This window comes from Ruegeria sp. BHSA162 (genome assembly GCF_059613385.1).
In genome coordinates, this window is record NZ_JBXWSK010000015.1 from 1 (window position 1) to 57671 (window position 57671).

A 57671-nucleotide genomic window follows, 5' to 3' on the forward strand; every position below is an offset into this window, starting at 1 on the left:
GTCGGGTTGGCCGATCCGGATGGCTCAATCCAGATCGACGCGCCGCGTTTTGCCAGTATGGACGAGGTGCAGGACACAGTGGATGGTGTCATCATCGCGACGCCGACCCGCCTGCATGCCGAACATGGCATTCTGGCCGCATCCCGCGGTTGGAATATGCTGATCGAAAAGCCGGTTGCCGCGTCGGTCGATGATGCCCTGCGCCTTAAGACGGCCGTTAGCGAGGCCAATGTCCGCAGCCTGGTCGGCCACCATAGGCGGTACCACACAACCTTGCAGCACCTGAAGGAGGTGATCGCGCAAGGTACGATCGGACAAGTCATCAACGTCTCGTTGCTGTGGGCCATGCGTAAACCCGACAGCTATTTTGAACAGAACTGGCGGACTTCCGATGGCAGCCCGGTGATGATCAATCTCGTGCACGATATCGATGTCCTGCGCTTTGTGATCGGAGAAATCTCGGAGGTTGTCGCCCTGCCCGGCGCGTCAATCCGCGGATCGGATCGGATCGAAAGCGGCGCTGTCGCGATCGCATTCGAAAACGGCGCGACGGGTACCATCAGCTTTGCCGACACCGCGCCCAGCCCTTGGGGGTTTGAAGCCGGAACCGGCGAAAATCCGAACATCGGCACGACCCGCCAGGACATGATGTGGATCACGGGAACCAGGGGCGCCTTCAGTTTTCCATCCATGACCCTGTGGCGCGGACAGGATTGGGGCACTGCAGCCCAAAAAGACCAACTTCCAAGGCCGGACCAGACACGCACACCGCTGGAGGCGCAACTGGATCACTTCCTTGACGTGATCGATGGCGCCCCACCTTTGATCGACGTCGGGGATGCAGCCCGGACGCTCGAAGTCACATCACGCATCGAACAGGAGCTGAAGGCGCGAACCGCTCGAGCGCGGGCGCCGGCCTGACTGAGACGCGGCAGAGCAAAATTTCGGACCATTCAAAAGACCAATGACTATTCCCCGGGCAATATGAGCAATCAGACTGCAAATCCGCCCGCGACAGACACAAGAATGATAACCAGACTTATTCACGGAAAGGGAAACCAATGAGCAAACCATCAATTGGGTTTATCGGCCTTGGACTCATGGGCGGAGCCATGGTGAGCCGGCTGTTGGACCAGGGATACTCGGTCACGGTGTTGGGAAACCGCGACCGCACACATCTGGATGCCGCGATTGACCGGGGCGCCCGCGAGGCGCAAAACGCGCGGGAGTTGGCTCAGGCCAGCGACATCGTGATGCTGTGCATGGGAACGTCTGAGCAGGTCGAGGGCCGTATGCGCGGTGCTGATGGAGTGATCGCGGGACTGAAGCCCGGGGCGATCGTCATCGACTTTGGCACCTCGCTTCCGGGCAGTACACGCGCCCTGGCCGAGGAGGTTGCCGCAGCCGGCGGAAGCTACCTTGACGCGCCACTTGGCCGGACGCCGTCGCATGCGCTGGAAGGCAAGCTCAACATCATGACGTCCGGCGACAAGGCTGCCTTCGACAAGGCCGAGCCGACACTGAAGGATCTGGGCGAAAACGTCTTCTACCTGGGCCCTGTCGGATCGGGACATACGATCAAGCTGATCAACAACTTCTTCGGCATGACGGTCGCGAACGCGATGGCCGAAGCCTTTGCCATGGCTGACATCACCGGCGTTAACCGCAAGCAGCTGTATGACGTTATGGCCGCGGGGCCGCTGCATTCCGGAATGATGGATTTCGTCAAAGCCTACGGTGTCGAGAATGATCCAAACCAGCTGGCTTTTGCCATCAAGAACGCGGCAAAAGACCTTGGGTATTATGAGCGAATGGCGCGCGACGCCGGCGTAACCAGCGTGATGTCGCAGGGTGCGCTTTCCGCGCTGAACGACGCGCGCGACCACGGTCAGGCGGATGACATGGTCAGCCAGATGGTTGACTACTACGTCAGACGTTTCAACACCTGATCGATGGCCGTCACCGCCAACCCCACTGCGGATCTGCCGCGCCTCGGCATCGTGCTGATGCTGACGGCGTGGCTGTTCTTTTCGCTGGTGGACCTTGGGGCCAAATGGTTGGCGTTGGCCGGCGTGCCGGCATTTCAGTTGGCGTTCATGCGTTATGCAGGGCACTTCGTGATCTCAGTGGGCGTGATCGCCAAGGGCGGGATCGAGGCCAGCCGGTTCAAGACGGACCACCCTTGGCAGGTGATAAGCCGGGCCTTGCTCCTGATTTCGGCGACCGTTTTCAATTTTTATGCCCTGCGGTTTTTGCCGCTGACCGTGGTGTCGGCAATCATGTTTTCCAGCCCGGTCATTGTGTGTTTTCTGTCCGTCTTTGTGTTGAAAGAAAGCGTGGGCCCATGGCGTTGGACGGCCATCATCCTCGGCTTCCTAGGGGTGTTGGTTGTCGTGCGGCCGTTTGGTTCGGCCTTTCATCTGACCATGCTGCTGATCGTCTACAATGCCACCGCGTTGGCCTTGTACTCGATCATGACGCGCAGGCTGTCGGGGGTTGTTGCCGTGGACACCATGCAATTCTACCTCGGGCTTACCGGGACGGTGGTCCTGCTGCCCTTCGCCATCTGGTTTTGGATCCAACCGGAAAACACCTGGAGCCTGATCGTCCTGATCAGTCTTGGCGTCTTTGGATGGTGCGGGCATCAACTGCTGACGAACGCGCATCGGTTCGGAACGGCGAACCAGCTGATGCCATTTACCTATTCGTTCCTGATCTATGTTGCGATCTGGGGCTATCTGTTCTTTGACACGGTACCGGACGCATTCACGTTGGCAGGGGCTGCGCTGATCATGGCCGCCGGTCTCATCATCTGGAAAAGAGAAAAGAAATGACGCGAATTGCCTGCATCGGCGAAGCAATGATTGAATTGTCCATGCTGGAAACCGGCGCGAAGGTGGGTGTCGCGGGGGATACGTTGAACACGGCCATCTACATGCACCGCGCAGCGCCTGACCTGCAGGTGGAGTATGTGACATGTTTGGGCGACGACCCGTTCTCGGGGCGCATCGCGGACTTCATCGCCACTCATGGCATCGGGACATCCGGCATCCGCATCATTCCGAACGCCTCTCCGGGCCTGTACGCGATCACGACCTCTGCGGACGGTGAACGCAGCTTTACCTATTGGCGCAGCGAAGCGGCCGCCCGTCAGCTTTTTGCCAATCACGACTTTAGCTCGTTGAACGGCTATGACGTGCTGTACTTGTCGGGGATTTCCGTGGCCATTCTTCCGCATTCGGTAAGGCTTGCGCTTCTGGACTGGCTCGACGGCGCTTCAGTCCGGTTGGTCTATGACAGCAACTTTCGTCCACGTCTTTGGGATAGCGTTGAACACGCCCGGCAGATCAACCAACGCCTTTGGCGGCGTGCGGACATCGCCCTGCCATCCATCGACGACGAGATGGCACTTTTCGGGGAAAGCGCCGAACAGGTGGCGGCGCGCTTTGCGGGTCATCACGGAATCGGCGCGTTGAAGCGCGGAGAGAATGGCCCCCTGTCCATTGGTCAGAGCATTGACCAAACCTATGAGCCTGCCAAAAACGTGCTGGATACGACCGCGGCAGGCGACAGTTTCAACGGTGGGTACCTCGCGGCGTTGCTGACTGGGAAATCACAGGCCGAGGCCCTGATGGCTGGACACAATCTGGCATCCACCGTTGTTCAGTTCCGCGGCGCGATCATTCCCGGATAAACGGCGCGAGATCCTCGGCTCCGACAAGACGCAAAAGCGGCACTACCGGATCTGGCTGCTTGACAGCCGAGGCGATTTCCAACGCGCAAGGATCGTTCAGCGCCCGACCTTTGGCGGTCTCGGACATGCAATAGGAGACCCAGGCCCGCATCCCCGCGATCACCGCCTGAGAGCCGGTCTCACGAAGTGTGGAAACAAATCGATAGGGCAGCTTCTGGCTTCCATCCATCGCGATTTGGTCCAGACGGTGCGCCAACTCGGGGTTTTCAAAGCGGCGCAACAGAGCCTCGGCATAGTCCGGAACCTGTGCTTGCACCGCGGCGGGCAGCGTTGCGCCCGCATCCTTCATCAACTCGGAAACTAGCGGACGCAGAACCGGGTCTCGAACCGCTTCGTGGACGTAGGTCAGGCCCCGCTCCAACCCGGCATAAGCCAAAAGGGAATGGGCCCCGTTCAACATGCGCAGCTTTCGAAGCTCGTGCGGGGCCACGTCATCGACCAATTGCACGCCCGGCCAATCCGGATGCGGTCCGGCAAAATTGTCTTCGATCACCCACTCAGAGAACGCCTCGGTCGGAACGGCCATGGGATCGCCGCTGATTGCGCGTACAGAGTCCGTTGTGGCCGGGGTGATCCGGTCGACCATCGCGTTGGGAAAGCGAACGGTGTCCCAATTGACGTCCAGACCGGCTGCTTTCGCGAAATCGGAAACGGCCGTCTCGAGCGTTTTGCCATTTTCCATACGATTGTCGCAGCTTAGCACCGTCACAGGTTTGCGCCGTTCCGCAAGGCCAAAAGCCAAAAACCCGATCAGAGTCGCGGGCCCCTGCCCTGCCAGATCGGCGGCAATCGCCGGGTCCTGGAGGTTCAGCTTGCCCACGGCGTCAAGATGATAACCTTTCTCGGTCACGGTCGCCGAGATGATCTCGGCATCCGTCATCGCATCGATAATCGCTGCACGATCCTCGGGCGCGACCAGAACGTCGCGAAGAGCTTTAATGCGCCGGACGCCCTGCCCCTGCACGCACAGATCGTACTCGAAACCCTGCCGGGCCAATCCATCCCGAACCGAGGATGAACGCAGGCTGACGCCGACAACGTCCCATCCGCCCGCTTGATCGGTGTAGTCCAGCAAATGCGCCCGGGCAAAGTTTCCGAGGCCGAAGTGAAGAATTATACCCATCTAGCTTTGCAATCCATAAACCTGTTTCGCCAGATCGACCGCCAGCAACCGTGCAAGATGCTCGGCACTGTCCCGACCGAAGTAACCGCGCGCAACCTGCTCGGCCAAATGAATCGCCACGCCCCGCCGCCAGAGGTCGTGTCGTGCAGGAATGGACAGGAAAGCCCGCGTGTCGTCATTGAATCCGGCCAGATTGTAATATCCGGCCGTTTCAACGACCTGATCAAAATACCGCGCAATCCCGGCCGGACTGTCATGGAACCACCAGGGCGGCCCGATCCGAAGGCACGGCCAATGTCCCGCCATTGGTGCCAGTTCACGGGCATAGGTGCCTTCGTCCAGTGTGAACAGAATGATGCGCAGTTCCGCTGAGTTTCCGACCCGGTTCAACAGCGCCTCAAGGCCCGTGACCCAATCCATCGCGATTGGAATGTCGGCCCCCTTGTCCCGTCCGAAATCCCGCAATACCGCGTGGTTCGTGTTGCGCTTGCTGCCTGCATGTATCTGCATGGTCAGACCATCATCGACAGACATCTGCGCCATTTCGATCAGCATATGCCCGTAGAAACGGCGGGCGTCCTGTTCGGTCCCTTCCCGCCGTCTCAGCCGCTGGTACAGCGCATCCGGGTCCTCAAGCCACTCGGTCTGTACACGTTCGATACCGTGGTCGGTGGCGGTACAGCGCAGTTGGATGAAATAAGCTCGCCGCATCCGCAGTGCGTTGAGATAACCATCATAGCTGTCCAGATCGCAGCCTGTCAGCTCGGCCAACTTGTTCAGGTTCTGCACGAACTCCGGGTCCGCCCCATCCAAGACCCCGTCCGGGCGGAACGTCGGAACAACCCGCCCGCCCCAACCGCTTGCACGGATCTCCTGATGCTGTGTGAGAGTGTCGAGAGCCGAATCCGTGGTGGCCAGCACCTCGATCCCGAACCTGTCGAACAAAGCCCTCGGGCGAAAATCGGGTTGCGCCAGCTTTTCCGCGATCTTGTCGTAGATCAGATCTGCGGTGCGCGAAGACAACTCTTCAGACACGCCCAGCGTTTCATGCAGCACGTAGTTCATCCAGATCCGGGAAGGCGTTCCCAGAAACAGATGCCAATGTTCGGCAAATGTGCGGAAAACGGCGCGAGGATCCTTCTTTCGCCCCTCTTCCCCAACGCCGAGTTCCGACAAGGGAACGCCCTGCGAATAGAGCATACGGAACACGTAATGGTCGGGAACCACCAACAGCTCTGCCGGGTTGGGAAACGGCGCATCGGTTGCAAACCACCCCGGATCGCAGTGACCATGCGGAGATACGATCGGCAGGTCCTTGATGCCCAGGTACAGGTCTTCTGCCATCCCATTCAAATTGCCAGTCAATTCTGCCTCCGATACTGCCACCGTCAATTGTTAACACAGTTTTTAATGGTTGCATCTTTCCCGTTCGAACCCGCAGACTGACCGGGTGACCCGGGGGATTGAATGAATATTGCGCTGATTGGTTTGGGGATGGTTTCCGGCACGCATGTCGCCGCCATTCGGGCATCGGATCAAGGCCTCAGTCTTGCCGGAGTCCTCGGGCGCAATCCCGACAAGGCAGCTGCGTTCGCGCGGCGAAACGAGACCCGCGCATTCGTCTCGGTCGAGGAAATCGCGAACGACCCACAGGTCGACTTTGCGATCATCGCAACCCCACCCGATCAGCGCACAGAGTTGGTACGGATTCTTTCGACCGCGTCGAAACCGATCCTGATGGAAAAGCCAATTGAAAGAACACTGGGCGCCGCGAAAGCCATTGTCGAGCAGTGCGAGGTGTCGGGCGTACCGCTGGGCATCGTCTTTCAGCACCGCGCACGCGCCGCGTCGCAGGCGCTGAAATCAGCCATTGAACAGGGTGAGCTGGGCGCGATCGCCACGGTCGAGATTCGTGTCCCCTGGTGGCGCGATCAGAGCTACTATGACGAACCGGGTCGCGGCACTTATGCACGCGACGGAGGCGGCGTCATGATCTCGCAGGCAATCCACACGCTTGACCTTGCGATGTGGCTGCTGGGACCGATCTCGGACATTCAGGCCGTGATGAGAAAAACTCCTCTACACAATCTCGAGGCCGAGGATTGGGCAGGTGCAGTCTTTGAAATGGACAACGGCGCGGTGGGAACGTTGATGGCAACTACCGCCGAATATCCCGGGTCTGCTGAGTCCATCACGATCCAAGGCACCCTAGCCAAAGCGCATCTGGAGTCAGGTGTCCTGACCGTGACCACTTTCGACGGCCGGGAATCCACGGTCGGCGAAACCGCCGCCACAGGCGGAGGGGCCGATCCCATGGCGTTCACACATGCCTGGCATCAGGCGGTCATCGAGGACTTCGCCAAGGCCGTTTCCAGTGGAACACAACCTATGGCCACCGGACGCAGTGCCCTTTTGACCCACGCCGTCATCGACGCGATGCAGATCGCCAATCGAACCGGCCAGAAAACACGAGTCATCTCATGAGCCTGACCTGCGTCGCCCTTGGCCTCGACCACCGCCATATCTATGGCATGACGGAAAACATGCGCAAAATCGGCGTGGACTGCGTTGGCTATTGGACACAGGGCGATCCGGAGACGCTGGCGGGCTACGTCAAAAGGTTTCCCGATATTCCGCGGCTGGCCCAACTGGAAGACGCCCTGACCTGCGGCGCGGATCTGGCACTGATTTCAGCGATACCGGCAGATAGGGCCGCGTTGGCGGTCCGCGCGATGCAGAACGGCATGGATGTCATGAGCGACAAGCCGGGCTGCACGACGTTCGAACAACTCGACCAGATCAAAAGAGCGGTCGCAGACACCGGTCGGATCTGGTCGGTGAACTTCTCGGAGCGGTTCGAAACGCCCGTCAGCACCCGGGCCATCGAGCTGGTCGAGGCCGGTGCCATCGGGCGCGTGGTCCAGACGGTCGGACTTGGCCCGCACCGATTGAACCGGGCGACCCGGCCGGAATGGTTTTTTCGGCGCGACTGCTACGGCGGCATTCTGACCGACATCGCCTCGCATCAGATTGATCAGTTCCTGCACTACACGGGTTCGAAAACCGCCGAAATCACAAACGCTTATGTGGCAAACTACGCAAACCCGAGCGATCCCGGATTGCAGGATTTCGGCGAGATCAATCTGCGCAGCGAGAATGGAACCGGGTACATCCGGGTTGACTGGTTTACGCCGGATGCCTTGCCAAACTGGGGGGATGGTCGTCTGACGATCCTAGGCACCGAAGGATACATCGAGTTGCGGAAATACGTCGATGTGGGTGGAGCCCCGGGGACAGATCATCTGATCCTCGTCAATGGTGACACCTGCCAAAAGATCGACGCATCCGACGCCGGCCTTCCCTACTTTTCGCGCCTCGCCGATGACATCCTCAACCGGACCGAAACCGCAATGACGCAGACCCACTGCTTTACGGTCATGGAACTGGCACTGCGCGCGCAGGAAATGGCGGAACGCAGATGATCAACGTTGCGATCCTCGGCGCAGGTATCGGTGCGCAACATCTGGACGCTCTGGAACGGCTTGACCGCACCTTTTGCGTAGCCGCCGTGGTCGACCAGAATATCGACCGGATCGAACAGATACGGCAGAACTCGGGTTTTCGAGCATTGACCAACATTCAGGACGCTCTGGATGATCCGACGATTGATGTCATCGACCTCTGCCTGCCGCCCCATCTGCATGTGCCGACCACGCTTGCAGCATTGGCTGCTGGAAAACACGTTGTTTGCGAGAAGCCTCTTGCGACCTCGATGCAGGATGTGGATCGGATCACGGCAGCCGCAAGCAGCGCGGGCAAGCAGGTGTTTCCGGTCTTTCAATACCGGTGGGGCCCGTCACTGGCCCAATTGCGCCACCTTCAACGCGCAGGCCTGACCGGAGCGGTCCAAACTGCCGCGCTTGAAACCCATTGGTCCCGAGGGGCGGACTATTACGCGGTACCGTGGCGGGGGACATGGGCCGGTGAACGCGGCGGCGCGGTTCTGGGCCATGCCATCCACAACCATGATCTGCTGACTCATATCGCGGGTGATATCGCCTGGGTTTCTGCAATGACCACAACGCGGGTCAACCCGATCGAGACCGAAGACTGCGCCGCGATCTGCTTTGGCATGACTTCCGGAGCCTTGTGCACAAGCAATATCACCTTGGGCGCAGCCACGGACGAAACCCGCCTGCGGTTCGTCTTTGAAAAACTGACCGCCACTTCTGGCACCGAACCCTATGCCCCGGGTCAAACGCCCTGGTCATTCGTCGCACGGGATCCGGCGGATCAAGCCGCTATCGACGCGGCTCTTGCCGCCGCCGCGGCCGAGCCAACGGGGTTCGTAGGATTTTTTACCGAAGTCGGCAAGGCGCTGCGGTCCGAGGCAAATTCGGCCGTTACGCTGAAGGATGGCGCTGCGTCCATCGGCCTTGTGACGGCGATTTATCACGCGGCGCGCACCGGGCAGCGCGTTGCCCTTCCCATCAGGCCCGATCACCCGCTGTATGAAGGATGGCTGCCATGAAACAATGTTGGCGTTGGTTCGGACCCGAGGATCCGATCGCCCTGGCCGATCTCCATCAGGTCGGGGTTCAGGGCATCGTCACCGCGCTGCATCACATCCCGCCCGGACAGCCTTGGGATGAACAGAGCATCGCCGACCGGCAGGCCGTTCTGGCCGCGGCCGGGTACAGTTGGGACGTTGTCGAAAGCCTGCCCGTCTCAGAGGCGATCAAGACGCAGTCGGCGGACATGGCCGAGCATCTGCAGGCGTACAAGTCCAGCCTCAGGGCCCTGTCCGCCCGTGGAATCAAAGTTGTTTGCTACAACTTCATGCCGATCCTGGATTGGACACGCACCGCCCTTCGCGCCCTGCAGCCGCATGGCGGAACGGCCATGCTGTTCGACCTGACCGATTTTGCAGTTTTCGACATACATATTCTTGAACGTCCGGGCGCGTCCGAAGACTATTCCCACGCCGTCCAGCAAGCGGCCAAGGATCGCTTCATAGGCATGTCGGATGTCTCCAAGGCCCAGTTGCAGCACAATGTCACCGCGGGGCTGCCCGGCGCCAACGATCAGTGGAGCGTAGAGGACGTGCGCGCCTTGCTGCGGACATATGCCGAGATAGACCGCGACCGGCTGCGCGCAAACCTCATCGACTTCCTGTCTGAAGTCGCCCCGGTCGCCCAACAATTGGGGCTGCGCTTGTGCTGTCATCCGGATGATCCGCCCTTCTCGCTGCTCGGTCTGCCGCGGATCATGTCCAGTACCGATGACTACGGCGCCGTACTGGATGCGGTTGATATGCCCGCGAACGGCGCAACCTTGTGTACCGGATCGCTGGGTGTTTCCCCTGAATTCGATGGGCCGGAGTTCGTGCGCCGGCATGGCGACCGGATTCACTTTGCCCATCTTCGGAATACCCGACGCATCGCGGGGTCGGACAGACAGAAGCCGGATTTCTATGAGGCTGCGCATCTGGAGGGCGACACCGACATGGTCGGAACCATTCGCGAGCTGATGGACGAACAACGCCGCCGCAAATCTCAAGGGCGGGACGACTGGCAAATTCCGATGCGACCCGACCACGGACAAGAGCTGCTGAGCGATCTGGGCGGACACAGCACTCCCGGCTATCCACTGATCGGACGAATGCGCGGGTTGGCCGAACTGCGCGGCATCATGGCGGCGTTCTTGTAACGCGTCGGATCAGGCGGTTTCTTTCCGCCGCACCACTTCTTTGCTTGCCTGAACGCCGCATTCTTCGTTTACTTACGGTACGTAAACGGGCAGCGGGGTGTCTTCCGGACTCGCCCGACGTCTGTTCAAGACGCGTGAAACTCCCGCGAAAACCGATGCCTTGAGGCATCAATTTTCGAAACGTCTGCCAGACGGCAAAGACGGAAGAACGGGAGGAGTCCAAATGAAAACTGCAGGCGTAATCGGTCTAGGCGACATGGGCAGCGGCCTTGCCCAGAACCTGATCAAGAATGGCTTTGAAACATCTGGTTTCGACTTGAGTGAGACGCGTATGACGGCATTTGCCGACATGGGCGGCCTGCCTAAGGACAGCGTGGGACAGGTCGGCCGTCATGCCGCCAGCGTGTTTGTCATGGTGATGAACGGAGATCAGGCCCGCGATGTCATTCTGGGTGAAGACGGACTGGTTGCGAACATGGCCGAAGGCGGAACGGTCATCCTGTCGGCGACCATTACCCCGGCCGAAGCAAGCGCGATCGGGCAAGACATGGAAGGTTCGGGCATCCACCTGATTGACACCCCGGTTTCGGGTGGGTTTCCCGGCGCGCAGAACGGCACATTGACGATGATGGCTGCCGGAGCTTCGGATGTGCTGGACCGAAATGCCGAAGTCATGCAGGCAGTGTCGGCAACCATTCACCGGGTCGGAGCAAACGCCGGCGACGGGCAAACCGTGAAAGCCTGCCTGCAATCCCTTATCGGATCGATCTTTTCCGCCACATTCGAGGCTGCGGCCCTGGCGGCCAAAGCCGGTGTCAGCGGTCAGGCATTGCTTGACGTGTTCTCATCCTCTAGCGCGGGGTGCGGTGTGGTGAATACCGCCCTTGAAAACATCATTGATCGCAAGTTCGAGGCTACTGGCAGCCACATCGCAACCATGCACAAGGACCTGACGATCTCTCTGGCCCTGGCCGGTGCGTTGGGCGTTCCAATGCATACCGCCTCGTCCGCAATGCAGATCTTTCACGCCGGAAAAACCAAATACCCGAACGGCGACAACTGGGTGTGTACCCGCGTCATCGAAGAGATCGTTGGCGCAGAATTGCATCGCTGAGGGGGCCGGACATGAAATTAGGTGTAATTTGCGACGGCATTTCCCGCGATCTGCGGCATGCCGTGGACGTGATGGACGAATTCGGTCTGGACTATGCAGAACTTCAGTTCGTAGGCGACACCGAGGTCGGGGACCATTCCCCGCAGGAAATTGCCGAGATCGACGCGCTCTTGCGCGACCGGGGCAAGCCTGTGTCCTGTCTGTCGCGCCATATCTTCGCGGGGATGACAGCTGCCAACAGGCCCGGTGACGAGCTGCACACCCGACACATGGACGCCTTGAAACGCGTGATCGACATGGCGCATGTCGTGGGGTCTCCGCTGGTTCGGATCATGACCCAACGAAAAGAGCAGATACTCTGGGGAAAAAACGGCGCCGAGAAGTGGAACGTCGCGCATGGGGTATGGGACTCGATGCCACCGCTGATCGCGCCGGCGGTTGAACTGGCCAGGGCTGAGGGCGTGACGCTTGTCGTGGAAACCGGAAACGGCACGCTGGTCAATTCGAACTATACCGCCCGCAAACTGATCGACGAGTTGGATGCAAAGGATGCGTTGAAAGTTCTTTGGGACCCCGGAAACAACTGCTGGTGCCATGAACTGGCATATCCGGACGGTTACGAAGAACTGCGCGGCGGCTATCTGGGGCACATTCACATCAAGGACGTAAAGGTCGATACACCGCGGGCAACGCTGGAAGTGCGCCGCATGGGGGAAGGTCAGCTTGCGCCTCTGTTCCAACCCATCGCGGACGCGCTCCGATCCGACGGCTATGAAGGCGTGATTTCCTTCGAAAGCGTTTATCATCCCGGCAACGGAAATTTCGAAGATGGGTTTCGTCTGTGCATAGACAAGTTCAAAAGCCTGTTTGCATGAATGAAAGCTCTAGAGTGTTACAAATCAGATACTTAAGCCTCCAAGTTGAATGCCGAATGGGGCGCGGAAAGCTGGGCACACTCCCGCAAAATCAAGGAAAGGATCAGATGGATGAAGCAAGAGTTTTTTGAATTGTCCATTGAAACGCCCGGCAAATCCCTGACCGACATCAGCGGGGTGGTTCAGCGTGCGGTTTCCGAACATGAGTTTGTCTCGGGCCTGCTTACCCTTTGGTGCGTCCACACCGGTGCCGCGCTGTTGGTGCAGGCCAATGCCGATCCCGAGGTGGTTAAGGATATCGAGAGGTTCTTCGAAGAACTGGTCCCCAAGTCACCAGGCAAGTATCACCACCGCCCGAGCGAAGACGACAACGCGCCATCGCACCTGCGGGCGCTGCTGACGCAAACGCAGGTGTCGATCCCGGTCGAACAGGGACAGCTTCCGCTGGGTCGCGTACAAAGCCTGTACCTGTTCGAACATCGCGAGGCACCCAAGACACGACGATTGAAGGTGCACTACATCGGGACTTGAGGCCTTGGGTCACATGGAGCGTTGACGGTGCTACCGCCCCATCCAGCCCCCGTCGACAACAAGGATTTCACCGTTGACGTAGTCCGACGCTGCAGAAGCCAGAAAGACTACAGGTCCAGCAAAATCACCTGGCGTACCCCAACGGCCCTGGGGTGTTCGTTCCAGGATCGACTTCGACCGAACCGGATCGTCCTGCAGGGCTTGGGTGTTGTCGGTCGCGATGTAGCCGGGGGCGATTGCATTCACGTTCACACCCTGCCCGGCCCACTCATTGGCCAGGGCCTTCGTCAGCTGTCCGATACCACCTTTCGAGGCCGCATATCCGGGAACGGTGATGCCGCCCTGAAACGTCAGCAGCGATGCGGTGAAGATGATCTTGCCCGAGCCGCGCGCCAGCATGTCCTTGCCGATCTCGCGGGACAGAACGAACTGCGAGGACAGGTTGACCTCAATCACTTCGTCCCACCAGTCGTCCGGGTGTTCGGCGGCTGGCTTGCGTTTGATCGTGCCGGCATTGTTGACAAGGATATCAGGGGTTTGTCCGTCGGCCCTCAACTGATCAATGAACCCGTGCAGCGCGGAGCGGTCCGAGAAGTCGCATTGGTAAGCCCGGAAACTGCGCCCCATCGCCGTGACGGCTTTTTCGACCTCTGACCCGGACAGTTCGAGCGAGGCCGACACTCCGATGATATCGGCTCCGGCCGATGCCAATGCCTCGGCCATGCCGCGCCCGATCCCGCGTTTGCACCCGGTCACAAGTGCCGTTTTTCCCGTCAGGTCGAAACTTTGCAAAACACTCATGAACGCGGTCCTACTTCGATCAGGCTTTTCATTGCGGTTGGGCTGCGATCCAGTGCTTCGAACGCGGCCTGAATGTCTGCCAGAGGGCTGACGTCAGTGATCACGACATCCGCGTCCACTCCGCCCGAGGCGACAACTGCGATCGCCTTATCGTAGTCCTCCGGCTCATAGACCCGAGCACCGATCAGTTGCAGCTCTCGCCAGAAGAATTGGAACAGGTCGATATGGGGCTTTTGAGCATGGATCGCGACCATCACGATCCGGGCCCGCGTCGCGGCAACGGCGGTCATCGCATCAACACCGGGCTGCGTTCCCGATACCTCGAAAACCACATCCGCCCCTTTGTCGCCCGTGCGCGCGTTGATTGTGGACACCAGATCGGTCTCGGTTGGGTTGATCGTATCAAAGCCAAGTTTTTCTGCGATCGCCAGACGGTTCGGATTCACTTCGGAAATCACGACGTTTCCGCCCGCGTCCCGCGCAACCATGGCAACCAGGATGCCGATCGGGCCACCGCCGATGACGACGACGTCCTCGCCAGGCTGCAGTCCAGACAGCCGCACATCGTGGCAAGCAACGGCGACCGGCTCGATCAGCGCCGCGTGATCCATGCGCAAGTCATCCGGTAGAACGTGCAAGGTGTGGGCCGGAACGGTCCAGATCTCTTGCATGGCACCATCGGTATCGAGGCCGAGAAACTTGAGGTTCTGGCAGATATGCTGATGCCCCCGTTTGCAAGCCGGGCATTCGCCGCAGTGATCCAGCGGTCGGACCACGACCTTTTGGCCGGGCTTTACCGTATCGACGCCCTCGCCCACCGCTTCGACGACACCGGACATCTCGTGCCCGATTACCCGGTTCAGGCCGACACGGGCATCCATGTTGCCGTGGTAGACGTGCATATCCGTCCCGCATATCCCGCAATACGCTACGCGAATGGCGGCCTCGCCAGCGCCCGGAGCCGTCGCCTGGGCCTGTTCTACGGCAAAGCTCTTGTTGCCCCTGTAGTACGCCGCAGAGATCGTCTGGGTCGTCATGTATGCATCTCCCTGTGTTCCGCATTCAGTTTGTCCCAGTCGAATTCCACTCCGGTCCCCGGCGTATCCGGGGCCACGGCCAGGTAGTCTTCCACGACAAGCGGACGGGTCGTGTACTGGTCTATCGGGAATGAGTGTACTTCCAGCCAACCCGAATTGGGTTGCGCCGAAACAAGGCTGACGTGCAGCTCCTGCATACCATGGCTACAAACCGGAATGCCGTGCTGGGCGCTTAGCGCGGCCACGCGCAACCAGCCGGTAATGCCGCCACAGTTTGAGGCATCGGGCTGGATGAAACTCAGCTTGGCGTCATCGAAGGCATACTCGAATTCGTGAATCGTGTGCAGGTTTTCACCCATGGCAAGGGGAACGCCCGTGGCTTCGGCAATTCGGCCATAGCCTTTGTAATCGTCTGGAATTGTCGGCTCCTCGAACCACAGGATATCGCAGTCGGCGAACCCCTGGGCGGCCTCGATGGCCTGCTCGACGCTCATGGAGTAATTCGCGTCGACCATGAAGAACCGATCCGGCCCCAGCATCTCGCGCACTGCCCGGGCACGTGCAAGATCGTCGGCAAGATCCGGTTGCCCAACCTTGATCTTGACCGCGTTGAACCCACGCGCAAGGTAGCCTTCGGTCTGGCGCAGCAGTTTCTCCAACGAGAAATTCAGGTCGATCCCGCCGGCATAGGCCTTGCACCGTTTGGATGCTCCGCCTGCCATTTGCCACAGCGGTGCATTCTGCGCTCTGCCACGAATGTCCCAAAGGGCAATATCCACGGCGGAGATGGCGAACGAGGCTATCCCACCTCGTGCGACGTAGTGCACGTGCCACTGCATGGCATCGTACAGGCTTTCGATCTGTTCCGCGTCTTGTCCTACAAGGAACGGTGCCAGATCATGCTGGATCATCGCCAAGATGGCATGACCGCCCTTGCCGCCCGTATAGGTATACCCAACCCCCTCGACCCCATCCGTCGTTTGAATGGTGACGGTGATCAATTGAAAGAACGTGTGATCCCCGTGTTTGGCATCGACCAGGACTTCGGCGAGCGGGACGTTGAACAGCCGCGCTGAAACACTTTCTATGCGATTCACGAACCCAAGACCTTCTGCTGCCTGGCAATAACCCGAGACTGTAAAAGGATGACCGCAAAAAGAAAGCCTCCACGTATAACCATCTGCCAATAGGCGCTGAAACTGATGGTGCCCTGACCGTTTTCAAAGTTCAGAACGTTGAACACCAGACCCAGCAAAAGCGCTCCGGCCACGGTTGCAGGGATCGACCCCATCCCACCTGTCAACAAGGTGCCGCCCACAACGACGGACGCGATGGCCGACAATTCCCATCCGATGCCCTCAAGGGGTTGTCCTGCTCCAAAACCCGAGGCCAGAAAGACGCCAGCCAGCCCGGCACAGCCACCCGAAAGCAGGTAGACGAAAGCCTTGGCGCGGTTCACCTTCAGACCCATGAGGTTCGAGGCATCCTCGCTGCCACCGATCGCCAAGACGGTCCGCCCGATGGTTGTTCTTTCCAGCACCAGCCAAAGTGCCAGCGTCAGTCCGGCCACGATGACGATTGCCCATGGAAACAGGCCGAACGCCTGCCCCATGCCAAGCTTGGTGAAGTTCGACCCCCAATCGACCGAAATTGTCTGGGCGCCCGAAATCACCAATGCGCCGCCTTTTGCGGCCAGCATGGTGGCCAGCGTGGCGATGAAAGGCGGGATGCGAAGGACGATGATGCAAAAGGCGTTGATCGCTCCGAAACCAATCCCGGCAAGCACGGCCCCCGGCAGGGCAACCTGAATCCCGTATGGGCTGAGATAAGCCGCAACGACCGACGTAAAGGCCGCCACGGATCCAACCGACAGATCAATCCCGCCGGTCATGATCACGAAGCACATGCCCAGCGCAATCGCGATGAACATCGCGTTGTAGTTCAGGAAAGACGAGAAGTTGTAGGCGCTGCCAAAGTTGTCATAGCGCATCAGCCCGAACAGAATCAAAGCCAGCAGTGCGATCCACACCGTCACCGAGGCCGAATTGCGCCGAAGGTACTTTCGCAGGTCAAAAGCCGTTTCATCCAACATCGATCAAGCCCTCCGGAACTGCTGGACCCAAACGGCCAGGATTATGATGACGGCTTTGGCGATCAGTGCAACTTCGTCCTCTACCCCGTTGGCCAACAATGTATATTTGACCAGCTGGATGATCACGGCACCCAGAATGGCGCCAAAGATCGGCGCCCGCCCGCCTTGCAAAAGAGCCCCGCCAACGACAGCGGCCGCGATGGCATCAAGCTCCATCAGATTGCCGTTGCGCGCGGCGTCCGAGGCCGAGTTGATCGCAACCACGATCAGACCGGCCAGGCCTGCAAGCACCGCGCAGATGACATAGGCCCCGATCTTGACCCGCCGGACGGGACCACCCGCCAGATAGGCCGCACGTTCATTGCCGCCGATCGCCAGCAGGTAGCGGCCCCAAGTGGTTCTGGTGATCACCCAAAACAGCACACAGGCAATCGCCAGCGCCAGCCACCCCTGGAACGGCAAGCCAAGCACCTTGCCGGTTCCAAGATAACTGAATGAAGGGTTGGAAAATGTCTGCAGGTTCCCGTTCGTCAAAACCTGAGCAATTCCGCGACCCGAGATGAAAAGAATGAGCGTCGCAACAATGGGCTGCACGTTCAACACAGCAACCATCACGCCGTTGAATACCCCGCATAGCCCCGCGACGAACAGCGGCAGGACAATGGCCAAAGTGACGCCAAGCATCGGATTGGCGGCGCCCAGATCCGACAGAAAGATCAGCGGGGCCAACGCCCCAGCCAGAGCCATGACCGCGCCAACCGACAGATCGATCCCGCCCGTGGCGATGACCAGCGTCATGCCCATGGCCACGATGGCGATCGTGGCAACCTGACTGATATTCACGAACAGGGTCTGCAGCTGCAGGAAATTGGGGGTGAAAAACGCGTTGAACACCAGCAGGGCGACCAACGCGGCGATGCCGCCATGAAAGCGGAAGGGCATCGATGCGACCCGTTGCGGCAACTTCATTGCGCGGTCCATGAACCAGTTCCTTCTTCATGATGCGCAAGCGCGCGCACCAGTATATTCTCGGTAATCCCGGGGTTGGTCAGTTCCTTGACCGAGCGCCCCTCGTGCATGACCACGATGCGGTCAGCGCCTTCCACCAGTTCTTCGAATTCCGAACTGATGAGGACAACGCCGAACCCCTTTCCGACATAAGACCGAATGAACGATTGGATCTCTCGCTTGGCGCCGACATCCACGCCTCGGGTCGGCTCGTCGAGTATCAGGATGTCGGGCTGCGTCGCCAGCCAACGGGCAAGCAGAACCTTCTGCTGGTTGCCGCCGGACAACTCGCGAATGGGTTGGTCCATATGCGCCGCCTTGATGCCCAGATCGTCGATGAAGGCCTGAACGATCTCGCGCTCGCGGGCAAAGTCGATCTGACCACGTCTGGCCAGCTTCGGCAGCAGGGCCAGTGTCATATTCTCGCGCACGGACATGTCAGGAATGATCCCTTCGGCCTTGCGATCTTCGGTTAGAAAGCCGACCCCATTTGCGATCGCGTCACCTGGTCCGGACGGTTGCCCGACCGCACCGTGCAGCTCGATTGCGCCGCTGCGTGCACTGTCCACACCGAACAATGCGCGCGCAGCCTCTGTCCGGCCAGAGCCCAGAAGCCCGCCCAGCCCAACGATCTCCCCGCGGTGGAGCGTGAGGTCGAAATGTGTCAGTCGCGGGCCTGTCGAAACAGAGTCGGCCCGCAAAACAATATCGCCTTTCTTGGCCTTGGCGCCGGCGAAGTCCGTGAGCCCGTCTGCCGCGATCTCGTCCTTGTTGCGGCCCAGCATGTCCGCGATCATTTCCAGTTTGGTCGTGTCCTGCACATTGCGCGTGCTGACTGTGCGGCCGTCTCGCATCGTTGTGACCCGGTCGCAGATCTGGAACAGCTCATCGAGAAAATGCGAGACATACAGGACGGAAACACCCTGCTTCTTCAATTCACGCACCACACCGAACAGAACCTCGACCTCGCTGGCATCCAGCGACGAGGTGGGTTCGTCCATGATGACCAGCTTTGCGTCCAATGACACAGCCCGCGCAATCGCAACCAACTGCTGGATGGCTGTCGAGAAATTTCCCAGCGGCTCGGTCACGTCGATATCTATGCCAAAGCGCGCAAGAACCTCGCGTGCGCGCCTGTTGCCTTCGCGCCAGTCGACCAGAAAGCCAAGACGTTTGGGCTCGTACCCCATGATAATGTTCTCGGTCACTGACCGCAGCGGCACCAGGTTGAGCTCTTGATAGATCGTGGCAATTCCGGATTCCTGCGCTTCGCGCGGAGTGGAGATGTGGCCCGGCACACCCGCCAGATGCACGTCGCCGGCATCCCGGTCGTAAACTCCGGTCAGGACCTTGATCATCGTCGATTTGCCGGCACCGTTCTGACCGATCAGCGCATGAACCTCGCCCGGTGCGATCTCCAGGCTGGCCTGGCTGAGTGCCGGTACGCCGGCAAAGGACTTTTCAATTCCCGACATCGAGACGAGCGCATTCATGAGATGTCTTCCTCCTTTTGCTTGCAGGCGGCGCCGACCACAGGCCAGCACCACCCACCAGGGAGAATCAATAGGCTTCGTCGATGTGATCGGCCGCGTTGTCCTTGGTAAAGATGCGATCTTCGACTTTCACCCATTCCGGGATCGTCTCGCCAGCCGCGTATTTCTTCATGACTTCACAGGCCAGTGGGCCGAAGAAAGGCGAGCTTTCGACCGTGACGCCCATCTTGCCGTCGATGATGGCTTGTAGCGCATCGCGTGTCCCGTCGATCGAAACGATGGTCACGTCCTCGCCGGGCTTGCGGCCCGCCAGTTCCAGAGCCTGGATCGCGCCGATCGCCATCTCGTCATTGTGGGCGTAGACCACGTTCACGTCGGGATGCGCCTGCAGCAGGGTTTCCATCACCTGACGACCCAGGTCGCGCGCAAAGTCCCCGGTCTGAGAGGCCACGATCTCAAAACGGTCATCCGCTGCGATCGCGTCGTCGAAGCCCTTTTTGCGGTCATTTGCAGGCGAGGACCCTGTCGTGCCTTCCAACTGGACGATGATGCCTTTGTCGCCCTCGAAATTCTCCATCAGCCATTGCGCGGCCCGGTTGCCCTGATCAATGAAGTCCGATCCAAGAAATGCCACGAAATGTTCGCCCGGCTTGGCGACGGCTGGATCAACCGAACGGTCCACCAGAAAGGTCGGAATGCCGGCGGCACGAGCCTTCATAACGGCCGGGATCAGCGGCTTTTCTTCCCGCGGGGGCAGGAACAGGACGTCGATGCCTTGCGCGATCATGCTGTCCACATCCGCAACCTGCTTGGCCGCAGATCCGGCCGCATCCGTCGCGATAAGATCCCAGCCGCAGGCCTCTGCCGTGTCATGGAACGACTTCGTCTCGGCAATGCGCCAGGGATTGTTCGACTCCATCTGCGCAAAGCCGACCTTGTAGCGATCTTTCTGCTCAAGCGGCGGCAGATCCTGCGCCATCGCCGTGGTGCCCAACAGCGCACCTGCGACAACCGTCGAGATCAAAAGAGTTCTGCGTTTCATGGTTATTCCTCCTCCATTGGTGCGGTCGCCTCCGTTTTGACCGCGAGTTTTCAGGTCATGCCCAATTCATGTAAGTCGTCTGTTTCCTCAGATAGCCATCGAAGCCATAGGCGCCGTCTTCGCCCCCAACCCCGGACAGGCCCCAACCAGTGTGAAACCCCTGCACGGCCTCGCCATTCGAACGGTTCAGGTACAGTTCGCCGAACTTCAAACGGCTCGGGGCCTCCATCAATCGGCGGTGCGATGCCGTAAAGAGATAGGCGGACAGCCCGAATGACGTGTCATTCGCAAAGGCTATCGCCTCATCAAAATCATCGACTCGCATGGCTGTCGCCACGGGGCCAAAGACCTCCTCCTGCATCGCGGCATTGCCGTTGTCGTAGACCTCGAGAACGGTCGGGGACATCCAGTGCCCTTTGCCGTGCGCGCCGTCCGTCAAAGGCCCACCTTGGAGATGCACCGTGGCACCCTCTGCGATGCTGCGTTGGATGATTTCGGCGACCTTGGTCACTTCGACCTTGCTGACTTTGGGCCCTAGGTCGCAGTCCTCCATCGGATCCCCGATCGACAATGCGCGGGCTGCCGACACGAATTTTTCCAAGAACTGGTCGGCAATGTCGCGATGGAGATACATACGCTCGTTGCAGGTGCAGATCTGGCCGCAATTGGCAAACCGGGCGGCAATGGCGGCCGAAACGGCGGCGTCAACATCCGCATCCTCCATCACGATGAACGGAGCCTTGCCCCCAAGCTCGAGCCGGACAACCTTGATCCGGTCGGCCGCTGTGCGAAAAATCTCTTTCCCGGCGCGCGTGCTGCCGGTCATCGTGATCAGCGACGTATCGGGGTGTTCGACCAACCGCTGCCCAACCACCGGCCCTCTCCCCGTCAGAACATTCAGAACACCGGGCGGAAACCCGACCTTGTCCGCAAGCTCGGCAACCGCAAGACCGGAAAGCGGCGTGATTTCATGTCCCAACAAAACAACGGTGTTGCCCGCGACCAGCGCTGGCCCGATTTTCCTGGCCGCCAATGCCAAGGGATAGTTCCAGGCCGTCAGCGCAACGACAACCCCATAGGGATGGCGCCGAATCTGGATTTCTTCGGACCTGTTGTCCGAGGCCACTATGTCACCCGAAATCCGCCGGGCCTCTTCAGCTGCATGGCAAAGAAAGGTAGCGGCGGCATCCACTTCACCTCGGGCCTGCGAGATCGGCTTGCCCTGCTCGGCTGTGATCAAAGCAGCCAGACGCGCGGCGTCGACCCGGATGGCCTCGGCGAGCTTTCGGACCATTTGCGCCCGCTCGATCGCCGGGCGCGCAGACCACGCGCCAAAAGCCCGGCGGGCCGCCTCGACCGCTGCATCGGCATGCATGGCACCACCATCTGGAACCTGCGCTACGATCTCTTCATTTGCAGGGTTTTCGACATCGACCGCGTCCGCGTCAAAGTCGGCAAAGCGGCCATCGATGAACATCGAATGGCGAACGACTTGACCCAACTCCCCCACTACAGACCGCAATTTCGCCTCCCGCACTTGCTCGGCCAGACCACACTGGCGACCGCACCGCCGATCAAAACACTAATATTATTATTTCGTCAACACTAATATTAATTATCGCCTACTAATATTAGTTGCGCGCCCTCCGCATAGTCGATAAAAAGGATGCGAACAAAAAGGTTGAGCGATGAACGATCAAGCGAACAAAGCCGGGCAGCACAGGGGTGTAGGACGAGTCGCGGGCCGGCAGCGCGTGACGATGCACGACATTGCGCGCGTCGCCGGGTGTTCGCAGACGACAGTATCGCTGGTTCTCAACAAGAATGATTCCGTCAAGATCTCCGAGGATACCAAGCAACGGGTCCTGGATGCCGCCAACACGCTTGGATACGCCATGCCCTCTCAACTCAGGAAACCCCAGGACAGCGCGCGCCGGCCCGCGGCGCTGGACGGAACCATAGCTTTCGTCGTGGATGATCTGGCGTCGAGCCCCGAGATGGTGAACGCGTTCAACGGGGTGAAACAGGCCGTTCGGGACACCGGAAACCTTGTGTTGCTGGCCGAAACCCAAAACGACTCCGAGGTCGAGCCCAGAACGCTGAGGTATTTCCTCGACCAACAGGTTGCAGGCATCATCTACGCGACCGTTTTTACGCGGCGGGTGGTCGTGCCGGAGATCCTCAGGCAGACGGCCACTCCGGTTCTGCTGTTGAACTGCTTTTGCGACGACCTCTCTTTTCCTGCGGTGATCCCCGGCGAAGTCGCTGCCGGACATACGGCGACCAACGCCCTGATCAAGGCCGGGCACAAACGAATTGCCACCATCACCGGCGAGCCGTTCATGGAATGCGCCGCCGGGCGTACGACCGGGTACAGAAACGCCCTGGCTTCCGCCGACATCCCATTTGACGAGGATTTGGTCATCGAGGGCAACTGGCTGCCCAGCGCAGGCTACGCCGCCACGCGCGAATTGATGGACCTGCCCTCTCCGCCAACCGCCATTTTCTGCCAGAATGACCGCATGGCCATCGGCTGCTATGAGGCTCTCAAGGAACTTGGCCTGTCCATCCCCGAGGACATTTCAGTCATCGGATTTGACGATGACGAAACCGCGCGGCACCTGTCGCCGCCCCTGACGTCGATGATCCTTCCCACCCGGGCGATGGGACGCTGGGTCGTCGAACAGCTGTTCCATGGACCGACGGACGGTCAGCGGCATCCACTCGTGAAGCTGGAATGCGAACTGGTCGAGCGCGACTCGATCAGCGAGCCCAAACGCCGGACCTGAAGGCGAAATCATGACGGAAACCTTCGATCACATCGTCATCGGCGGCGGCTCGGCCGGCGCCGCGGCAGCAGCGCGGCTGGTCAACAAAGGCAAGTGCAGGGTTCTGGTGCTGGAGGCGGGGCATTCGCATCGCCATCCACTGCTGGACATGCCGCCGGGTATCTTCAAGATGATCAACGGGTCCAAGTTCATGACCTACCACCAGACCGAACCGCAGGACCACCTGGACGGCCGCGTGCATGACATTCCGCAGGCCAACGTGCTGGGCGGCGGGTCGTCGGTGAATGCGCAGGTCTATATGCGCGGTCGGCCTTCCGACTATGACGCATGGAACGACCTGCTGAGACAGACCAACGACGGGGTCGGCTGGGGATGGGATGATGTGCTGCCTTATTTCCGCAGGATGGAAGGCAACAACAGGCTGCACAACGACCTGCATGGCAGCGACGGTCCGGTGCAGGTCTCGGATCCGGGGCATATCGACGACATGTCCCGTTGGTTCGTTCAGTCGGTGCAGGCCCTTGGCGAACCATTCAACACGGACTTCAACGGCGCAACGCAGCGCGGCGTCGGGTTCTATCAGTTCACCAATCGCGCCGGAAAGCGCAGCTCGTCAGCCTACGCTTTCCTCGCTCCACTTGAGGCGAACCCGAATTTGACCGTCCGGTTGGGCGCAAAGGTCAGCAAAGTCATCATCAAAAACGACCGGGCCGTCGGCGTGCAGTATCGAGACAAACGCGGGTCCCACACCGTCCGATGTGATGGTGAGGTTGTGCTTGCGGCTGGCGCCCTGATCACTCCGAAAATTCTAATGCTGTCGGGTATCGGACCGGATGCACATCTTGCCGAACACGATATTCCCGTGGTCTGCCCATTGCCCGGGGTCGGCCAAAACCTGATCGACCACCCCGAAGTTCCGATCACCGCCTTTGCCAACGGCCCCTACGGATATTTCAAACAAGGTGAGGGCTGGCGGATGCTGCGCAACGGCATCCAGTTCAAGCTGTTCGGCAGCGGCCCGGTGACTTCGGCCGGGGTAGAAGCCGGCGCGTTCGTCAATCCGTCGAACCCTGATGGAGAACCGACCATTCAGGCATTTTGCGTTCCCATCGTCTATCTGGATCGCGACGCGCTTGACGAGGTGCAAGATGACTTTGGCCTGACCGTCACGACTGTCGTGGTCAAACCGAAATCACGCGGAGAGGTTCGGCTTCGCTCGGCAGACCCCGACGCCATGCCAGTGGTTTCGCCCAACCTTCTTAAGCATGAAGACGACATGCAGGAGATGATTCGGGGGCAGCGTTTTTTTCGTCGAGCATTCACCTCGGGCCCACTTGCACAAAGGATCCGCGAAATCGTCATTCCGACAGCGGACGACGACCAGACGCTGCGAGCACATTGCAAACGGTTCGTGAAAACCAACTATCACCCGGCGGGCACTGCCAGAATGGGCCGTGACGGTGATGGAATGGCCGTGCTGGACCCCAGAATGCGCGTGCGCGGGGTCGAGAGCTTGCGGGTGTGCGACATGTCCGCCGTGCCGGACATCAACGCCGGCAACACAAACGCACCTGCGATGATGCTGGGCGAACGATGCGCCGACCTGATCCTTGGCATTGGATCAGCACGTGAGGACCGCAATTCCTAGCCCAAGCTGCGGGGCCGCTGCCTGTTGATCCGATATCCGGCGCGATGACATGCCCCCTGCCCGGCCCGTTTTGCCACAAAACAGGTTACCCGGCCTCATGGGGTCAAAGTAATCGCGGGCCACGGCAAGCGCGTTCGCGGAATGCGCCTTACAGAAAGTCGTCCCGCCTGGGCGTGAAACAGTCGATCAACTCTCCGGCCGCCAGGCAAACACAACCATGGCTAACGCCGGACGGAATGATCAGGCTGTCACCGGGCCCCAGCTCTCGCTCCTGATCTCCGATAACGAAATTGAACCGCCCGGACCGCACAAATGTCGACTGCACATGCGGGTGGTCGTGCAACGCGCCTTCGGCACCTTTCTCAAAGCGGAAGGACACCATCATGAGGTCTTCGTGATCTGCCAATACCTGGCGCGTGACGCCCCGGGCGGGCGACACAATCGGATAGTTATTGGTCATGATACAGTGTCCTCGGTCAGGTGGCGGCGTTCATTTCACTCGAAATACTCGGCATGTTTCGCGTGAACCTCTTCGATGGTCTTGTCGATACGGCCCAGATGACGGCGAATGGTTTCGCTCGCTTTCGTCTCGTCGCGGTCTGCAAGCGCCTTGGCCAGCGCCACATGATCCCGAACCAGAGTCTCGGCCTCGCTCTCGCGCCCAAGGCTCAGAACGCACAGGCGGTCGATCTTTCTTTTGCATTCCTGAATCGTGTCAAAGGCCAGCGGGTTGCCGCTCAGCTCGCATATCAACCGATGAAAGTCATAGTCGAGTTGATGAAACTCTTCGGCCTCGTTCCTTGAAACCACGTCTTTCTGCCGCTTGAGGTTGTCCTCCAGCAGCTTCGAGTATTGGGGCTTCCAAACCTGGCACGCAGCGCGCACCACCTCCAACTCGACGGCCAGGCGAACAAAGCGTGCATGACCGATCCGTTCCATTGAAAAGCTGCGGACCCGAGTGGCTTTCTGAGGACGGATCAGCAGCAAATCCTGCGCCTCGAGCCTGTTGAAAGCATCGCGGACCGGCTGCCTGGACACCTCAAACTTCTTTGCGATGTCTGCTTCGGACAGTTTCGTCCCCGGCAGAATTTCAAGCGAAACGATCGCCTCGTACAGGCTCTCATAAACGATGTCAGTGGTTGTGCGCCGCTCGATCTTGTCCGTAATACTTTGCATTTCTTGCCTTTTTTCTGCGCATGACCAACTCGGGTGGTTTTCCGTGGCTCGAGGCCCCTCCCTCGATACTCCTCAATGTAACTCCAGCCAATTATTTTGGCACGCGCCGTGCGATGCCCTTTGTGACCCTCAAACAAAGTTGTTGACAATACTAGTATCCTAGTCGACTAAAATACGCAACACTGCTTCATGCCCGTTCGAACTCAAATATCGGAACGGGCGCGCCGGCAGGCTGACCGGGGATCCAAAGGGACAAGAGAATGACCGAATTGAACGCTGAACAGATTGGCCTGAACCGGGACCTTGCAGGGAAGGTTGCGATCGTGACCGGCGGCGGACGGGACATCGGCCGTGCCTGCGTTCTGAAACTGGCCGAGGCCGGAGCATCGGTCGCAATCAACTATCACAGCTCATCCACGGGTGCAGAGTCTGCGGTCCAGGAGATTACGGCTGCCGGCGGTCAGGCGATTGCCGTACAGGGCGACATGACGTCAGGCGCGGATGTGGACAGGCTGGTCTCAGAAACGATTGCCGCCTTCGGGCCCCGGATCGACATTCTTGTCCATGTGACCGGAGGGTTGGTGGCCCGAAAGACCCTGTCTGAGATGGACATGGACCATTGGCGTTACGTTATGGACCTGAACACCACTTCTTTTGCCCGCGCCGTTCAGTCGGTGTTGCCGCACATGAAAAAAGGCGGCGCGATCGTCGGGTTCGCCAGTCAGGCGGGTCGTGACGGGGGTGGTCCCGGCGCGGTTGCCTATGCGGCCTCGAAGGGGGCGGTCATGACGATGACACGTGGGCTGGCCAAGGAACTGGGGCCCGAGATCCGGATCAATTCGGTTTGCCCGGGCATGATCGACACAGACTTCCACAATGTCTTCACCAAGACCGAAGTCCGCACCAACGTGGCCAGCGCCACACCGCTGAAACGCGAAGGCACGTCCAAGGATGTGGCAAACCTCGTCGCGTTTCTGGCCTCGGACGCCGCCGCTTTCATTACGGGCGCGAACATCGACATCAACGGAGGCCTGCTCTTTTCATAGCCGGCTCCGACCGATCACCAAAAACATCTGTCTGCTTCTAGGGAGGAAAGCATGAACACCAAACTTACAAAAACACTGATCGGCGCCGCAGCCATGGTCGTCATGACCGGCAGCGCATCTTTGGCCGAGGATTGGCGCGGGTGGAACATCCACGCAGACGGCTACCCGAATACTGTCGCGATGGACAAATTCGCCGAACTGGTCACCGAAAAGACCGGCGGTGAAATCAACCTGCAAATGTTCCACGGCGGCACATTGGGCAGCCAGCCCGATGCGGTCGAACAGGTCCGCGCTGGCGCTCTGGAGGTCGGAAATTTCAACCTGGGTCCGATCGGACCGATTGTCGCCGAGGCAAATGTCGTTTCACTGCCCTTCATCTTCAAGGACGTCCCCCACATGTTCCGCGTTCTGGACAGCGAGGGCGGTGCCGCGATCGCGGCCGGTATGGCAGCCAAGGGATTGACCCCGCTTGCCTGGTATGACGCCGGCGCCCGATCCTTCTACAACGGGACCAAGCCGATCAATACCCCGGCCGATGTCCAGGGCATGAAAGTGCGGGTCATGAACAACGATCTGTTCACCGGCATGATTGCCGAACTTGGCGGCAACCCCTCGCCCATGGCCTTCGCCGAGGTTTATCAGGCCCTGAAGACCGGGGTCGTCGATGGCGCCGAGAACAACTGGCCGTCCTACGAGTCGACCGGCCATTTCGAGGTTGCCGGCTATTACTCGCTGTCCCAGCACCTGATCATCCCTGAATGCGTGTGCGTCAACACCGACAAATTCAACGCCTTGTCGCCCGAACTGCAGGCCGCAGTCAGAGAGGCGGCGCAAGAGTCCGCCGAGTTGCAGCGGCAATTGTGGGCCGAGCGTGAAGCGGCCAGCCGCGCGGCGGTCGAGGCTGCGGGTGTGGTAGTGAACGAAGTGGCCGACAAAGCACCGTTCCAGGCCGCGATGGCCCCGGTCTACGAGGCCTATTTCGCAACCAACCCTGACCTCCGCCCGTTGGTTGAAACCATCCAGGCGACCGAGTGATCGAACCGTATCGGATCTGATACAGTCCGGCCCTGCCAATGCGGGGCCGGACATCTGATCAAGAGTTTCAGGCTTATGAGCAATACATCTCCGCCCCCGTCCTCAGTGCGCACTATGGTCCGGATCCTCGACCGCATCGCCGATGCATGCCGGATCGTGACCGGTGTCGCGCTGGTCGTGGTCACCGTCATATTCGGCTGGCTCGTCTTCGGCCGCTACGTCCTGAACGCAACGCCAACGTGGGTCGAGCAGGTCGCCCTGCTGCTGGTCATGACGATCGCGTTCATCGGCGCGGCGGTCGGTGTGCACGACAACACGCATTTGTCCGTGTCCCTCGTGCGCTCGGCCGTTCCGCGACGATTCAGGACGGCTCTGGTCGTTTGCACGGATGTGATCATGGCCGGATTCGGCGCTCTGATGCTGGTGTTCGGGGCGCGGCTTACGATGTTCAAATGGGGGTCGCTCATCCCCCTGATCCAGGTTCCAGAAGGCTTGCGGTCATTGCCCCTGACCATTGGCGGGGGCCTTATCCTTGTGTTTTCCGTTGGTCACCTGATCCGCCTCTGCGTCGGTTTTGACGAGCGAAAAGACAGCATCGAATAGAGGCGGATCATGGGAATTCTTCTTTTGCTTGGCGTCTTCGCCCTGTGTGTACTGATCGGAACACCTGTGGCCTTCGCCTTGGGCATTGCCGCCATCTCGGCCTTCTGGTTCGAAGGTTTGCCGCTGATGATCGGGTTCCAGCGGATCATCTCGGGCATCAACGTTTTCTCGTTGATGGCAATCCCGTTTTTCATCTTCGCCGGTGAACTGATGTTCCACGGCGGGATCGCCATGCGTCTGGTGCGGTTCGCGTCAGCCGCGGTCGGCGCCGTTCGTGGGGGCTTGGGCATCGTGAATGTGTTTTCGTCGATGTTGTTTGGTGGAATTTCGGGATCGGCCATCGCCGATATATCTGCCCTCGGCTCCATTCTTGTTCCCGTGATGAAAGAGAAAGGCTACGACGCGGATTATGCGGTCAATGTGACGGTCACGTCGTCGATCGCAGGGATCATCATCCCTCCCAGCCACAACATGATCATCTTCGCCATTGCAGCGGGGGGCGGCATTTCGATCTCGAAGCTTTTCCTTGCGGGCGTAGTTCCGGGCGTGTTGATGTGCCTCTGCCTAGCCGTCGCCGCGTATCTTGTTGCGGTGCGCCGAGGGTATCAGGCCGAAACCTTTCCGGGCTGGAAGGCTCTGGTCATCAGCTTTCTCAGCGCGATCCCCGGGCTGCTGACTGCCGTGATCATCGTCGGAGGTGTCCTGTCAGGCATCTTCACGGTCACTGAATCCGGGGCGTTCGGCGCAATCTATGCCTTTGTCGTCACGCTCGTGGTCTACCGGAGTATCACTTGGGACAAGTTCTGCATCGCGGTTGCGTCGGCCGTACGTACGACGGCCATGGTCATGATCCTGATCGCCTGCGCGGGCGCCTTTGCCTACATGCTGACCTTCTACAGAGTGCCGGACAAAACGGTGGATCTGCTGACAGGCCTGACGGAAAACCCGATCCTTATCCTGCTGATGATCAATGCGGTCTTGTTGCTTCTGGGCATGATCATGGACATGGCTGCCCTGATCCTGATCTGCACGCCGATCTTCCTGCCGGTTGCCAACAGCCTTGGCATTGATCCCCTGCAGTTCGGAATGATCTTGCTGGTGAATCTGGGCCTGGGACTGTGCACCCCTCCGGTTGGCTCCTGCCTGTTTGTCGGCTGCGCCGTTGGCAAACTGCCGATGGAAAAGGCGGTTCGGACGATATGGCCCTTTTACCTGGCAATTCTGGTCGCTCTGATGCTGATCACCTTTGTGCCCGCTATCTCGCTGACCCTGCCAGGGTTGCTTGGTTAGAAGCGGCGAGCAGGCAAAAATTCGGGCGCAACCTGTGTAAGGTTGCGCCCATTTCCAACTCTGGCGGCAACGGCAGAAACACCTGCGGTCGGTGCCGGAAGCCAAGCGTCAAAGGCGCCGCCACACGGCGATTACCCGCACAAACGCCGTTGGCTCCCTGCTTTAGGCTTCCCTGACCACATCATGCCCGGGCATCGCGCCAGGAACGGTATCGTTTCGTCCATCGCTTCGCCCGCATCTGATTTCGCATCAGCGCGAGAAATGCCGAGTGAGGTACTTTCGGTGGCTTGCCATTTGCCAGTCGTTCAAGCTGGAAATACGCCAGCACCATCGAGGCGAACCCCGCCAGCCTTTTGTTTTTCCAAGACACTTCCGGGATATTGACCGACTCTGATTTGCCATTCCGCCAGTTTTCGACAAGATCAGGTTCAAACGCCATCGCGCGAGCCACTCCCAGAACCGAGACGCCAATCCCGCCCCTGTTGTTGGCCAATGCATCCTCGGCAACAGCCCGAGAGCGAATGCCGCCGGTCACCATGATCGGCATTTTCGCGTCAGCAGCGATCTCCCGCGCGAAGTCTACAAAATAGGCTTCGCGCCGGGCCGTGCTGGAGCCATCCTCCTGCCTGCCCTGCATGGCCGGACTCTCATAGGAACCGCCGGACAATTCGACCAGATCAATAGCCATACCGCCAAGTTGGTTGACCACCCATTTGGCATCATCCTGCCCAAATCCACCTTTCTGAAAATCAGCCGAGTTCAGCTTCACCGAAACGGTGAAACCCTTGGACACGCTGGCCCGGATCGCGCGCACGACCTCAAACAGAAAACGCGCCCTATTCTCCAAAGAGCCGCCCCAATGGTCGGTGCGGCGATTGGTCAAGGGCGATAGAAACTGGCTGATAAGATAGCCGTGGGCGGCATGTATCTGAACGCCGTCAAATCCTGCTTCTTCGGCCAACGCGGCTGTTCGAGCAAAACGGGAAATCAGGTCTTGAATTTCGGCCTCGGTCAGGGCCCGCGGCGGGTTGAAGTTTTTGGACATACCGGGGATCTCGACCGGAACGTCGGAGGCCGACACCGTTTCTTCGCCCAGGCTCGCCAGGACCTGACGACCGGGATGATTGATCTGCATCCAGATTGCTCCGCCGCGCATCTGCCCTGCCTCGGCCCATTCCCGGAAAGGCGCAAGATCAGTTCCGTCTTCCAGAACCACGCTGGCGGGGCCGGACAGCGCATCAGCCGAGACCATTACATTTCCAGTGATCAACAGGCCCGCGCCGCCCGCGGCCCAGCGGCGGAAAAGCCGGTGAATTTTCTCGTCTGGCACCTGCCCGAAAGCCGCCAGACTTTCTTCCATTGCAGCTTTTGCCAGACGGTTTCTGAGAACCGCGCCATTTGGCAATGTGAGCGGTTCGAACAGCGGTGAAACAGTCATCTTGGGATCCTTTTCTTCTCGATCCCAGGTGATATAAACCTTCGACAATGGTTGAAGGTCAAGGGCATGAAGATCGGAAAATTGGCAGAAGCCACGGGCGTGTCAGCGTCAAGCATTCGGTTCTACGAAAAACACGGCCTGATCCCACCGCCCGAGCGTCTGGAGAACGGTTATCGCGACTATCCCGACGCAATGATTTCTCGTATCAAAACCATCGCAATGAGCAAGTCGCTTGGCTTTTCTCTGTCGGAAATCAAGCGCTTCCTTCCGGAAGACCCGGAAAACACTATCCCGCGGCCCGAGGTGATCGCGAACCTAAAAAGCAAGTTGGCCGATGTGGATCAAAAGATCAAAGACCTGCACGGGATTCGCCGCGACCTGGACCAGATGATCGCCTATCTGAGTGACCCTGAGTCAAATGGCTGCTGAGGGTCTGGCAGCCTGAAACCTGCGCCCTGCGGGAGCACAAGACTTCGCTCCTCAGGCTTCGTATGCCGGAAGCTTTGACAGGGCGACCTTCAGCGCATCGCCCCACCCTTCGGATATGGTCCGAAAGTACTGATCGTCAGGCTCGAACCTTGAACGCGTGCCGGCCGTAAGGCTGTCTTCCTCATAAAGCAGCAGATCAAGCGGTGCACCGACGGACAAATTGGCCTTGATCGTTGAATCGAAACTGACCAGCAACAGCTTTACCGTTTCGGAAAAGCTCATGTCCGGATCAAACGCACGTACCAGTATGGGGCGGCCGTACTTCGTCTCACCGATCTGAAAGAACGGGGTATCCTCACCGGCCTCGATGAAATTGCCCTCGGGATAGATCAGAAACAGGCGCGACGGGCCGCCTTTGATCTGCCCCCCCAGGATCAGGGTGGCGTGAAAGGCGCTGTCTGCCTGTTGGCCCGCTCGGGAATGCCCCTCAATGACGTCGTTCAGCGTTGCCGCAACCAATTGGGCGACCTGAAACATCGTCGGCGCCTCAAGGATCGACGGCGACCGGTCTTCCGGGGCTTTTGTGCGTTCTTCCAGCAGGCTTATGGTGGCTTGGGTGGTCGCCAAGTTGCCAGCCGTCAACAAGGTGATCGAACGGTCGCCTTCGACGGTCCAATTGAACATCTTGTTGAAGGTGGACACGTTGTCGACGCCTGCATTCGTGCGCGTGTCAGACATGAAAACCAATCCGCGGTTCAGCCGCATGCCCACAGCATAGGTCATCAGGTTCTCCGTTACTGCTGTGCGACCTGCAATTGAACCGTCAACTGCTCGCCCGCTGCCCCAATTCTGTTTCCTATTACCGGGGCCGCCTGGGCATAGTCCAGACCGGTTGCGACACGCACGTACCTGTCATCGGGTGAAATCCCGTTGGACACGTCGAATCCAACCCAGCCAAGCCCGTCCAGATGAACTTCGGCCCACGCGTGGGTGGCATCCTGCAATTCGGTTTCGTTCATCATCAGGTAACCCGAGACATAGCGGGCCGGCACGCCGATCTTTCGCGCGCAAGTGATGAACACATGCGCGTGGTCCTGACACACGCCTCGCCCGGCCTTGAGAGCGTCTTCTGCGCTCCAGTCCGGGTGCGAGCCTCCCACTTCGTAGGAGACCTGAGCCCGAACGCTTTCGGACAGGGCATGCATCCGCTCAAGCGGCTCACCATCCGGCAAAGCGGCAATCACGTCTGCAACACCCTTGCCCGGCGTTGTCAAAGGCGTGCTCCGCTGAAAAAGCCACAACGGCGTCGAGCCCTCGTGACGTCCCAACACCCCATGCGTGTCTTCAACCTCGACAAAACCTTCGGAGATCAATGAGATGCTTTGGGTATTCGCTTCGAAACTGATCAGTTCCACCGTGTTGCGATGGTAGTCCTCAAAGCTCAGTTCCTTGCGCCCCCCGGTCACTTCGGTGCTCCAAGAGAGGATATTCTGATTGCGGAAGGATTTGGGCGTCTTTCTCAGCTGCTGCAGGCCAAAGGGAACCGGCGCGTCGAAATCGTATCGTGTCTCGTGGCGAATATGCAGTTTCATTGGTCACTCATAGAACCGGTAGTCAACTTCAATCTGGCGGCTCAAGTCTCCGAGATCTTTCAAAAAGTCCTGAATGTACTCGTGCAGCCCAAGGTCAAAGATATCGGAAATCTGCCGGTCGAGGTACTTCTCGGACAGCGCATTGGCCGCCGTAACCGACGGCCCCGCAAAGCCATAGTCTTTGCTGAGATAAGAAAGGTTCTCTTGGATCTTCCTGCAGCAGAAATGCAGGCTGCGAGGCATCCGCTGATCGAGGATCAGAAACTGCGCAATTTCCGACGGCCGGGTATTCTGGCCGTGGGTCATGCGATAGCCACCACCCGCACCCACGGACCGCAGGATGCTTTCCCATTGGATGTTGTCCAGTGACGAGCCGACCGAAAAGGCCGTGGGCAGAAGGACATAGTACTTAACGTCCAGGATGCGCCCGGTATTGTCGGCCCGCTCGACAAAGGTGCCGATCCGGGTGAAGTCGAAAATATCGTTGCGCAGCATGGTCCCTAGCGTCGCACCACGAACCAGAGCCGCCTGTTGACGAATAAGCTCCAGCGTCCCCGGCAGGTCTCTCTCGTTCACGCGGCGCTTCATGGCTTGATCAATCTGCATCCACGTGGCGTTCACCGCGCTCCAGACATCATGGGTCAATGCAGTTCGAACAAGGCGCGCGTTATCTCGCGCCTGCTTGATGACCGACTTGATCGAGGATGGATTGTCGACATCACGCAACATCCAATCCACGGCATTGTCTTTTGAAATCTCATCATATTTGGCGCTGTATCCACCGAAAACGCCGGCTGTTTTCAGAACCGAGCCCCATTCCGCATCGGAATTCTTGGTCCGGGTCAGCGCCATCCTCTGACCTGTTTCAAGCAATCTGGCCGTGTTTTCCGCCCTCTCAAGATACCGGGACATCCAGAACAACCCGCCAGCAGTTTTTCCCAGCATGGTCAGTCCTCCAGAACCCAGGTGTCTTTGGTCCCGCCGCCTTGGCTTGAATTCACGACCAGGGACCCTTTTTTCAGCGCAACGCGCGTCAGGCCGCCGGGGGTAATCTCGATCCCATCCGGGGACACCAGAACAAACGGCCGCAGATCGACATGCCGGGGGGCAAGTCCCGAACGGGCGAAGATCGGTACTGTCGAGAGAGACAATGTGGGCTGCGCGATATAGTTCGACGGCCGCGACTTGAGCTTGTCACGGAAGGCCGCAATCTCTTTCTTGCTGGCGGTCGGACCGATCAGCATCCCATAGCCGCCCGACCCGTGCACCTCTTTGACGACAAGATCGGACAGGTTGTCCAATACGTAGGAAAGCGACTCGGGGTCGCTGCAGCGCCACGTAGGAACGTTTTTGAGCAGGGGTTTCTCGCCCGTGTAGAACTCAACGATTTCAGGCATGTAGGAATAGATCGCCTTGTCATCGGCAATGCCCGTGCCCGGTGCGTTGGCGATCGTGATGCCCCCGGCCCGATAGACGTCCAGAATGCCGGGAACGCCCAGCGCGCTGTCCGGGTTGAAATTCAGCGGGTCCAGGAAATCGTCGTCAACCCGGCGGTAAAGAACGTCGATTGGTTTGTAACCACGCGTGGTGCGCATGCAGACGCGCCCATCGACAACCCGCAGGTCGTGGCCCTCGACCAGTTCCACGGCCATCTGATCGGCCAGAAACGCATGTTCAAAATAGGCTGAATTGTAGATCCCCGGAGTCAATACCGCGACGGTCGGCTCGCCATCCGCGCAGGCCGGCGCACTGGACGCAAGCGAGCGTCTCAGATTGCGGGGATAATCGGATACATTGCGCACATTCGTGGCGCTGAAAAGCTCGGGGAACATCTTCAGCATGGTTTCCCGGTTCTCGAGCATGTAGCTGACCCCGGACGGCGTACGGGCGTTGTCTTCCAATACAAAGAACTCGTCTGGCCCGGTACGCACCAGATCGACGCCAACCACATGGGTGTAGACCTGCCCCGGCGGTGAGACACCCAGCATCTGCGGCAGGAAGGCTTCGTTGCTGGCAATCATCTCTGCCGGCACGCGACCGGCACGCACGATTTCCTGTCGGTGATAGATGTCGTGAAGAAACGCATTGATCGCCCGAACCCGCTGTTCGATGCCGCGTTCCAGACGCTGCCATTCGCGTCCTGAAATCACGCGCGGAACGATGTCAAATGGGATCAAACGTTCTTCGGCCTCGGTCTTGCCGTAGACGTTGAAAGTAATCCCCGTCAGCCTGAAAACTTCTTCGGCTTCGCGCTGTTTGGCCCTCAGCCGTGAGACATCTTCCGCATTGAACCAACGTCCGATCTCTTCGTAAGGACCTCTGAGAGATCCGTCGCCGTTGAACATCTCATCAAAATACTCGCTCATACGAGAAGTGTGACGATCAATTCAAACTTTGCAAGTTGTACGGGCTTTTCCAGTTGGCGGCCTACCAAGAAATGCACAGTTTTCGAGCGAACAGCAGCCCGCCCGTCGGTGACGAAATTGGTTCTGGGTGCAGCGAAAATCATCGCCGCCACTCTACCGGCTTCTGGCTTCAATAACGTGCAGCCACCAAAGCAATTCTCGAAAGCAATCAGGGGCCTCGGCTCCGCCTGAGAACCGACTAGGGTCCCACCGCATCCAGCAGCGCGCCCCGGACTGCGTCCACCATTCTGGCACGAGGGGACATTGCCACACTCGCAAGACCGACGATGCGTCGGGGTCCGAACTGCTCCAGAGGAATTTTTCTGAGCCGCAAATGGTCATAAGACGCCAGACGACTGTCAGGTATGATCGAGACCCCGAGTTCCGCGGCGACCATGCTTGATATTGCCTCGAGGCTTTCAAGCTCCATGGCGTCTTTGACTTCTATGCCCATCCTTTGCAGCCAGGCCTCGATCTGCCTCCCCACAACCGCGTCGCGAGTGAACCGAATAAACGGCAGTGCGCCGAGAAGCTCTTCGGGAGAAAGGTCCGGAGTATTTTCCGAGACGAGCAGGACCAGTTTCTCGGTCACGATTTCCGAGAATTCCAGCGACTTCGGAAGGATATCCGGGCGTGAGATGATTGCCGCGTGAACCTGTTTGCGGTCCAGCTGCAACAGCAGCTGATTGGTCAAGCCCGGAACAATTCTGACACGCACGTCAGGATGCTCTGACTTCAGCCTTGATAATGCAGCAGGCACCAAACCCGTCAAAGTCGTTGGAACTGCACCCAAGATTATCTCGCCTGCAAGCTCCTTGTCCGATCTCATCTTGTCAGCCAGGCCATCATACGCGGCAACGACCGCCGCCGCTTCTTCAACAAGCATGAGCCCCGCACTGGTCAGTTTGGGTGTCTTCGCCGACCGGTCAAACAAGTCGAGCCCCCACATGACTTCAAGGTTCCGCATCTGATGGCTTACCGCCGACGGCGTCAGATGCTCAACCTCCGATGCGGCTCGAAAGCTTCCATGCCGATGTATTGCGACCAGAGTTCGCAGCGCTCGAATGCTCATCCCAAAGACCTCGCCACCTTTGTCCGGGTCCATGAAAGGTGAGAGAATTTCACCGATTGTTCAAATCATTTTCGTTTTTGTTTACATTTTTTGATCTGTACCCTGCACGAAACAGGCTCAATGAAACAGCGCCCCGAGGTCCCCATGGTTGCCCCAAAGTCCAACACCTACACGTCCATCGTTGCCAAGCCTTTCGCTCCGAACCTCGGGGCCGAGATCTATGGGGTCGATTTGAGCCAGCCTGTGCCCGACGACCAGTTTGCCGAAATCCGCGATGCCTTTCACACCTATCAGGTTCTGTTCTTCAAAGAGCAGAAAGAGATACCGCCTGCGCAGCACATCGAGTTTGGGAAACGCTTCGGGCCGCTCCACGCACACCCCGCAGCCCCAACGATGGAAGGGTATCCGGAGATATTCGAGATCCATGCCACCAAAAATTCAAAGGTGGCCAACGGTGAGTTCTGGCACTCGGACGTGTCATGTGATGAGACGCCGCCATTGGGAACAATGCTTCAGATCCACATTGCCCCTCCTTGCGGCGGGGACACCATGTTCAGCGATATGTATGCGGCTTACGATGATCTGTCCGAACCGATCAAAAGCATGCTCGGCGGCCTGTCCGCCCTCCACAGCTCCGAGCACATATACAAGGGCCGGTACAGCGACCGGGGCCAAAAGGACGCGGATATTGATTGCCCCGAAGCAATTCATCCGATCGTCAGAACTCACCCCGAGACAGGACGAAAATCGCTGTTCGTCAACCGAACGTTCACAACGAAGATTATCGGCTTGTCGGCCAAGGAAAGTGAGGCGATCCTCAACATGCTTTTCGAGCATGCCGAACAGATCAACTATCAAATCCGGTTCCGGTGGTCGCTCAACGATATGGCGTTTTGGGACAATCGTTGCTGTATGCATCGTGCCATCTGGGACTATTGGCCCGCGGAACGAAAGGGGCGGCGTGTAACCGTGAAAGGCGACCGACCCGTCTAGTTCTGACGGGACGGGATTTCTGGGTCGAAGAAACCATTTTGGAGCGCGAAGTGCGAGCTGCAGTCGTCAGAGAGTTCAACGAGGACCTTTCGATTGAAACGGTCCCGGACCCAACCTGCCCCGACAACGGAGTGGTCTTGGAGGTCGCCGCCTGCGGCGTGTGCCGCTCGGACTACCACGGCTGGTCCGGTGCCCACCCGAAAGTTCAAAACGGCTCCATCCTGGGGCACGAATACTGTGGCACCGTGGTCGAGGCCGGGTCCAATGCGAAACACAAAGTGGGTGATCGCCTCATCGCCCCATTCATCCTAGGGTGCGGCAGTTGCCATGCCTGTCAAACCGGAGTGTCGAATACCTGCGCCAACCAGATCGTTCCCGGATTTGGCGCACCGGGCGCCTATGCGGAATATGTTGCGGTGCCCTTTGACCATAACTTGGTTCACTTGCCAGACACACTCTCCCCTGCCCTCGCCGCCGGCCTGGGCTGCCGCGTCACCACCGCATGGCATGCTTTGACGGACCGAGCAGATGTTGCTGCGGGCGAATGGGTTGCCGTCCATGGAACCGGTGGAATTGGTCTGTCCGTTCTCTTGCTTGCGAAAATGCTGGGATGCCGGGTTGTCGTGGTGGATGTGGTCGATGAGAAACTCGAGCACGCAAAACTCCACGGCGCGGACGCGACGGTCAATGCATCCAAAGAGGATGCGGCGACCGCGATCCTGGATATCACCGGTGGAGGAGCGCAGGTTTCCATCGAAGCGCTGGGCATCGAAACCACGACGAATGCTTCGCTGGAGTGCCTCGCGATCTTGGGCCGTCATGTACAGATTGGGATGCCGTCGGGTGAAGGTTGGATGCGCATGAACATGCGCGCGATCTATTCCAAGCAGCTCTCGGTTTTTGGCACCCGAGGGATGCCGTCCTGGAAATACCCGCGTCTGCTTGGGCTGATCGAGCGGGGTGACGTTGACATACAGCCGATGGTGGCCAGAGAAGTCCGCCTTGAGGCTGCCAGCGGTGAGCTTCGCGCGATGCGCGGCCCGACCTCGCCGGGCACCGCTGTAATCACGAGTTTTCGGCCTTGATTGGGTGCCTGCGTCTTGCAGGATGCACGCAGGCCTAATAATTGAAAGTATTGAAAATTACTGGCTTAAGGCAAGTGACGGCGTTTGCCCCGGCTGTCGCCACACACATCCAAAACACCATTCCCAAAAAAGTAGTGAAGCCGTTTCAACAAGAAAAGCCCGCCCAAACAGTTTTGGTCGGTCCAGGCGGGCTTGCCTATCAGAGAATGAAATCACCTTCGTCTAGGCTGCTTGCGCGAACGCCGAACAACGAGATTTCCGTGTCTCCCAAATCGATCTTGGTCTTGAAGAAACGGCCGCTGATCGCATCCTCGACTTCCTCGTAATCTGTGAAGCCATAGGCGCTGAGGTCGATCTTGTCGCGACCTGCGCGAAAGCCGAACACAGTGTCATGACCGCCGCCTTGTTCGAAGACGAAGCTGTCGGAGCCCGAGCCGCCGATGAGTTTGTCGTTTCCGGCGCCGCCCGCGATCTCGTCGTTTCCGCGGCCGCCGAAGATGATGTCGTTTCCACCCTCGCCGTTCAGGGTGTCGTCACCCTTACCGCCGAAAACTTTGTCCCGACCGTCACCGGCGAGAACCAGATCGTCACCACTTCCTGCGAAAACGATATCGTTGCCGCCTTTGGCATCGATCAGGTCATTGTCCCGACCTGTGCGGATAACTTCGCGACCGTCGTCTCCGATGACGAAATCGACTGCCCCTGAACCGTCAGATTGCAGCAGATCGGCGGGCAGCAGAACGCCGTTCAATACATGGATCACACCGTTCGACGCCTGAATGTCGGTCGCGATGAGGCTTGGATCCTGAACGTCCGGATCGGCATCGACCAGGGTAAGGGTCTCGGCATCCACACCAATCGTTCCGCCCTGGAGCGTTTCGATTTCCTCAAACGCCAGAACCTGGCTGGCCTGCAGGCTTTCACCCGAGACATGGTATGTCAGCACCGTCGTCAACAGCTCGATGGGATCGTTTCCGCCGTTGAGCAAACGCAGTGCGTCAACAAGATATGCAAACGCTCCGCCCTCATCGCTGCCTTCGTATCCCAGTGAGTTCGAGAGCGCGATAAACGCGTCATCGGTCGGCGCGAAGGCGGTAAGGTCGGCATTCGGGTCATTAAGGGCGCCCGCCAGATCAGCCGCGATCAGAGCTTCTCGGAGAATGTCGAAATCACCTCCGTTTTCGTCAAAGCCGGATGCGCCGCTTACCGCCAGAACGGTTTCCGTAATCGTCGGGGCGTCATTGCCTGGCAGATCGATCGGCAGCAGAACGCGATCAATCACGTGGACCACGCCATTGTCCGCCAGGATGTCTGTCTGCACCAGCGACGGATTGATGAGGTCCGGCTCCAGATCGCCAAGTGTCGGCAGTTCAGACGCGTCGATCACTCCGCCCTGAAGTGAGGTCACCGAACCCGCCGACGCAATCTCGGACGACCCTTGGGTGCCTGCTGCAACATGATAGGTGACGATCGTCTCAAGCAGCGTTGCGGTTTCCACCGGATCTTCGTTCAGAGAGGTCAGAAATGCGGTTACGGCTGCGGTGTCAGTAACGTCGCCCGCAAAACCCAGATCAGCTGCAAGCTGCCCGAATGCCGCGTTTGTCGGGGCAAAAACCGTGTAGGTCGCAGAAGGGTCACCGGCAGTTCCACTGAGGACACCAAGGTAGTCAGTCCCCTTCTGGTCATCGATAAAACCTATTGCTGCGACAAGAATGCTAAAGCTTGGATTTCCTGCGGCAATTCCTGCAATTGTCGTCATATTTTCCTCCACCTGAGATTTGCAAGCCAACGATTGGCTTACCGCTGGTACGGAGCGCACAGGCCGTTCGGATCAAATATTTCTGAGTCACGATGTGTCCCCGGCGGTAGCGCGTAGATCGTTTCCGCGCCCACTGAGGCCGAAACCAAAAAACAAATCCAACCGGTTCAGATCAGCGTATCGGTCATCAGTTGAGAGCAAAGGTGACGGCCAATGGGAAAATCCAAATTCGTATTTGAAACGGGGCGTCAGGAACTTCGCCAAGTGCGTCGGGAAAGCTGGCGGCTGTACGTTTTTGTCGGTGTTCTCAGTTGCTTCACCAACCTTCTGATGCTGACCGGGCCATTGTATATGCTGCAGGTATACGACCGGGTTTTGGGCAGTCGATCGGTGGAAACGCTGGTCGCTCTCTCGGTGCTTGTTGCGTTCTTGTACGGCATTCTGGGCCTGCTTGAATATGCTCGGGGGAGGATTTTCGGACGCGTCGCGGCGCGTTTCCAGGCACGCCTTGACCGTAGGGTTTTCGAAGCTGTGCAGCGTAAGGCTTCGGTCGCTCCGGACGATCAAACGGAAACCGGCCTGCGCGATCTCGAGGCTGTTCAGCGGCTTCTGTCATCTCCGGTTCCAATGGCCTTTTTCGACGTATTCTGGACGCCCGTTTTCCTCTTGGGCATCTGGATATTCCACCCGTGGCTTGGCGCTGTCGCTGCGTTGGGTGGTTTGCTCATCTTGGCACTGACGGGTTTGAACCGAGTTTTTTCGGCACGGCCCATGTCGAATGCCAGCCGTGCTGGCGCCTCGTCCGAAGCAATGTCCAACCAGCTGCGGAACGAAGCCGAAATCGTTGAGGCGATGGGTATGCGCGATGCGACCTTCACGCGGTGGAAGACGTTGCGCGACCGGGCGCTGAAGGAGCAGATCCGCTCGGCTGACGTAAGCGGCAGCTTTGCGAACGTAACAAAGACTTTCCGGTTGTTTTTGCAGTCAGCCATCCTTGGCGTCGGTGCATTTCTTGTGCTTCAGGGGGAACTGACTGCAGGCGCAATGATTGCCAGCTCAATCCTGCTGGGCCGAGCGCTGGCACCGATGGAGCAGCTTGTGGCGCAATGGCAGTTGGTTCAGACCGCAAAAAGAGGCTGGGACAATCTGGCCGAACTGCTCGGCACCGTACCGCCCGAACGTGTGAATACGCGACTGCCGAAACCCAAAGCCAAGTTGGTTGTTCAAAACCTGACCGTATTTCCGCCGAACTCACGACAAGCCGCTCTGAAATCCGTTTCGTTCAACGTGAACCCTGGCGAAGCGGTCGGCTTGATTGGGTCGTCCGGCGCGGGGAAGTCCACACTCGCCAGATCCTTGACTGGCGTATGGCGTCCGCACAGCGGCACGATCCGGCTGGATGGCGCCGCGCTGGATCAATACGGCTCGACCGAACTTGGCAGCCTCATCGGCTATCTTCCGCAGCGGTTTCAGCTGTTTGACGGCACGATTGCCGAAAACATTGCCCGAATGGCGCCCGAGCCGGACGATGCCGCCGTCGTGGCAGCCGCAAAGAAAGCAGATGCGCATGAGATGATACTGCGGCTCGCTGATGGCTATGACACCAACGTGTCGGCGAACGGAGGGCAGCTGTCCGGTGGTCAGATGCAACGTATCGGCCTTGCCCGCGCCATGTACGGCGATCCCGTTCTGCTGGTGCTGGACGAACCAAATTCAAACCTCGACGTCGAAGGCAGTGCCGCGGTCAATCGCGCAATTGAAGAGTTCAAGGCAAACGGAAAATCCGTGTTGATCGTGGCTCATCGACCGGCCGCAATCCAGGAATGCGACAAGCTGATAATGCTTGAAAACGGCACCGTCCGGGACTTCGGTGCCAAGAAAGACGTTCTTCGGAAACTCGTTATCAACCACGAACAAATCGCAAAAACCGCCAGACAGGGAGGCCTGAAATGAAACCGGAACGGTCCGACGTAAACTCGTCTGTTTCCTGGTCAGCGCTCGGACCAGTGCTCGTGGGTCTTGTGGGCCTGATGCTGTTGCTTGGGGGCTTTGGCTATTGGTCCTTCACGACCAATATTGCCGGGGCAATCGTTGCCAGCGGTCGAATTGAAGTTGATCAAAATCAACAGGTTGTGGAACACCCCGATGGCGGCGTGGTCGCCGAGATACTTGTCGACGAAGGGTCCTTAGTCGAGGCCGGTGATGTTCTGATCAAGCTGGCGTCCAATGACCTTGCCACCAAATTGGCGATCGCCGAAAAAGAGCTTTACGAGCTCATGGCCCGCCGTGGTCGTCTTGAGGCGGAAAGAGACGGAACCGAAGAAATTCGTTTTGACCCCATACTTCAGCAAGCCGCATCTTTGGACATCGACATCGCGGACTTGGTCTATGGGCAGGAACGATTGTTTGTGGCGCGCAAGGAATCCATCGCGCAGGAGATTGATCAGCAACTCAAAAGAGTTGGTCAGATCGACAGTCAGATTGTCGGGATTGATGCTCAAAAACTGGCGCTTGCCACCCAGCTGGACCTGATACGAAAGGAACTGACGGATCAGGAATCCTTGTTTGAACGCGGATTGGCCCCCGCATCCCGCGTTCTGTCATTGCAACGGGAAGAAGCACGCTTGAGCGGCACGATGGGTGATCTGACTGCCCGTATCGCGGAATCCGAGGGGCGAAAGACCGAAATCGAGATTCAAATCCTCAAGTTGCAAAGCAAACGCCGCGAAGATGCCATTACCCGCCTCAGGGACCTGCGGTATCGGGAACTGGAATTACGCGAGGAAACGACGAATATCGCAGAGCGTATCGCCAACCTTGAAATCACGGCGCCGGTCTCTGGGGTCGTACATGGTTTGAACATCTTCAGCCTTGGCGCGGTTGTGAAACCGGCTGAACCGGTATTGTACCTCGTTCCGCAGGATCGTCCGCTGATCATAAGTGCCCGCGTCGACCCCATTCACGTTGACCAGATGTTCGTCGGACAAGATGTCGTTTTGCGCTTTTCGGCCATGGATCAGCGCAAGACGCCCGAATTGACAGGACGGGTCACCCTGGTTTCTGCGGATGCGTTCGAGGAAGCTTCGACAAACCAGACCTACTACACGGCCGAGATCGCACTGAATGCCGGAGAGCAGAAAAAACTGCCCGCGGAAACACCTCTGGTCCCTGGAATGCCGGTCGAAACCTTCATACGGACGCAGGACAGAACACCGATTGCCTACCTTATCAAACCGTTCAGCGACTACTTTGCGAAAGCATTTCGTGAGACTTGAGTGTGGGCCCCGTGTCGCCGTCAAATCGAGCCACGAGCGATTCACATAGGTCTTTCTGGCCCTGCGCGGAAAACCCGTGCGCTGCGACTGGCACGAAGATAAACCCGCTTGGCTCTTGAATAAACGCCACTGAAACTTCAACAGCCCGAACTCGGCTGTTTCCTGCAGAGCGCCCTGCCGCCTGCAGTGCCCATCACTCAAGAAAGTCGGAGACCAGAAGCTGGAATAGTTCAGTTTTCTCGGCATGAACCGCATGGGCGCAACCCGGCACGACCGCAAGCGAGGTCTTGGGGATTTCTTGCCAAAGCATATGCGTCTGGCTCCACGGATAAGTCCGATCCCGATCGCCCCAAAGCACAAGTGTTTCCTGCCGGATTTGGCTGAGGTTCTGCTCTCCGGACCAGGAGTGCATCGCGTCCAGGCCGGCGTTTATTGCAGCCAGTTTGCTTTGCGCGGCTACAGCGGCGCAGTGCTCAAACCCTTGTGCGGCTTCACGATCCAGAAACCAAGTTGCAGAGATCCTATGGGCAGTTGCGGCGGGGCCGTCCTCTGCCGCACGCTTTTTGCTTTCCTCAATGGTCTCGAACCGCCCGGGTAAAACGCCAATCGCGCCGGTTGCGTACAACACCAATCGGTCCACCCTTTCAAAATCCCGGCGGGCAATTTCCTGAGCGATCATGCCGCCCATCGAATGGCCCAGAAGATGATACATCCCCAGCCTGAGGTCGCGGAGGTGCTGGATCACCCAATCCGCATACCCGCCAATACTGTCGATGGGAGGCAGATGGGCATTTGCTCCGAATCCGGGCAGATCAACCGCCACCACGGAAAACTGGTTTTCAAGGGGGGTGACATAAGCATTCCATTGCGCACTGCCCCCCATGAAACCATGAACGAGTACCAGCGGCGTCACTTTCTTTGGCCCTGAACAATCCGATCAAGGATCATCGCGCAAAAGAGTATGGCAAAGCCCGCCAGTATCCCCTGGCCTACATTGGCGTATTGCAGCGCCTCAAGAACGTCCTCACCCAGTCCTTTGGCGCCAATCAGCGAGGCCACGACAACCATAGCCAGCGAGAGCATGATCGTCTGGTTGATACCCGCACGGATCGAAGGGCCGGCAAGGGGCAGATCGACTTTTGTGAGCAGATACCACCTGTTGGCGCCAAAACTGATCGCGGCTTCACGCACGCTTTCCGGAACGCCACGCAGACCCAAAACGGTAAGGCGCACAACGGGCGTCCCGCCGAAGATCATCGTGACGATGACAGCCGCCGGCTTGCCAACACCAAAAAAGGCGATCACCGGTACCATGAAAACGAAGGCAGGCATGGTCTGCATAAAGTCCATGATCGGCTGGATCACGGCGTAAAACCGCGGGCGGCGGGCCGAAAACATGCCCAGCGGAATGCCTATCACGATGGATAGCAGCGCAGCGGTTCCCAAGAGCGCCAGGGTCGTCATGGCTTTTTCCCAGAAACCAAGAACACCCATATAGGCCAGGAAAGCTCCGGACCAGATCGCCATGCGCAGGCCCGCCGTAAGCCATGTCAGCAATACGATAAGGGCAGCGACGACGATCCAAGGGGTCTGAACCAAGGCCACTTCCATTGCATCCAGTAGCCAGCGAATGGCGGAGGTGAGAGCCTCAAAGAAAGTCACGCTGTTGGCGACGCACCAGGCGATGAAGTCCTCGACCGCATCAATACTGGCCAGTCGAATCGAGTTTTCGGTTGGAAACGCGCTGAGAAACTCGAACCGCCCCGGGAAACTGTAGTGGACCATTGCCGTCGCCACGAGCAGCACCATGAATGCTGCGCTGAAGACGATCTGGCTCACCGGCATGCCAGAGCGGATGGTTCGATCCGACAGCCAGTCCGAAAACCGGGACTCAAGCGCCCAATTTGCGACAATTGCCTGCACCAACTTGGCGACGATCAGAATTGAAAATCCCGCCAGTACAATTGACGGCCCTTGCGCGGCAAGTGTCTCGGCCTCAACGCGGAAGCCTTCGATATTGGCCTCCAGGGCGTCAATCTGGCGCTGGATCGCGGCCGCACGATCTGATCCGCTCTCCTCCGCCGCGGCAAGCTGTCTATAACGGAGATCGAGGGTCCCTTCGATGGAAGCCACACGCGCAAGGGCATCCGCCCCCAAGTCTCCGAACAAACCCCGCGCGATCTGCACGAACCCAATCGCCTCGACGACAAGAAAGGCCAAGGCCCACGACCAGAGCCCGCGCGCACCGAACCAAATAGGACCGAAGAGCCCGGCCATTACGTTGAATGTTGCGGTAAAGCGTGCCGAGGCTCCGATCTTGTCAAAATTCCGGATGTAATAGTCGGGGCTGGTGCGCACGAAGGTGCGAATGTTTTCGCGTCGTTCCTCGGCGTATGCTTTGGCGGCGGCGCTGTCAGTATCTTCAAGGGGGTTCACACCAAGATCTTCGCTCATGACATCTCTGTCCCTTCGATCACGGTGCGCAACAGATCTGCACGCGTGATGACGCCTCTGTCCACACCGCCTTCCGTCACCAATACGGGTCGGTCGTCTTCGATAGCCCGCGTAATCAGGGCAGACAGCGTCTCATTATGGTCCACTCGCGCAGTGTCAGCCGGCAGCGGGCCGTGCCTGGCGAGATAGGTGTCCAAGGGCTGCATCGCCGCATGGGCATGCACGACCTTCAACCGCGAGATCCCCGCGACGAAATCGGCGACGTAATCATCGGCGGGATGCATTACAATCTCCTCGGCAGATCCGATCTGCACCATCTTTCCGTCACGCATGATGGCAATCCGGTCTCCGATGCGGACGGCCTCATCAAGGTCATGAGTGATGAAGATCGTCGTTTTCTTCAGGATCTTCGACAGCCGTATGAATTCATCCTGCAACTGCCGCCGGATCAGCGGATCAAGTGCTGAAAAGGGCTCATCCATCAACAGGACATCCGGGTTGGCGGCAAGAGCGCGGGCAAGACCCACACGCTGCTGCATTCCGCCAGAAAGTTCATGGGCGAATTTTGACCCCCATGCACCCAATTCCACGATGTCGAGAATGGCCGCCGCCTGCCGCATTCGCTCGTTCTTGGCGACTTGACGGATTTCCAGCGGCATCGCCACGTTGTCCAAAACCGAACGATGGGGCATCAGCGCAAAGTTCTGGAACACCATTCCGATTTTGCGGTTGCGAAAGTCTTGCAGGTCTTTGGTACCGAGCGCCATGACGTCTGTACCTTCAATCTCGATCTTGCCCGATGTGGGCTCGAGCAGTCGATTGAAGTGGCGCACAAGTGTGGATTTTCCGCTGCCGGACAGGCCCATGATGCAGAAAATCTCACCGCGCTTGACGCTCAGGCTGACATCGGCGACGCCGACAACCACATTGAATTCAGCCAGGACTTCGGCCTTGGTCAGGCGGCGCGCGCGGATAGCCTCGAGAGCCGCCAAAGGTTTTGCTCCGAAGATCTTCCAGACATTTGAGATATCGACAACAGTCTCGTCGCTCATCCGCCCACCCCTGCGTTATTCGTGAAGGGGCAAGACCTTACGGACCCGCCCCTTTCCAAGTTTTGGATCAGAGACCCAGCATGGCGTCGACGCGATCAGAGTTGGCGGCCACCCATTCGGCGGCCACCTCCTTGGCATCGCGACCATTGGCGCTGATTTCGAAGGCCAGCGAGCTTACATCATCTGCCGTGAGGGCAAAGTTGGCGAAGAACTCGGCAATCGCAGGCGAGCGATCCGCAAGTGAGTTCGACCAGGCGATCTGCACTTCCTTCAAGGCGTCCTTACTGGCAACCATCGACTTGTTGTACCAATCCGGATCGTCCGAAGGCTGCACCATGATGTATTTTTCCGGATCGTAAGGCGGCTCGGTCAGCATGACCACGTCGAACATGTACCAGACGGCGTGGGGCTCGTAGCAGTAGAAGGCGTATCCTTCTTTCTTGGCGATGCTGTCCTTGATGCGAGCGGTCTTGACAGCTTCTTCAGCGCGGATCGGCTCGATGAAGTCGAGAAGACCATAGTCCCGAACCTTGACCTCGTTCACATTGGCTGAGGCCCAACCCGGAGCACCGATCCACATTTCACCTTTGCCATTGCCGTCACTGTCCATTGCAGCCGCCACGTCTGGGCGTCCCAGGTCCGCAATGTCAGTGATATTCATCTCTGCGGCAAAGTCTTTGGATACACAGAAGCCTTGGTTGCCCTCATAGGGGTTTGACGACAACGTCACAGTACCAGCCCCATCGACATATTGTTTGGTGAAAGCTTCCTGGTTCGGCAGCCAGACATCAGGGTGCACGTCGATATCGCCCTTGCCTTGGTCCATCGCCTGAAAAATGGTGGCATTGTTGCCCGGAACATACTCCACGGTGCCACCAATGCGGGTTGTCACGATCTCACCCAGTACATGAGCGATGGCTTGCGCTCCCGTCCATGTGGGTACACCGATCTTGACCTCTTCCGCCGCCAGTGGCGCGCTGACGGCCGAAAGCAGTGCCGCACCTATCAGTTTTTCCTTGAGTGCCATGTTATTTCTCCCTGTTGGTTAGTTCTTTTGAATGTCAGGCTGCATAACCCGGAAGGTCAAAAACTTCGGGGTAGCCGAACAACGCCGCGCTTCCGCCGGTGTGCAGAAAGACGATATTGTCCATCCCCGCAAAGTAGCCTTTGCGGACCTGATCGATCAGACCATCCAGCCCTTTTCCCGAGTATACAGGGTCGAACAGAAGGCCTTCTGTACGGGCCAGTAGCTTGAGCGCATCGACCATGCCCTCGGTCGGAAGGCCATATCCCGCTCCGACATAGTCGCAGTTTGCCCGGACGGAATCCCGTGAAATCTTTGTGCCGGTGCCCAAGAACTCGGTCGTGCGAACGGCCAGATCGTGGACCATGCTTTCTTGTTTCTCTTTAGGCGCACGCACGCCAATCCCAAGCAGATGAATGTCGCTTTGCAGCGCGGCAAGCCCGGCGACCAAGCCGGCCTGAGTACCTGAACTTCCGGTCGCATGTACGAGGGCATCAATTTTCAGCCCCGCATTGGCGGCCTGTTCGCTCAGCTCGCGCGCGCAATTGACATATCCCAAAGCACCGATCGGGTTCGATCCGCCTCCGGGAATGATGTACGGTTTTTTTCCGTTGGCCCTTAACTGTGCAGCGCAAGCATCCATCTCGGCGTTCATGTCGGCACCACCGGGGCGCTTTGAGACGCTGGCGCCATGTAGGCGATCCAACAGGACGTTGCCATTCAGGATATAGTTCGGATCGTTCGAGCCGGTTCGATCCTCGAGCAAGATTTGACACGCCATACCCAGCTTTGCAGCGGCTGCCGCGGTCTGGCGCGCGTGATTGGATTGCGTCGCCCCTTGGGTGATGATCGTATCGGCGCCCTTCTCGACGGCATCGGCCATCAGGAATTCCAGCTTGCGTGTCTTGTTCCCGCCCGAGGAGAGGCCCGTGCAATCATCCCGCTTGACCCATACGCGCGGCCCCCCCAACACTTCGCTCAGGCGGTCCATCGGTTCGAGAGGGGTTGGGAAATGCCCTAGCGACACCCTTGGGAATTTTGCCAGCGTGAGGGAAAGCTCTTTGCACAGGCTCAGAACCAATTCTGCCGTGAGCACCGTTTTTCTGCCTGTTATTTGACTTGTCTCAGCCACCGAAAACTCCCCGTCTTCACGAACGCCCAAATACTTTCGAAAGCAAAAGCGGAAAAAAGGCAGAAAAACAGTGCAATTTGCGCAGGCTACCCATACCTTTTCTTTGGGCAGCCCGGGAGAAGCTTATGAATATGCTATGGTTCGAAGATGTCCTGACCCTTCTGGAAGAGCGGAACATGACCCGTGCAGCGGCCCGCCGGAACATCACGCAACCTGCGTTTTCAAGACGAATACGCAGCTTTGAAGAGTGGTTGGGGATAGAGGTCCTCGATCGCAAATCGAACCGTGTCGAGATCAGCGCGGCCTTGGCGACAAATGAAGCGGAAATCCGCGCCATGATCGCACGACTGAATGAGTTGCGCACAAAAATTGCGCAACATGATCCGGCCGTTTCGATAGTCACCATCGCAGCGACCCATGCGTCGGTCGTTTCGACGTTTCCCGACATGGCCATTCGCGCGCGAGCCCGCTTTGAAGGTCTTCGGTTCCGCCTGAGGACCGCCAATCTGAATGATTGTGTCACCCTGTTTCTGCGCGGCGACACGAATATGCTGCTGTGCTACGAGGCGCAGAGTGTCACTCCCTTGCAATTCGGATCAGGCGTGCGTCGCGGGATTTGGGGTCAGGATTACCTGGTACCGGTCATCGGCGGAGGCCTGCGATACGCGGTACGCGGAAAAGGCGACGTGCCTATGAACACGCCGGCTATTGTCTACCCCGAAAACAGCTACTTCGGCGAAGCATTGAAAAAAAGCCAACGCCCGTTCGGGACCGCCGACTACAGCAAGAATCCCATTTGCCAGACAGCTTTCTCCAGCGGGGCCAAAGAAATGATCCTGAATGGTCTTGGTGTCGGGTGGCTGCCGTTCAGCATGGTTCACAAAGAAATCGAAAGCGGCGAGCTGATCTCCCTGCGCAACCAGATTGGTCAAGAAATGCTCGATGTGGTCATCTACGCGCATCATCAAGTAGAGACGGCAAATTCACTGCTCGAATTCTGGGCAAAGAAACCGGTTTCGACGTCCTGATCCGGCACCTCGATTTTCCGGTGCTCCAAACCAATTATTCTGCGCCAATTGCTGGAGCAGACTAGTGGCCATAAGAAGGCCTGCAGTGGTTGAATTTCAACTGCTACCTCTGGCTCCAACGAACCTTGTGCACCTCTCGCTTAAACAAACCAAAGGCTGACTTTGCGTTGCGGAAGGGCGCCCAAACGCCGTTCAGTTGACGGTGCAACATCGTTGGTCAACGATAGGCTTGACGCTTCAGGTCAGCATTCGACCGCACAGACGCGGCCTTGACACAGGAAACTCGGCGGCCATCGGTTGAAGTCCGCTCAACTTCTGAATCACAACCCAACCGGATCGTTTGACTGTCTGGCCACGCATTGCGGCAAACACGCTGTCCGCAGACTTTCAGACGGCATCAACGCCGCAGATCGAACGGTCAAATACCTGCATCGACGAGCAACGAGACCCGGCTCAATCAGACGGCATTTGCGCCGTTGGTGTCGACATGGAAATCGCTCGTTCCTCATCCGTCATATCTTCGGCAATCCCTTCAAAGAGCGGTGTCGAAAGATACCGTTCGCCTGTGTCGGGCAGCATCACCAGCATCACCGATCCGTCCGGGGCGCTTTTGGCCACTTCCATTGCGATGGCAAATGTGGATCCACCTGAGATTCCGGTGAAAATCCCCTCCTCTGCGGCCAGACGCCTGGACCAGGTGATACCGTCCGCTCCGGCGACGGGAAGCAGTTCATCATAATAAGCATTGTCCAGGGCTTCCTGAAGCACATACGGGATGAAATCGGGCGTCCAACCCTGAATGGGATGCGGCTCGAAAGCCGGATGGCTCTCAGTAGGCTGATGGGCCTCATTGCGGGTGTTCACGTAGCCAGACCCGACAATCGCAGCGTTTGCAGGCTCGGTCAGGATGATCTTGGTGTCAGGGCGATCGCGCTTGAGCACGCGCGACACGCCCGAAACGGTACCGCCTGTTCCATAACCGGTGATCCAGTAGTCAAGCCGCTGTCCTTCGAAATCACTGAGTATTTCCCTCGCTGTCGTGGCCTCGTGGATGTCGGCGTTGGCGCTTGTCTCGAATTGGCTGGCGAGAAACCAGCCATTTGCCTCGGCCAACTCCTTGGCCTTGGAGTACATCCCAAAACCCTTGAGCGCACGAGGCGTCAGCACAACCTTGGCCCCAAGAAACCGCATCAACCGGCGGCGTTCCACCGAGAAGCTGTCAGCCATAGTGACCACAAGCGGATAACCCTTTGCGGCACATACCATCGCAAGACCTATCCCGGTATTTCCCGAGGTAGCCTCGACGACCGTTTGCCCGGGTTTCAGCCGACCTTCCCTTTCGCCCGCTTCGATGATGTTCAGCGCAAGGCGGTCCTTGACCGAGCCCGCGGGGTTGAAAGCTTCAAACTTGACGTAGACCGTCACGTTGGCCGGCGCGATTTTGTTGATGCGAATGCACGGCGTGTTGCCGACCGTGTCCAGGACGCTGTCATATAAACGGCCGCGCCCGGATGTGGTTCGAATTTCCATGTGCCCCTCCTGCTTATCCACTTTTCTTCAAATGCGAAGAAGACTGCCACAAGCGCGATGCAATTGATAGAACGTCAACAGCACAGTAGAGGAACGGACCTTCTCCCACGCTACTAAAGCTGAGAGCCGATTGGCAAAATACTGAAAAATCCAGCTACGATATGATCCCAAGCCGAACCCGTTGGCTCTGAGTCATATTCAAGGATTTCTCCGTTCTCGCCCCGGGTTCTCCATTTGAGTTGGCCAGCACTCTCCAGCGTCACATGATATGTATATGCTGGAAGCGCATCGTCCAAAGCACCCATGGTTTGTGCGGTCAACGCCGGAGAGTCGATGAGAATGCCCATTTCTGTGTTTATGTTGACTGAACGAGGGTCCCAATTGAACGAACCGACAAACAGATATCTGTCATCGACAGCGAACGCTTTGGAATGAAGACCCGACCGAGATTGAGCCCAGTTTATTCCACGACGTTGGACCTGATAAGCGTCAGGCCGCAATTCATAAAGCTCGACCCCACCACGCAGCAACGCCCGGCGTTTCTTGGCGTAGTGCGCATAGACTGGTGCTACGTCGTTTGAAGCAAGCGAGTTGGTTACGACTTTGACTTCGACACCTCGGTTTTCCAGTTCGGTCATCCACTTCACGCCGTTGTTGCGTGGCACGAAGTAGGCCGAAACGATATTGACCTCCCTGTCAGCACTTTCGAAATACGGCAGCAGTTGCGACGCAAGAATTGGATCTGAGTTATCAAGCCCTGCGGCTTTGGAAGGCGGATCAGCGTAGAGTTTTGCGGGCACCCAATCCAAGGAAAGCGTTCCGTCTGCAAAACTCTCCCTTGCGGATTTTCTGAGAGCTTCGCCGTACTGGGTCTGCTTTGCCGCCTCCACGAGCTCATTCAGTCTGCTTCGCGCTTGGCCAAGCGAAAATTCTTCAGGTTGCCCGACGACCACGCGGGCCGGAACCGCGAACTCACTGTTCCAGTATTCGTCAAAGCTTTGCGAAACTTCATTTACGACAGGACCGGCTGCCAGAACGTCCAGATCCGCATAGTTCATTTCCTCCCGCGCGAGGAAGTACTCGGCGCCGATATTCCGACCACCGACAATTGTGAACACGTTGTCTGCGGTCATCGACTTATTGTGCATTCTGCGATTGATCCGCTTGAAGTCCGTGAGCCCGGCAATGATCAGGCTTTGGTCGCGCCAGAAAGGATTGAACAGACGGATTTCAATATTCTCGTGGTGGTCCAAAGCGGCTGTCATCGCGTCGTATCCGGATGTGTCCATGTCATCCAAAAGCAAGCGAACGCGTACGCCTCGATCCGCCGCCTGCAAAAGGCTGGCCGCAAAGAGGTGACCTGTCGGGTCGTTATGCAAAAGGTAGTATTGAGCGTCGATCGATTGTTCAGCCGCTGCAGCGAGTAGAAGCCGTGACACCAAGGCTTGTTCACCGTCGCTGATCAATTTGACACCGGACCGGCCGTCTTTGGGGTCCCCAAGCCGGGTCGCCGTCTGCCCAAGTGTGCTGTTTGTCCTTGCCGAGAATGAAACCGAATTGGTTTTCTCATATGTACGAACTTTTGGGGCACAAGCGACAAGAGCGAATGTGCAGAACGCACAAAACATGATTGTCCAAGGCTTCATCGATTTCCTCCGCTCGTCACACATAGGTGACTACGCCAAGAGGCAAGAATGCAAGTATGTTCCGAGAAAGGTGGGGAGGTTTCCTGAAGTAGTGTCGTTCCAGAGGAATTGCGGCTCAAAGCCAGCCAGCCGGTCACGACTGAAAATTTTTTCGGCTGACGAAGCGCCCTGTCCACAATCGAAAGGCAATCTGTTCGTCGCTGAATGGTTTCTTCGGTATCGCTACACTCCCCTGTTGCCAGAAATATACCCAAAATTTCGCACTCGGTTCGGACCAGTTTCAGGGGTCAAGACCACCCTCTCGGCGCGCCCGGAAAAAGATGCACGATTCCAGGGGTGCTTTTCATCAACGGGATCGCAGTGTCGCGAAAAAAGCGGCAAAACTCGTCTTCTTTACCTGACCGCGTCGTCACCTGAAAAATTCGCATGATCATACATCCGTCCTCCCAAAGGTGCGGTTTCTGAATGTATGTGTGCCTCGCACGATCCAGCTTAGCGTACTCGATACCGAGTGTCAGTTTAGGGCTCGGAGCAGTCGCTTATAGTCCAATTCGACAGGCGCATTGCGGACGAAGCCACCTAATATTCAGCTTGTTGGGGTGTGTGATAACGGCCCAAGGAGGGCCTTGGGGAAATTTTGACCCGGTGCCGTCAACTGCTGTTTCTAGCACAAAAGGCTGCTACGCGGGTAAAGCTCACACACTCTTCTTCGTGTTGAACGGTTGCTACAGAGAAGTGACGAAGTGCGCCAAATCACCGGTCAACTGTTGTGTTCTGCCCGCGGTCTTCCTATGTGCACTTCATCGGAAATGGAGATTTTATGTCCCGGTAAGGAAGGGAGGCAGCGCGCCTCCCGGAGCATATTCAAAATCTGAAGCACCGCCGTCGCTTTGTTGCCGACGGAGTGTTTTGATGTGCGCACTCTTTCCTACCATCAGCGCCCAAATCTGACCTGGGCCAGAGACATGAAAGTGAACACCCTATGACAAGGGATTACTCCAACTTCCTTCCGCCTCGCGCAAGCGAAGCGGGATCGCACGCCAATCCCAGCCCTCTTCAGGCATTGGGATGGCAACCGTTTTTCGCCCAACAGATCAGCGTAGAGGACTTGTCGGCGACACCTCCCGTTCGCGTTGTCGAAGTGCATCGCAATGGGCTGCATGTCGTCGGTGACGGCATAGATACGGTACTTCCGCCGGGAGCCGACGCAACTGTCGGAGACTGGCTGATGCTGGACTCCACACGTCCGCGCTCCAGTCGGGTTCTTGAGCGCACAAGCCTCATCAAGCGGCGTGCGCCCGGAACCGACCGGCAGGAACAACTGATCGCGGCGAACATTGATACGGCCTTTATCGTCACGTCTTGCAATCAGGACTTCAAGGTGGCCCGGCTGGAACGCTATGCAGCTCTGGCTTTGGAGGCACGGATGACACCCGTCATCGTCGTCACAAAGACCGACCTCGTGACAGACCCGCAGAACTATATCGACGCTGCCCGCGCGGTATCGGACATGATCGACGTGGTCGCCTTTGACGCCCGCGGAGACGCGCCCCGGACAAAACTGCTTCCCTGGTGCAAACCCGGCAAGACGGTGGCGTTTCTCGGCTCATCTGGTGTTGGTAAATCAACGTTGGCCAATGCGCTGCTCGAGAGTCAGTCCATTGAAACCCAAACCATTCGTGAGGACGACGCAAAGGGGCGGCATACGACAACGCGGCGCGAGCTTCATGCGATGCCCAATGGCTGTCTGGTCTTGGACACTCCGGGCATGCGGGAACTGCAGCTCACCGATGCAGCGGAAGGTATCAATGATCTTTTCGCCGACATTCAGGAGTTGGCCGCGCAGTGTCGATTCAAGAACTGTCAGCACGATTCTGAGCCGGAATGCGCTGTTCTGAAGGCTATCGATGAGGGTGTTCTTGATAGCGATCGGCTTCGCAGATGGCGCAAGCTCATGGCCGAAGATGCGTTTAACTCGGCGAGTCTTGCGGAACGCAGGTCGCGCGACAAGGCGTTTGGGAAGATGGTCCGCGGAGTCAAAAAACTCAAAGATGTCAGGAAGTAAGGCGATGACACAGTCGAAAGCCGGTCAAATCGTATGGCATGACCTATTCACACCGGACAGGGCGCGTTCAATGGCATTCTACCAGCACGTCGCCGACTGGGCTTATGAAGTCGAGCGGGCATCGGATTTTGCATGGGGTGGCGGCGAGCAGGATTTCGTCCTCGCCCTTTCCGGTGACGAAGCGGGCGCGGGTTTGATCGAGACGCCGCCCGAGCAAGCGAAGGGCTGGGTCGCCTACATCGAGGTCCCCGACGTGGACCTGGCGGCCAAGCGCGTCGACACGCTCGGAGGCAAAATTGTTCGGGAGCCATTCGAGGTGCCGGACGTCGGGCGCAACGCACTCGTTCGCGATCCGCTCGGCGCTTTGGTGGGGATTTCGCTGTCTCGGCACAGTTTCCCCGTGCCGAGACGGCAGTTTGGCCCTGAAGTGTATATCAGCAACGATGATGGCTTTCCGCAGGCGTTCTACATCGAACTCTTCGGATGGCAGGTGTCTCCCGATCGGGACCAGGATTGCGCCACTCTCCTCGGGCCTCGGGGCCGTCTTGTTGCAATCCAGCATGCCGCGACTTGGGCAACCGCCTCAAACGCATCTTGGGTCCCGAGCCTAAAAGTTGCTTCAGTCCCTGACGCCTTCCGTGCCGCTGAAACCAAAGGGGCGCATCCGGCCTCCTTGAACGTGAGCGAAACCGTTCAAGCTCAAATCCCCATCCTGTGTGATCCGGACGGAAGGCCGTTTGCTTTCGGCGGCGAGCAGACAAACCCTTTCTAGCCACTCGCAAATTCTTCTCAGGAACTGCAGAGCGGGTTTTTTCCGCTCTGCAGGGTCCGGAACTCAGCGCTAATGCGCGCTATTCGACAGTGTATTGGTCGGGATCCAGCCGCCTTTTCGTTTCTGATGTCAGTTCTCCGATGCTTTGGTCCGGCATAGGGGGTGTGTGCCGTAGCCGCTCGGTTTGAAACCAATGACCGACACCTAGTCCCCTACAAGTCTCGCGTACTGCCGTGTCGAGATGTTTGGTGAGGCGCGGAAAGCTGTCTTTCAAGGGGTATCCTGAATTCTGAAGTCGCAAACCGTATTGCTGCCGTCGGCTGTGACCTCGACGCAGACCTCATTGATCGAGATTGCATTTCATCTAGCTTCGTCCAGGTCCGAAATTGGGTCGACAACGAATACTAGACGCCTTGCGATGGAGCCAATTCAAGTCGGTGTTTGAATTCAAACTACCGTTGATTGCTTGCGCGCGTACCTCTCAAACAACTTCTTCTGGAAAACCGATGCAAGACCAAACCGTTAAGGTTATGCCAATTGCTTTAGCCGTGGCATCAAATCCAATAGTTCCCGTGTATACGGATGCTCGGGAGCTTCGAACAACGCGTCCGTCTCCTGAACCTCAAGCAGCTTCCCATGCCGCATCACGCCCACCCGGTCACACATCTGACGTACGACAGGAAGATCATGGCTGATAAAGAGCATAGTCAGGCCCAGATGCTCCTGCAGGTCTTTGAGAATGTTCAGGATTTGC

Annotated in this window: 51 protein-coding genes and 1 pseudogene (1 of these 52 running past the window's edge); 25 read left to right on the forward strand and 27 right to left on the reverse strand. The window is 58.3% G+C overall.

The annotated features are described in order from the left end of the window. From AC2FM5_RS06870 to AC2FM5_RS06885, 4 genes and pseudogenes are all read left to right on the forward strand, one after another. Positions 1–921: Gfo/Idh/MocA family protein (locus AC2FM5_RS06870; protein ID WP_496734645.1), on the forward strand; the 921-nt coding region annotated here is incomplete at its 5' end. 125 nt (positions 922–1046) lie between these two features. Beyond that, positions 1047–1949 (forward strand): annotated as a pseudogene (locus AC2FM5_RS06875) (NAD(P)-dependent oxidoreductase); the annotation flags it as partial. A 3-nt stretch (positions 1950–1952) separates the two neighbouring features. After that, a complete protein-coding gene (locus tag AC2FM5_RS06880; RefSeq protein ID WP_170441806.1) occupies positions 1953–2834 on the forward strand; it encodes a DMT family transporter in 882 nt (293 codons plus the stop codon). Further along, on the forward strand, positions 2831–3694 hold the full coding sequence (locus AC2FM5_RS06885) for a sugar kinase (protein WP_496734648.1): 864 nt from the start codon (positions 2831–2833) through the stop codon (positions 3692–3694). The genes AC2FM5_RS06880 and AC2FM5_RS06885 overlap by 4 nt, the downstream gene beginning before the upstream one ends. On the opposite strand, the gene AC2FM5_RS06890 is transcribed toward AC2FM5_RS06885, so the two are convergent. Together AC2FM5_RS06890 and uxaC are read right to left on the reverse strand one after the other, a co-directional pair. Next, complete coding sequence (locus tag AC2FM5_RS06890) at positions 3681–4877, reverse strand: mannitol dehydrogenase family protein (protein ID WP_496734650.1); 1197 nt, start codon at positions 4875–4877, stop codon at positions 3681–3683. The two genes, AC2FM5_RS06885 and AC2FM5_RS06890, sit on opposite strands and share 14 nt — an antisense overlap. Then, the gene (gene uxaC, locus AC2FM5_RS06895; RefSeq protein WP_496734652.1) at positions 4878–6221 is read right to left on the reverse strand and encodes a glucuronate isomerase; all 1344 of its coding nucleotides are present in this window, start codon (positions 6219–6221) and stop codon (positions 4878–4880) included. It lies immediately after the preceding gene. Between the two features lie 123 nt (positions 6222–6344). Here uxaC and AC2FM5_RS06900 point away from each other — a divergent pair, with 123 nt between their 5' ends. The 7 genes from AC2FM5_RS06900 (at position 6345) to AC2FM5_RS06930 (ending at position 13106) form a co-directional block, all read left to right on the forward strand. Next, positions 6345–7361: a Gfo/Idh/MocA family protein gene (locus AC2FM5_RS06900; protein WP_496734654.1), complete on the forward strand. Its 1017-nt coding sequence runs from the start codon at positions 6345–6347 to the stop codon at positions 7359–7361. Continuing rightward, complete coding sequence (locus AC2FM5_RS06905; protein ID WP_496734656.1) at positions 7358–8359, forward strand: Gfo/Idh/MocA family protein; 1002 nt, start codon at positions 7358–7360, stop codon at positions 8357–8359. The genes AC2FM5_RS06900 and AC2FM5_RS06905 overlap by 4 nt, the downstream gene beginning before the upstream one ends. After that, a complete protein-coding gene (locus AC2FM5_RS06910; protein WP_496734658.1) occupies positions 8356–9408 on the forward strand; it encodes a Gfo/Idh/MocA family protein in 1053 nt (350 codons plus the stop codon). Before AC2FM5_RS06905 ends, AC2FM5_RS06910 begins: the two co-directional genes overlap by 4 nt. Then, positions 9405–10586 carry a mannonate dehydratase gene (gene uxuA, locus AC2FM5_RS06915; RefSeq protein WP_496734660.1) on the forward strand — a complete coding sequence of 394 codons (1182 nt, stop codon included), beginning with the start codon at positions 9405–9407 and terminating at the stop codon, positions 10584–10586. The genes AC2FM5_RS06910 and uxuA overlap by 4 nt, the downstream gene beginning before the upstream one ends. A gap of 223 nt (positions 10587–10809) precedes the next feature. Then, positions 10810–11700: an NAD(P)-dependent oxidoreductase gene (locus AC2FM5_RS06920; protein WP_496734662.1), complete on the forward strand. Its 891-nt coding sequence runs from the start codon at positions 10810–10812 to the stop codon at positions 11698–11700. Positions 11701–11711: 11 nt separating this feature from the next. After that, positions 11712–12575, forward strand: coding sequence for a sugar phosphate isomerase/epimerase family protein (locus AC2FM5_RS06925; protein WP_170357457.1), 864 nt, complete (start codon positions 11712–11714; stop codon positions 12573–12575). Positions 12576–12686: 111 nt separating this feature from the next. Then, positions 12687–13106, forward strand: a complete 420-nt coding sequence (locus AC2FM5_RS06930) for a secondary thiamine-phosphate synthase enzyme YjbQ (RefSeq protein WP_170403924.1) — start codon at positions 12687–12689, stop codon at positions 13104–13106. Positions 13107–13136: 30 nt separating this feature from the next. Here AC2FM5_RS06930 and AC2FM5_RS06935 read toward each other — a convergent pair whose 3' ends face one another. The 8 genes from AC2FM5_RS06935 to AC2FM5_RS06970 all read right to left on the reverse strand — a co-directional run bounded on the left by AC2FM5_RS06935 (position 13137) and on the right by AC2FM5_RS06970 (position 22056). Next, positions 13137–13907 carry an SDR family oxidoreductase gene (locus AC2FM5_RS06935; protein ID WP_093961700.1) on the reverse strand — a complete coding sequence of 257 codons (771 nt, stop codon included), beginning with the start codon at positions 13905–13907 and terminating at the stop codon, positions 13137–13139. Next, positions 13904–14944, reverse strand: coding sequence for a zinc-dependent alcohol dehydrogenase (locus AC2FM5_RS06940; protein ID WP_170442265.1), 1041 nt, complete (start codon positions 14942–14944; stop codon positions 13904–13906). Before AC2FM5_RS06940 ends, AC2FM5_RS06935 begins: the two co-directional genes overlap by 4 nt. After that, on the reverse strand, positions 14941–16041 hold the full coding sequence (locus AC2FM5_RS06945) for a mandelate racemase/muconate lactonizing enzyme family protein (RefSeq protein ID WP_170441766.1): 1101 nt from the start codon (positions 16039–16041) through the stop codon (positions 14941–14943). The genes AC2FM5_RS06940 and AC2FM5_RS06945 overlap by 4 nt, the downstream gene beginning before the upstream one ends. Further along, a complete protein-coding gene (locus tag AC2FM5_RS06950; RefSeq protein ID WP_170357453.1) occupies positions 16038–17036 on the reverse strand; it encodes an ABC transporter permease in 999 nt (332 codons plus the stop codon). Before AC2FM5_RS06950 ends, AC2FM5_RS06945 begins: the two co-directional genes overlap by 4 nt. A gap of 3 nt (positions 17037–17039) precedes the next feature. Further along, on the reverse strand, positions 17040–18017 hold the full coding sequence (locus AC2FM5_RS06955) for an ABC transporter permease (protein ID WP_170442258.1): 978 nt from the start codon (positions 18015–18017) through the stop codon (positions 17040–17042). After that, complete coding sequence (locus AC2FM5_RS06960) at positions 18002–19537, reverse strand: sugar ABC transporter ATP-binding protein (protein WP_496734667.1); 1536 nt, start codon at positions 19535–19537, stop codon at positions 18002–18004. Before AC2FM5_RS06960 ends, AC2FM5_RS06955 begins: the two co-directional genes overlap by 16 nt. Positions 19538–19604: 67 nt before the next feature. Beyond that, on the reverse strand, positions 19605–20579 hold the full coding sequence (locus AC2FM5_RS06965) for an ABC transporter substrate-binding protein (protein ID WP_093961695.1): 975 nt from the start codon (positions 20577–20579) through the stop codon (positions 19605–19607). Positions 20580–20634: 55 nt separating this feature from the next. After that, entirely contained in the window at positions 20635–22056 is a 1422-nt protein-coding gene (locus AC2FM5_RS06970) for an aldehyde dehydrogenase family protein (protein ID WP_496734669.1), read from the reverse strand. A 211-nt stretch (positions 22057–22267) separates the two neighbouring features. Between AC2FM5_RS06970 and AC2FM5_RS06975 the strand changes: the two genes are divergently transcribed. Together AC2FM5_RS06975 and AC2FM5_RS06980 are read left to right on the forward strand one after the other, a co-directional pair. Next, positions 22268–23368: a LacI family DNA-binding transcriptional regulator gene (locus tag AC2FM5_RS06975; protein WP_254430269.1), complete on the forward strand. Its 1101-nt coding sequence runs from the start codon at positions 22268–22270 to the stop codon at positions 23366–23368. 10 nt (positions 23369–23378) lie between these two features. Then, positions 23379–25016 (forward strand): GMC family oxidoreductase, encoded by a 1638-nt coding sequence (locus tag AC2FM5_RS06980; protein WP_496734672.1) that lies wholly within the window; start codon positions 23379–23381, stop codon positions 25014–25016. 148 nt (positions 25017–25164) lie between these two features. On the opposite strand, the gene AC2FM5_RS06985 is transcribed toward AC2FM5_RS06980, so the two are convergent. Together AC2FM5_RS06985 and AC2FM5_RS06990 are read right to left on the reverse strand one after the other, a co-directional pair. Beyond that, positions 25165–25476, reverse strand: a complete 312-nt coding sequence (locus AC2FM5_RS06985; protein ID WP_170442250.1) for a cupin domain-containing protein — start codon at positions 25474–25476, stop codon at positions 25165–25167. 35 nt (positions 25477–25511) lie between these two features. Then, positions 25512–26192: a GntR family transcriptional regulator gene (locus tag AC2FM5_RS06990; RefSeq protein ID WP_170403944.1), complete on the reverse strand. Its 681-nt coding sequence runs from the start codon at positions 26190–26192 to the stop codon at positions 25512–25514. Between the two features lie 260 nt (positions 26193–26452). Between AC2FM5_RS06990 and AC2FM5_RS06995 the strand changes: the two genes are divergently transcribed. From AC2FM5_RS06995 to AC2FM5_RS07010, 4 genes are all read left to right on the forward strand, one after another. Next, a complete protein-coding gene (locus AC2FM5_RS06995) occupies positions 26453–27238 on the forward strand; it encodes an SDR family NAD(P)-dependent oxidoreductase (protein ID WP_496734675.1) in 786 nt (261 codons plus the stop codon). A 51-nt stretch (positions 27239–27289) separates the two neighbouring features. Beyond that, positions 27290–28273: a TRAP transporter substrate-binding protein gene (locus tag AC2FM5_RS07000; RefSeq protein WP_093961689.1), complete on the forward strand. Its 984-nt coding sequence runs from the start codon at positions 27290–27292 to the stop codon at positions 28271–28273. A 75-nt stretch (positions 28274–28348) separates the two neighbouring features. Next, positions 28349–28876 carry a TRAP transporter small permease gene (locus AC2FM5_RS07005; RefSeq protein WP_170371364.1) on the forward strand — a complete coding sequence of 176 codons (528 nt, stop codon included), beginning with the start codon at positions 28349–28351 and terminating at the stop codon, positions 28874–28876. Positions 28877–28885: 9 nt separating this feature from the next. Further along, positions 28886–30166: a TRAP transporter large permease gene (locus AC2FM5_RS07010; protein ID WP_170339264.1), complete on the forward strand. Its 1281-nt coding sequence runs from the start codon at positions 28886–28888 to the stop codon at positions 30164–30166. A 181-nt stretch (positions 30167–30347) separates the two neighbouring features. On the opposite strand, the gene AC2FM5_RS07015 is transcribed toward AC2FM5_RS07010, so the two are convergent. Next, positions 30348–31604 (reverse strand): NADH:flavin oxidoreductase/NADH oxidase family protein, encoded by a 1257-nt coding sequence (locus AC2FM5_RS07015; protein WP_496734678.1) that lies wholly within the window; start codon positions 31602–31604, stop codon positions 30348–30350. Between the two features lie 66 nt (positions 31605–31670). Here AC2FM5_RS07015 and AC2FM5_RS07020 point away from each other — a divergent pair, with 66 nt between their 5' ends. Further along, positions 31671–32033, forward strand: a complete 363-nt coding sequence (locus AC2FM5_RS07020; protein ID WP_170368241.1) for a MerR family transcriptional regulator — start codon at positions 31671–31673, stop codon at positions 32031–32033. A gap of 51 nt (positions 32034–32084) precedes the next feature. Here AC2FM5_RS07020 and AC2FM5_RS07025 read toward each other — a convergent pair whose 3' ends face one another. The 5 genes from AC2FM5_RS07025 to AC2FM5_RS07045 form a co-directional block, all read right to left on the reverse strand. Further along, complete coding sequence (locus AC2FM5_RS07025) at positions 32085–32816, reverse strand: proteasome-type protease (RefSeq protein ID WP_170339269.1); 732 nt, start codon at positions 32814–32816, stop codon at positions 32085–32087. 11 nt (positions 32817–32827) lie between these two features. Continuing rightward, a complete protein-coding gene (locus AC2FM5_RS07030; RefSeq protein ID WP_170450445.1) occupies positions 32828–33625 on the reverse strand; it encodes a transglutaminase family protein in 798 nt (265 codons plus the stop codon). Between the two features lie 3 nt (positions 33626–33628). After that, on the reverse strand, positions 33629–34570 hold the full coding sequence (locus AC2FM5_RS07035; protein ID WP_480642450.1) for an alpha-E domain-containing protein: 942 nt from the start codon (positions 34568–34570) through the stop codon (positions 33629–33631). A 2-nt stretch (positions 34571–34572) separates the two neighbouring features. Beyond that, positions 34573–35991, reverse strand: coding sequence for a circularly permuted type 2 ATP-grasp protein (locus AC2FM5_RS07040; protein WP_170363774.1), 1419 nt, complete (start codon positions 35989–35991; stop codon positions 34573–34575). 238 nt (positions 35992–36229) lie between these two features. Beyond that, the gene (locus AC2FM5_RS07045; RefSeq protein WP_496734682.1) at positions 36230–37135 is read right to left on the reverse strand and encodes a LysR family transcriptional regulator; all 906 of its coding nucleotides are present in this window, start codon (positions 37133–37135) and stop codon (positions 36230–36232) included. Between the two features lie 87 nt (positions 37136–37222). Between AC2FM5_RS07045 and AC2FM5_RS07050 the strand changes: the two genes are divergently transcribed. Beyond that, entirely contained in the window at positions 37223–38095 is an 873-nt protein-coding gene (locus tag AC2FM5_RS07050) for a TauD/TfdA dioxygenase family protein (protein ID WP_217355496.1), read from the forward strand. A 50-nt stretch (positions 38096–38145) separates the two neighbouring features. Further along, the gene (locus AC2FM5_RS07055) at positions 38146–39180 is read left to right on the forward strand and encodes a zinc-binding dehydrogenase (RefSeq protein WP_496734685.1); all 1035 of its coding nucleotides are present in this window, start codon (positions 38146–38148) and stop codon (positions 39178–39180) included. A gap of 199 nt (positions 39181–39379) precedes the next feature. Here AC2FM5_RS07055 and AC2FM5_RS07060 read toward each other — a convergent pair whose 3' ends face one another. Continuing rightward, a complete protein-coding gene (locus AC2FM5_RS07060; protein WP_496734687.1) occupies positions 39380–40939 on the reverse strand; it encodes a fasciclin domain-containing protein in 1560 nt (519 codons plus the stop codon). A gap of 213 nt (positions 40940–41152) precedes the next feature. On the opposite strand from AC2FM5_RS07060, the gene AC2FM5_RS07065 reads away from it, so the two are divergent. Next, positions 41153–42892: a type I secretion system permease/ATPase gene (locus tag AC2FM5_RS07065; RefSeq protein WP_496734689.1), complete on the forward strand. Its 1740-nt coding sequence runs from the start codon at positions 41153–41155 to the stop codon at positions 42890–42892. Beyond that, positions 42889–44214, forward strand: a complete 1326-nt coding sequence (locus AC2FM5_RS07070) for an HlyD family type I secretion periplasmic adaptor subunit (RefSeq protein WP_496734691.1) — start codon at positions 42889–42891, stop codon at positions 44212–44214. Before AC2FM5_RS07065 ends, AC2FM5_RS07070 begins: the two co-directional genes overlap by 4 nt. A 193-nt stretch (positions 44215–44407) precedes the next feature. Here AC2FM5_RS07070 and AC2FM5_RS07075 read toward each other — a convergent pair whose 3' ends face one another. The 5 genes from AC2FM5_RS07075 to cuyA all read right to left on the reverse strand — a co-directional run bounded on the left by AC2FM5_RS07075 (position 44408) and on the right by cuyA (position 49813). Continuing rightward, entirely contained in the window at positions 44408–45127 is a 720-nt protein-coding gene (locus AC2FM5_RS07075; RefSeq protein WP_170389583.1) for an alpha/beta fold hydrolase, read from the reverse strand. Further along, positions 45124–46668 carry an ABC transporter permease subunit gene (locus AC2FM5_RS07080; RefSeq protein ID WP_496734693.1) on the reverse strand — a complete coding sequence of 515 codons (1545 nt, stop codon included), beginning with the start codon at positions 46666–46668 and terminating at the stop codon, positions 45124–45126. The genes AC2FM5_RS07075 and AC2FM5_RS07080 overlap by 4 nt, the downstream gene beginning before the upstream one ends. After that, positions 46665–47720, reverse strand: coding sequence for a quaternary amine ABC transporter ATP-binding protein (locus AC2FM5_RS07085; RefSeq protein ID WP_496734695.1), 1056 nt, complete (start codon positions 47718–47720; stop codon positions 46665–46667). Before AC2FM5_RS07085 ends, AC2FM5_RS07080 begins: the two co-directional genes overlap by 4 nt. Before the next feature lie 67 nt (positions 47721–47787). Beyond that, on the reverse strand, positions 47788–48747 hold the full coding sequence (locus AC2FM5_RS07090; protein ID WP_170442210.1) for an ABC transporter substrate-binding protein: 960 nt from the start codon (positions 48745–48747) through the stop codon (positions 47788–47790). Between the two features lie 34 nt (positions 48748–48781). Further along, complete coding sequence (cuyA, locus tag AC2FM5_RS07095; RefSeq protein WP_480636289.1) at positions 48782–49813, reverse strand: D-cysteate sulfo-lyase; 1032 nt, start codon at positions 49811–49813, stop codon at positions 48782–48784. A gap of 194 nt (positions 49814–50007) precedes the next feature. Here cuyA and AC2FM5_RS07100 point away from each other — a divergent pair, with 194 nt between their 5' ends. Further along, complete coding sequence (locus AC2FM5_RS07100) at positions 50008–50904, forward strand: LysR family transcriptional regulator (protein WP_496734698.1); 897 nt, start codon at positions 50008–50010, stop codon at positions 50902–50904. 453 nt (positions 50905–51357) lie between these two features. Here the strand turns inward: AC2FM5_RS07100 and AC2FM5_RS07105 are convergent, their stop codons facing one another. Together AC2FM5_RS07105 and AC2FM5_RS07110 are read right to left on the reverse strand one after the other, a co-directional pair. Continuing rightward, a complete protein-coding gene (locus AC2FM5_RS07105; RefSeq protein WP_496734700.1) occupies positions 51358–52434 on the reverse strand; it encodes a PLP-dependent cysteine synthase family protein in 1077 nt (358 codons plus the stop codon). Positions 52435–52547: 113 nt separating this feature from the next. Next, positions 52548–54080 (reverse strand): phospholipase D family protein, encoded by a 1533-nt coding sequence (locus tag AC2FM5_RS07110; RefSeq protein WP_496734702.1) that lies wholly within the window; start codon positions 54078–54080, stop codon positions 52548–52550. Positions 54081–55308: 1228 nt separating this feature from the next. Between AC2FM5_RS07110 and rsgA the strand changes: the two genes are divergently transcribed. Continuing rightward, positions 55309–56145 (forward strand): ribosome small subunit-dependent GTPase A, encoded by an 837-nt coding sequence (gene rsgA, locus AC2FM5_RS07115; protein WP_367647377.1) that lies wholly within the window; start codon positions 55309–55311, stop codon positions 56143–56145. Between the two features lie 4 nt (positions 56146–56149). Beyond that, the gene (locus tag AC2FM5_RS07120; RefSeq protein WP_496734704.1) at positions 56150–56917 is read left to right on the forward strand and encodes a VOC family protein; all 768 of its coding nucleotides are present in this window, start codon (positions 56150–56152) and stop codon (positions 56915–56917) included. A 528-nt stretch (positions 56918–57445) separates the two neighbouring features. Here AC2FM5_RS07120 and AC2FM5_RS07125 read toward each other — a convergent pair. Beyond that, a protein-coding gene (locus AC2FM5_RS07125) for an ABC transporter ATP-binding protein (protein WP_170445187.1) crosses the window boundary here: on the reverse strand, positions 57446–57671 show its end. It continues 1463 nt past the right edge of the window; 226 of the gene's 1689 nt are visible here — the last part of the coding sequence; the start codon falls outside the window, past its right edge; it ends in the stop codon at positions 57446–57448.

Excerpts from the sequence above, each read along its gene's own strand:
- uxaC (WP_496734652.1), bottom strand. The coding sequence starts at position 6,221 with ATGGCAGAAGACCTGTACCTGGGCATCAAGGACCTGCCGATCGTATCT.
- AC2FM5_RS06890 (WP_496734650.1), bottom strand. The coding sequence starts at position 4,877 with ATGGGTATAATTCTTCACTTCGGCCTCGGAAACTTTGCCCGGGCGCAT.
- AC2FM5_RS07035 (WP_480642450.1), bottom strand. The coding sequence starts at position 34,570 with ATGCTGGGAAAAACTGCTGGCGGGTTGTTCTGGATGTCCCGGTATCTT.
- AC2FM5_RS06940 (WP_170442265.1), bottom strand. The coding sequence starts at position 14,944 with ATGACGACCCAGACGATCTCTGCGGCGTACTACAGGGGCAACAAGAGC.
- AC2FM5_RS06970 (WP_496734669.1), bottom strand. The coding sequence starts at position 22,056 with ATGTTCATCGATGGCCGCTTTGCCGACTTTGACGCGGACGCGGTCGAT.
- AC2FM5_RS06900 (WP_496734654.1), top strand. The coding sequence starts at position 6,345 with ATGAATATTGCGCTGATTGGTTTGGGGATGGTTTCCGGCACGCATGTC.
- AC2FM5_RS07010 (WP_170339264.1), top strand. The coding sequence starts at position 28,886 with ATGGGAATTCTTCTTTTGCTTGGCGTCTTCGCCCTGTGTGTACTGATC.
- AC2FM5_RS07070 (WP_496734691.1), top strand. The coding sequence starts at position 42,889 with ATGAAACCGGAACGGTCCGACGTAAACTCGTCTGTTTCCTGGTCAGCG.
- AC2FM5_RS07120 (WP_496734704.1), top strand. The coding sequence starts at position 56,150 with ATGACACAGTCGAAAGCCGGTCAAATCGTATGGCATGACCTATTCACA.
- AC2FM5_RS06980 (WP_496734672.1), top strand. The coding sequence starts at position 23,379 with ATGACGGAAACCTTCGATCACATCGTCATCGGCGGCGGCTCGGCCGGC.
- AC2FM5_RS06965 (WP_093961695.1), bottom strand. The coding sequence starts at position 20,579 with ATGAAACGCAGAACTCTTTTGATCTCGACGGTTGTCGCAGGTGCGCTG.
- AC2FM5_RS06975 (WP_254430269.1), top strand. The coding sequence starts at position 22,268 with ATGAACGATCAAGCGAACAAAGCCGGGCAGCACAGGGGTGTAGGACGA.
- AC2FM5_RS06995 (WP_496734675.1), top strand. The coding sequence starts at position 26,453 with ATGACCGAATTGAACGCTGAACAGATTGGCCTGAACCGGGACCTTGCA.
- AC2FM5_RS07045 (WP_496734682.1), bottom strand. The coding sequence starts at position 37,135 with ATGGACCCGGACAAAGGTGGCGAGGTCTTTGGGATGAGCATTCGAGCG.
- AC2FM5_RS07030 (WP_170450445.1), bottom strand. The coding sequence starts at position 33,625 with ATGAAACTGCATATTCGCCACGAGACACGATACGATTTCGACGCGCCG.
- AC2FM5_RS06925 (WP_170357457.1), top strand. The coding sequence starts at position 11,712 with ATGAAATTAGGTGTAATTTGCGACGGCATTTCCCGCGATCTGCGGCAT.
- AC2FM5_RS06960 (WP_496734667.1), bottom strand. The coding sequence starts at position 19,537 with ATGAATGCGCTCGTCTCGATGTCGGGAATTGAAAAGTCCTTTGCCGGC.
- AC2FM5_RS07085 (WP_496734695.1), bottom strand. The coding sequence starts at position 47,720 with ATGAGCGACGAGACTGTTGTCGATATCTCAAATGTCTGGAAGATCTTC.
- AC2FM5_RS06955 (WP_170442258.1), bottom strand. The coding sequence starts at position 18,017 with ATGGACCGCGCAATGAAGTTGCCGCAACGGGTCGCATCGATGCCCTTC.
- rsgA (WP_367647377.1), top strand. The coding sequence starts at position 55,309 with ATGCTGGACTCCACACGTCCGCGCTCCAGTCGGGTTCTTGAGCGCACA.
- AC2FM5_RS06990 (WP_170403944.1), bottom strand. The coding sequence starts at position 26,192 with ATGCAAAGTATTACGGACAAGATCGAGCGGCGCACAACCACTGACATC.
- AC2FM5_RS06985 (WP_170442250.1), bottom strand. The coding sequence starts at position 25,476 with ATGACCAATAACTATCCGATTGTGTCGCCCGCCCGGGGCGTCACGCGC.
- AC2FM5_RS07040 (WP_170363774.1), bottom strand. The coding sequence starts at position 35,991 with ATGAGCGAGTATTTTGATGAGATGTTCAACGGCGACGGATCTCTCAGA.
- AC2FM5_RS07100 (WP_496734698.1), top strand. The coding sequence starts at position 50,008 with ATGCTATGGTTCGAAGATGTCCTGACCCTTCTGGAAGAGCGGAACATG.
- uxuA (WP_496734660.1), top strand. The coding sequence starts at position 9,405 with ATGAAACAATGTTGGCGTTGGTTCGGACCCGAGGATCCGATCGCCCTG.
- AC2FM5_RS07000 (WP_093961689.1), top strand. The coding sequence starts at position 27,290 with ATGAACACCAAACTTACAAAAACACTGATCGGCGCCGCAGCCATGGTC.
- AC2FM5_RS07080 (WP_496734693.1), bottom strand. The coding sequence starts at position 46,668 with ATGAGCGAAGATCTTGGTGTGAACCCCCTTGAAGATACTGACAGCGCC.
- AC2FM5_RS07090 (WP_170442210.1), bottom strand. The coding sequence starts at position 48,747 with ATGGCACTCAAGGAAAAACTGATAGGTGCGGCACTGCTTTCGGCCGTC.
- AC2FM5_RS07110 (WP_496734702.1), bottom strand. The coding sequence starts at position 54,080 with ATGAAGCCTTGGACAATCATGTTTTGTGCGTTCTGCACATTCGCTCTT.
- AC2FM5_RS06910 (WP_496734658.1), top strand. The coding sequence starts at position 8,356 with ATGATCAACGTTGCGATCCTCGGCGCAGGTATCGGTGCGCAACATCTG.
- AC2FM5_RS07065 (WP_496734689.1), top strand. The coding sequence starts at position 41,153 with ATGGGAAAATCCAAATTCGTATTTGAAACGGGGCGTCAGGAACTTCGC.
- AC2FM5_RS07005 (WP_170371364.1), top strand. The coding sequence starts at position 28,349 with ATGAGCAATACATCTCCGCCCCCGTCCTCAGTGCGCACTATGGTCCGG.
- AC2FM5_RS07015 (WP_496734678.1), bottom strand. The coding sequence starts at position 31,604 with ATGACTGTTTCACCGCTGTTCGAACCGCTCACATTGCCAAATGGCGCG.
- AC2FM5_RS06950 (WP_170357453.1), bottom strand. The coding sequence starts at position 17,036 with ATGTTGGATGAAACGGCTTTTGACCTGCGAAAGTACCTTCGGCGCAAT.
- AC2FM5_RS06905 (WP_496734656.1), top strand. The coding sequence starts at position 7,358 with ATGAGCCTGACCTGCGTCGCCCTTGGCCTCGACCACCGCCATATCTAT.
- AC2FM5_RS06880 (WP_170441806.1), top strand. The coding sequence starts at position 1,953 with ATGGCCGTCACCGCCAACCCCACTGCGGATCTGCCGCGCCTCGGCATC.
- AC2FM5_RS07025 (WP_170339269.1), bottom strand. The coding sequence starts at position 32,816 with ATGACCTATGCTGTGGGCATGCGGCTGAACCGCGGATTGGTTTTCATG.
- AC2FM5_RS07020 (WP_170368241.1), top strand. The coding sequence starts at position 31,671 with ATGAAGATCGGAAAATTGGCAGAAGCCACGGGCGTGTCAGCGTCAAGC.
- AC2FM5_RS07060 (WP_496734687.1), bottom strand. The coding sequence starts at position 40,939 with ATGACGACAATTGCAGGAATTGCCGCAGGAAATCCAAGCTTTAGCATT.
- AC2FM5_RS06935 (WP_093961700.1), bottom strand. The coding sequence starts at position 13,907 with ATGAGTGTTTTGCAAAGTTTCGACCTGACGGGAAAAACGGCACTTGTG.
- AC2FM5_RS06930 (WP_170403924.1), top strand. The coding sequence starts at position 12,687 with ATGAAGCAAGAGTTTTTTGAATTGTCCATTGAAACGCCCGGCAAATCC.
- AC2FM5_RS06885 (WP_496734648.1), top strand. The coding sequence starts at position 2,831 with ATGACGCGAATTGCCTGCATCGGCGAAGCAATGATTGAATTGTCCATG.
- AC2FM5_RS06920 (WP_496734662.1), top strand. The coding sequence starts at position 10,810 with ATGAAAACTGCAGGCGTAATCGGTCTAGGCGACATGGGCAGCGGCCTT.
- AC2FM5_RS07050 (WP_217355496.1), top strand. The coding sequence starts at position 37,223 with ATGAAACAGCGCCCCGAGGTCCCCATGGTTGCCCCAAAGTCCAACACC.
- AC2FM5_RS07105 (WP_496734700.1), bottom strand. The coding sequence starts at position 52,434 with ATGGAAATTCGAACCACATCCGGGCGCGGCCGTTTATATGACAGCGTC.